At 69.2% G+C, this 56,016-nt stretch carries 59 protein-coding genes (1 of these 59 cut by a window edge); 26 read left to right on the forward strand and 33 right to left on the reverse strand.

Annotated elements, in window-relative coordinates; translation table 11 throughout:
• Positions 1-459: 459 nt before the first annotated feature.
• Entirely contained in the window at positions 460-792 is a 333-nt protein-coding gene (locus ON29_RS33815; protein ID WP_157172756.1) for a hypothetical protein, read from the reverse strand.
• 218 nt (positions 793-1,010) lie between these two features.
• Between ON29_RS33815 and ON29_RS12340 the strand changes: the two genes are divergently transcribed.
• Together ON29_RS12340 and ON29_RS12345 are read left to right on the forward strand one after the other, a co-directional pair.
• Complete coding sequence (locus ON29_RS12340; RefSeq protein WP_040866360.1) at positions 1,011-1,523, forward strand: mycothiol transferase; 513 nt, start codon at positions 1,011-1,013, stop codon at positions 1,521-1,523.
• A 90-nt stretch (positions 1,524-1,613) separates the two neighbouring features.
• Positions 1,614-3,113, forward strand: a complete 1,500-nt coding sequence (locus tag ON29_RS12345) for a metallophosphoesterase (RefSeq protein WP_245548925.1) — start codon at positions 1,614-1,616, stop codon at positions 3,111-3,113.
• 15 nt (positions 3,114-3,128) lie between these two features.
• Here ON29_RS12345 and ON29_RS12350 read toward each other — a convergent pair whose 3' ends face one another.
• Together ON29_RS12350 and ON29_RS12355 are read right to left on the reverse strand one after the other, a co-directional pair.
• Positions 3,129-4,586, reverse strand: coding sequence for an AIM24 family protein (locus tag ON29_RS12350; protein ID WP_040866361.1), 1,458 nt, complete (start codon positions 4,584-4,586; stop codon positions 3,129-3,131).
• 368 nt (positions 4,587-4,954) lie between these two features.
• On the reverse strand, positions 4,955-5,251 hold the full coding sequence (locus ON29_RS12355; RefSeq protein WP_040866362.1) for a hypothetical protein: 297 nt from the start codon (positions 5,249-5,251) through the stop codon (positions 4,955-4,957).
• A gap of 401 nt (positions 5,252-5,652) precedes the next feature.
• Here ON29_RS12355 and ON29_RS12360 point away from each other — a divergent pair, with 401 nt between their 5' ends.
• Positions 5,653-5,856 (forward strand): hypothetical protein, encoded by a 204-nt coding sequence (locus ON29_RS12360; protein ID WP_040866363.1) that lies wholly within the window; start codon positions 5,653-5,655, stop codon positions 5,854-5,856.
• 105 nt (positions 5,857-5,961) lie between these two features.
• On the opposite strand, the gene ON29_RS12365 is transcribed toward ON29_RS12360, so the two are convergent.
• The 3 genes from ON29_RS12365 to ON29_RS12375 form a co-directional block, all read right to left on the reverse strand.
• A complete protein-coding gene (locus ON29_RS12365; protein ID WP_040866364.1) occupies positions 5,962-6,666 on the reverse strand; it encodes a DUF6081 family protein in 705 nt (234 codons plus the stop codon).
• 15 nt (positions 6,667-6,681) lie between these two features.
• Positions 6,682-7,602, reverse strand: coding sequence for an SAM-dependent methyltransferase (locus tag ON29_RS12370; RefSeq protein WP_083863401.1), 921 nt, complete (start codon positions 7,600-7,602; stop codon positions 6,682-6,684).
• Positions 7,603-7,885: 283 nt separating this feature from the next.
• Positions 7,886-8,719 carry an SAM-dependent methyltransferase gene (locus ON29_RS12375; protein ID WP_040866365.1) on the reverse strand — a complete coding sequence of 278 codons (834 nt, stop codon included), beginning with the start codon at positions 8,717-8,719 and terminating at the stop codon, positions 7,886-7,888.
• Positions 8,720-8,974: 255 nt separating this feature from the next.
• Between ON29_RS12375 and ON29_RS12380 the strand changes: the two genes are divergently transcribed.
• A complete protein-coding gene (locus ON29_RS12380) occupies positions 8,975-9,871 on the forward strand; it encodes a Sco1979 family transcriptional regulator (RefSeq protein WP_040866366.1) in 897 nt (298 codons plus the stop codon).
• 558 nt (positions 9,872-10,429) lie between these two features.
• On the opposite strand, the gene ON29_RS12385 is transcribed toward ON29_RS12380, so the two are convergent.
• From ON29_RS12385 to ON29_RS12395, 3 genes are all read right to left on the reverse strand, one after another.
• Positions 10,430-11,440: a zinc-binding dehydrogenase gene (locus ON29_RS12385; protein WP_051175134.1), complete on the reverse strand. Its 1,011-nt coding sequence runs from the start codon at positions 11,438-11,440 to the stop codon at positions 10,430-10,432.
• 35 nt (positions 11,441-11,475) lie between these two features.
• Positions 11,476-12,225, reverse strand: a complete 750-nt coding sequence (locus ON29_RS12390; protein ID WP_083863402.1) for an LGFP repeat-containing protein — start codon at positions 12,223-12,225, stop codon at positions 11,476-11,478.
• 546 nt (positions 12,226-12,771) lie between these two features.
• On the reverse strand, positions 12,772-13,578 hold the full coding sequence (locus ON29_RS12395; RefSeq protein ID WP_040866367.1) for an LLM class flavin-dependent oxidoreductase: 807 nt from the start codon (positions 13,576-13,578) through the stop codon (positions 12,772-12,774).
• On the opposite strand from ON29_RS12395, the gene ON29_RS36560 reads away from it, so the two are divergent.
• Positions 13,559-13,906 carry a Rossmann-fold NAD(P)-binding domain-containing protein gene (locus tag ON29_RS36560; RefSeq protein WP_174371814.1) on the forward strand — a complete coding sequence of 116 codons (348 nt, stop codon included), beginning with the start codon at positions 13,559-13,561 and terminating at the stop codon, positions 13,904-13,906. The genes ON29_RS12395 and ON29_RS36560 overlap by 20 nt on opposite strands.
• Before the next feature lie 60 nt (positions 13,907-13,966).
• A complete protein-coding gene (gene curA / locus ON29_RS12405; RefSeq protein WP_040866369.1) occupies positions 13,967-14,983 on the forward strand; it encodes an NADPH-dependent curcumin/dihydrocurcumin reductase in 1,017 nt (338 codons plus the stop codon).
• Here the strand turns inward: curA and ON29_RS12410 are convergent, their stop codons facing one another.
• From ON29_RS12410 to ON29_RS12420, 3 genes are all read right to left on the reverse strand, one after another.
• Positions 14,984-15,337 (reverse strand): hypothetical protein, encoded by a 354-nt coding sequence (locus tag ON29_RS12410; RefSeq protein WP_040866425.1) that lies wholly within the window; start codon positions 15,335-15,337, stop codon positions 14,984-14,986.
• Positions 15,338-15,412: 75 nt separating this feature from the next.
• The gene (locus ON29_RS12415; protein WP_040866370.1) at positions 15,413-16,240 is read right to left on the reverse strand and encodes an SAM-dependent methyltransferase; all 828 of its coding nucleotides are present in this window, start codon (positions 16,238-16,240) and stop codon (positions 15,413-15,415) included.
• Between the two features lie 140 nt (positions 16,241-16,380).
• On the reverse strand, positions 16,381-17,145 hold the full coding sequence (locus ON29_RS12420; protein WP_040866371.1) for an IclR family transcriptional regulator: 765 nt from the start codon (positions 17,143-17,145) through the stop codon (positions 16,381-16,383).
• 255 nt (positions 17,146-17,400) lie between these two features.
• Here ON29_RS12420 and ON29_RS12425 point away from each other — a divergent pair, with 255 nt between their 5' ends.
• Genes ON29_RS12425 through ON29_RS12460 form a run of 8 tightly spaced genes read left to right on the forward strand, consistent with a single transcriptional unit; the run spans position 17,401 to position 25,028 of the window.
• The gene (locus tag ON29_RS12425) at positions 17,401-18,432 is read left to right on the forward strand and encodes an NrtA/SsuA/CpmA family ABC transporter substrate-binding protein (RefSeq protein WP_040866372.1); all 1,032 of its coding nucleotides are present in this window, start codon (positions 17,401-17,403) and stop codon (positions 18,430-18,432) included.
• A gap of 1 nt (position 18,433) precedes the next feature.
• Positions 18,434-19,273: an ABC transporter permease gene (locus ON29_RS12430; RefSeq protein WP_040866373.1), complete on the forward strand. Its 840-nt coding sequence runs from the start codon at positions 18,434-18,436 to the stop codon at positions 19,271-19,273.
• Positions 19,270-20,049 (forward strand): ABC transporter ATP-binding protein, encoded by a 780-nt coding sequence (locus ON29_RS12435; protein ID WP_040866374.1) that lies wholly within the window; start codon positions 19,270-19,272, stop codon positions 20,047-20,049. The genes ON29_RS12430 and ON29_RS12435 overlap by 4 nt, the downstream gene beginning before the upstream one ends.
• Complete coding sequence (locus ON29_RS12440; RefSeq protein ID WP_040866375.1) at positions 20,046-21,071, forward strand: ABC transporter substrate-binding protein; 1,026 nt, start codon at positions 20,046-20,048, stop codon at positions 21,069-21,071. Before ON29_RS12435 ends, ON29_RS12440 begins: the two co-directional genes overlap by 4 nt.
• Complete coding sequence (locus ON29_RS12445) at positions 21,068-22,168, forward strand: LLM class flavin-dependent oxidoreductase (protein ID WP_040866376.1); 1,101 nt, start codon at positions 21,068-21,070, stop codon at positions 22,166-22,168. Before ON29_RS12440 ends, ON29_RS12445 begins: the two co-directional genes overlap by 4 nt.
• A complete protein-coding gene (locus tag ON29_RS12450; RefSeq protein WP_040866377.1) occupies positions 22,165-23,334 on the forward strand; it encodes an LLM class flavin-dependent oxidoreductase in 1,170 nt (389 codons plus the stop codon). Before ON29_RS12445 ends, ON29_RS12450 begins: the two co-directional genes overlap by 4 nt.
• A 13-nt stretch (positions 23,335-23,347) precedes the next feature.
• On the forward strand, positions 23,348-24,055 hold the full coding sequence (locus tag ON29_RS12455) for a class II aldolase/adducin family protein (protein ID WP_040866426.1): 708 nt from the start codon (positions 23,348-23,350) through the stop codon (positions 24,053-24,055).
• Positions 24,056-24,086: 31 nt separating this feature from the next.
• Positions 24,087-25,028 (forward strand): ABC transporter substrate-binding protein, encoded by a 942-nt coding sequence (locus tag ON29_RS12460; protein WP_040866378.1) that lies wholly within the window; start codon positions 24,087-24,089, stop codon positions 25,026-25,028.
• 66 nt (positions 25,029-25,094) lie between these two features.
• On the opposite strand, the gene ON29_RS35770 is transcribed toward ON29_RS12460, so the two are convergent.
• Positions 25,095-25,250, reverse strand: coding sequence for a hypothetical protein (locus ON29_RS35770; protein ID WP_157172757.1), 156 nt, complete (start codon positions 25,248-25,250; stop codon positions 25,095-25,097).
• Positions 25,251-25,628: 378 nt separating this feature from the next.
• Here ON29_RS35770 and ON29_RS12465 point away from each other — a divergent pair, with 378 nt between their 5' ends.
• Together ON29_RS12465 and ON29_RS12470 are read left to right on the forward strand one after the other, a co-directional pair.
• A complete protein-coding gene (locus ON29_RS12465; protein WP_040866379.1) occupies positions 25,629-25,910 on the forward strand; it encodes a hypothetical protein in 282 nt (93 codons plus the stop codon).
• 320 nt (positions 25,911-26,230) lie between these two features.
• On the forward strand, positions 26,231-26,782 hold the full coding sequence (locus tag ON29_RS12470) for a dihydrofolate reductase family protein (protein ID WP_040866380.1): 552 nt from the start codon (positions 26,231-26,233) through the stop codon (positions 26,780-26,782).
• A gap of 77 nt (positions 26,783-26,859) precedes the next feature.
• Here ON29_RS12470 and ON29_RS12475 read toward each other — a convergent pair whose 3' ends face one another.
• Both ON29_RS12475 and ON29_RS12480 read right to left on the reverse strand, forming a co-directional pair.
• Positions 26,860-27,102, reverse strand: coding sequence for a hypothetical protein (locus ON29_RS12475; protein ID WP_157114064.1), 243 nt, complete (start codon positions 27,100-27,102; stop codon positions 26,860-26,862).
• Positions 27,103-27,496: 394 nt separating this feature from the next.
• Positions 27,497-28,468, reverse strand: a complete 972-nt coding sequence (locus tag ON29_RS12480; protein WP_040866382.1) for a DUF5996 family protein — start codon at positions 28,466-28,468, stop codon at positions 27,497-27,499.
• A 640-nt stretch (positions 28,469-29,108) separates the two neighbouring features.
• On the opposite strand from ON29_RS12480, the gene ON29_RS12485 reads away from it, so the two are divergent.
• Positions 29,109-29,291 carry a hypothetical protein gene (locus ON29_RS12485; RefSeq protein WP_040866383.1) on the forward strand — a complete coding sequence of 61 codons (183 nt, stop codon included), beginning with the start codon at positions 29,109-29,111 and terminating at the stop codon, positions 29,289-29,291.
• A gap of 16 nt (positions 29,292-29,307) precedes the next feature.
• Here the strand turns inward: ON29_RS12485 and lipB are convergent, their stop codons facing one another.
• The 4 genes from lipB to ON29_RS36655 form a co-directional block, all read right to left on the reverse strand.
• On the reverse strand, positions 29,308-29,943 hold the full coding sequence (gene lipB, locus ON29_RS12490; protein WP_040866384.1) for a lipoyl(octanoyl) transferase LipB: 636 nt from the start codon (positions 29,941-29,943) through the stop codon (positions 29,308-29,310).
• Positions 29,944-30,025: 82 nt separating this feature from the next.
• Entirely contained in the window at positions 30,026-30,991 is a 966-nt protein-coding gene (locus ON29_RS12495) for a sigma-70 family RNA polymerase sigma factor (RefSeq protein ID WP_040866385.1), read from the reverse strand.
• 9 nt (positions 30,992-31,000) lie between these two features.
• The gene (locus ON29_RS12500; protein WP_040866386.1) at positions 31,001-32,407 is read right to left on the reverse strand and encodes an MFS transporter; all 1,407 of its coding nucleotides are present in this window, start codon (positions 32,405-32,407) and stop codon (positions 31,001-31,003) included.
• Between the two features lie 101 nt (positions 32,408-32,508).
• Positions 32,509-32,910 (reverse strand): hypothetical protein, encoded by a 402-nt coding sequence (locus ON29_RS36655; protein WP_245548926.1) that lies wholly within the window; start codon positions 32,908-32,910, stop codon positions 32,509-32,511.
• Positions 32,911-33,129: 219 nt separating this feature from the next.
• Between ON29_RS36655 and ON29_RS12510 the strand changes: the two genes are divergently transcribed.
• The gene (locus ON29_RS12510) at positions 33,130-33,648 is read left to right on the forward strand and encodes a MarR family winged helix-turn-helix transcriptional regulator (RefSeq protein WP_040866387.1); all 519 of its coding nucleotides are present in this window, start codon (positions 33,130-33,132) and stop codon (positions 33,646-33,648) included.
• 366 nt (positions 33,649-34,014) lie between these two features.
• Positions 34,015-34,194, forward strand: a complete 180-nt coding sequence (locus ON29_RS37025; protein ID WP_040866389.1) for an EamA family transporter — start codon at positions 34,015-34,017, stop codon at positions 34,192-34,194.
• 55 nt (positions 34,195-34,249) lie between these two features.
• Here ON29_RS37025 and ON29_RS12525 read toward each other — a convergent pair whose 3' ends face one another.
• Both ON29_RS12525 and ON29_RS12530 read right to left on the reverse strand, forming a co-directional pair.
• Positions 34,250-34,960 carry an SDR family oxidoreductase gene (locus ON29_RS12525; protein WP_040866428.1) on the reverse strand — a complete coding sequence of 237 codons (711 nt, stop codon included), beginning with the start codon at positions 34,958-34,960 and terminating at the stop codon, positions 34,250-34,252.
• 75 nt (positions 34,961-35,035) lie between these two features.
• The gene (locus tag ON29_RS12530; protein WP_040866390.1) at positions 35,036-35,791 is read right to left on the reverse strand and encodes a ZIP family metal transporter; all 756 of its coding nucleotides are present in this window, start codon (positions 35,789-35,791) and stop codon (positions 35,036-35,038) included.
• 228 nt (positions 35,792-36,019) lie between these two features.
• Here ON29_RS12530 and ON29_RS12535 point away from each other — a divergent pair, with 228 nt between their 5' ends.
• From ON29_RS12535 to ON29_RS12545, 3 genes are all read left to right on the forward strand, one after another.
• Entirely contained in the window at positions 36,020-37,060 is a 1,041-nt protein-coding gene (locus ON29_RS12535; protein ID WP_051175138.1) for a fatty acid desaturase family protein, read from the forward strand.
• Positions 37,061-37,271: 211 nt separating this feature from the next.
• A complete protein-coding gene (locus ON29_RS12540) occupies positions 37,272-37,667 on the forward strand; it encodes a DUF302 domain-containing protein (RefSeq protein ID WP_040866430.1) in 396 nt (131 codons plus the stop codon).
• A gap of 945 nt (positions 37,668-38,612) precedes the next feature.
• Positions 38,613-39,512 carry a universal stress protein gene (locus ON29_RS12545; RefSeq protein WP_040866391.1) on the forward strand — a complete coding sequence of 300 codons (900 nt, stop codon included), beginning with the start codon at positions 38,613-38,615 and terminating at the stop codon, positions 39,510-39,512.
• A 66-nt stretch (positions 39,513-39,578) separates the two neighbouring features.
• Here the strand turns inward: ON29_RS12545 and ON29_RS12550 are convergent, their stop codons facing one another.
• Entirely contained in the window at positions 39,579-40,037 is a 459-nt protein-coding gene (locus ON29_RS12550) for a MarR family winged helix-turn-helix transcriptional regulator (RefSeq protein ID WP_040866392.1), read from the reverse strand.
• 62 nt (positions 40,038-40,099) lie between these two features.
• On the opposite strand from ON29_RS12550, the gene ON29_RS12555 reads away from it, so the two are divergent.
• Complete coding sequence (locus ON29_RS12555) at positions 40,100-40,468, forward strand: VOC family protein (RefSeq protein WP_040866393.1); 369 nt, start codon at positions 40,100-40,102, stop codon at positions 40,466-40,468.
• 124 nt (positions 40,469-40,592) lie between these two features.
• On the opposite strand, the gene ON29_RS12560 is transcribed toward ON29_RS12555, so the two are convergent.
• A complete protein-coding gene (locus ON29_RS12560; RefSeq protein ID WP_040866394.1) occupies positions 40,593-41,087 on the reverse strand; it encodes a phosphoribosyltransferase in 495 nt (164 codons plus the stop codon).
• Positions 41,088-41,257: 170 nt separating this feature from the next.
• Here ON29_RS12560 and ON29_RS12565 point away from each other — a divergent pair, with 170 nt between their 5' ends.
• The 3 genes from ON29_RS12565 (at position 41,258) to ON29_RS12575 (ending at position 44,268) form a co-directional block, all read left to right on the forward strand.
• Positions 41,258-42,994, forward strand: a complete 1,737-nt coding sequence (locus ON29_RS12565; RefSeq protein WP_040866395.1) for an FAD-dependent oxidoreductase — start codon at positions 41,258-41,260, stop codon at positions 42,992-42,994.
• A gap of 13 nt (positions 42,995-43,007) precedes the next feature.
• Positions 43,008-43,496, forward strand: coding sequence for a GNAT family N-acetyltransferase (locus tag ON29_RS12570; RefSeq protein ID WP_051175139.1), 489 nt, complete (start codon positions 43,008-43,010; stop codon positions 43,494-43,496).
• Positions 43,497-43,593: 97 nt separating this feature from the next.
• Positions 43,594-44,268: an NAD-dependent epimerase/dehydratase family protein gene (locus ON29_RS12575; RefSeq protein WP_306307214.1), complete on the forward strand. Its 675-nt coding sequence runs from the start codon at positions 43,594-43,596 to the stop codon at positions 44,266-44,268.
• A gap of 5 nt (positions 44,269-44,273) precedes the next feature.
• On the opposite strand, the gene ON29_RS12580 is transcribed toward ON29_RS12575, so the two are convergent.
• From ON29_RS12580 to ON29_RS12625, 10 genes are all read right to left on the reverse strand, one after another.
• On the reverse strand, positions 44,274-45,443 hold the full coding sequence (locus ON29_RS12580) for a MarP family serine protease (RefSeq protein WP_051175135.1): 1,170 nt from the start codon (positions 45,441-45,443) through the stop codon (positions 44,274-44,276).
• Positions 45,444-45,560: 117 nt separating this feature from the next.
• Positions 45,561-48,269, reverse strand: coding sequence for a fumarate reductase/succinate dehydrogenase flavoprotein subunit (locus ON29_RS12585; protein WP_040866396.1), 2,709 nt, complete (start codon positions 48,267-48,269; stop codon positions 45,561-45,563).
• Positions 48,266-49,006 carry an ABC transporter ATP-binding protein gene (locus tag ON29_RS12590; protein WP_040866397.1) on the reverse strand — a complete coding sequence of 247 codons (741 nt, stop codon included), beginning with the start codon at positions 49,004-49,006 and terminating at the stop codon, positions 48,266-48,268. The genes ON29_RS12585 and ON29_RS12590 overlap by 4 nt, the downstream gene beginning before the upstream one ends.
• Positions 49,003-49,860, reverse strand: a complete 858-nt coding sequence (locus tag ON29_RS12595) for an ABC transporter permease (RefSeq protein WP_040866398.1) — start codon at positions 49,858-49,860, stop codon at positions 49,003-49,005. Before ON29_RS12595 ends, ON29_RS12590 begins: the two co-directional genes overlap by 4 nt.
• Complete coding sequence (locus tag ON29_RS12600) at positions 49,857-51,281, reverse strand: ABC transporter substrate-binding protein (protein WP_040866399.1); 1,425 nt, start codon at positions 51,279-51,281, stop codon at positions 49,857-49,859. Before ON29_RS12600 ends, ON29_RS12595 begins: the two co-directional genes overlap by 4 nt.
• A gap of 12 nt (positions 51,282-51,293) precedes the next feature.
• Positions 51,294-51,521, reverse strand: coding sequence for a 4Fe-4S dicluster domain-containing protein (locus ON29_RS12605; protein WP_014984269.1), 228 nt, complete (start codon positions 51,519-51,521; stop codon positions 51,294-51,296).
• The gene (locus ON29_RS12610) at positions 51,522-52,277 is read right to left on the reverse strand and encodes a GntR family transcriptional regulator (protein WP_040866434.1); all 756 of its coding nucleotides are present in this window, start codon (positions 52,275-52,277) and stop codon (positions 51,522-51,524) included.
• A 316-nt stretch (positions 52,278-52,593) separates the two neighbouring features.
• Positions 52,594-53,205, reverse strand: coding sequence for a QsdR family transcriptional regulator (locus ON29_RS12615; protein WP_245548927.1), 612 nt, complete (start codon positions 53,203-53,205; stop codon positions 52,594-52,596).
• 46 nt (positions 53,206-53,251) lie between these two features.
• Positions 53,252-55,045, reverse strand: coding sequence for an acyl-CoA dehydrogenase (locus tag ON29_RS12620; protein WP_040866401.1), 1,794 nt, complete (start codon positions 55,043-55,045; stop codon positions 53,252-53,254).
• A gap of 298 nt (positions 55,046-55,343) precedes the next feature.
• On the reverse strand, positions 55,344-56,016 hold part of the coding region annotated (locus tag ON29_RS12625) for a response regulator transcription factor (protein WP_040866402.1) (this coding region is incomplete at its 5' end). Its footprint extends 529 nt past the window's final position; 673 of 1,202 annotated nt are visible.

The following is a 56,016-nucleotide window of genomic DNA, read 5'->3' on the forward strand; positions in this document are numbered from 1 at the left end:
CCCGGGGCGCTACTGAATTACGCACGGGCATCGCTTGTTTCGCTGTCCGATTCAGCCGAATTGCAGAATGTGTGCTGATTCGTCTGGCGTCGAGCAATATTCGCGCAGCGGACGCAGATATCTCCGGAAAATTCAGACGTGACAACCGGTTCGGTACGCGTTCGTCGGTCGAGCGCTGCCGGGGTGCTGGGTTCACCGCCGCCCGGTTCGAGATCGGAGGGGTGAACTTCGCCGCTCGGGCGGTCGCTGGGCGCGACGCCCTGATTCGAGGCCGCTGCGGGGTTGCGGCACTCGATCCGGAGATCGCGTCGGTACGTGTGGCCACCGGGCTCGGGGATCGATTTCGCCAGGTGCCAAATGATTCCGGGGCCGCGCTCATGCGGAGCCCGGCCGCGAAGAAGGCAGCAGGGTCGGCGGCGCGGAGCCGGAATCATCTGGCGTACTGCGGGAGCGCTCCGCTCAGAACGCACTACCGGTGCCGGGGAGCATCCAGGCGATGCCGGGCCAGATGCCGAACGGGCTGCCGTAGAAGCCGAACGGGTTGCCCCCGTAGCCGTAACCGCCCCAGCCACCCCAGCCGCCGTAACCGCCCCACCCGCCGTGGTGGCCCCAGCCGCCGTGGCGGTGCCAGCCGCCGTGGACCTCCTGCGCCTGGCTCACCTGCGCGACGGCCGGCTGCTGCGCCATCGCGGGCGCGGCGACCGCGGCGACGGGGGTCAGTGCGAGCGCGGCGACCATCGCCACGCGGACAACCGCTCGCCGGGCGCGTCCGGTCTCGACGTCGTGAATCATCGGTACTCCCTCACTTCGGTACGTCTTCGTCCGGTCGGTGACCGATTCGGAGGTCATCGACCCAATCTAACCAATGCGTATCGTACCGTTGAATAACGGTACATTCAATGTGGTTCGATCGTGCGAGAATTTCCTCCCCGCGGAGCGTCGCCGGTCGTGACGGGTGGTCGCGCTGGGTACCGTCGGTGGCAGCGGACCACCCGAGAAGGAGTCGATAGATGGCTACCAGTGCCGATGTGCTCACCGACGCCTACGAGCGGATCAAGGAGGTGGTGCACGAAGCGGTGGACGGGCTGGCGGACGACCACCTCGTCCACCGGATCGATCCGGGCGCCAACTCGATCGCGTGGCTGATCTGGCATCTGACCCGCGTGCAAGACGACCACCTCGCGGAAGTGGCAGGCACCGAGCAGGTCTGGACCGCGCAGGGCTGGTACGACCGCTTCGACCTGCCCATCGACGCGGCAGCGACCGGCTACGGTGACCGCCCCGCCGACGTGGCCGTCATCCGGGCGTCGGCCGAATCGCTCGCGGGCTACTACGACGCGGTGCACGAACAGACGCTGCGTTTCGTCCGGAAATTGACCGACAGCGATCTGGACCGTGTCGTCGACGTCCGGTGGGAGCCGCCGGTGACGCTGGGTGTGCGGCTGGTCAGCGTGATCTCCGATGATCTCCAGCATGCGGGCCAGGCGGCGTTTCTGCGCGGCGTGCTGGAACGGACGGAGTAACCGGCACCGGGAAGTCCGCGACCCGTGCGCGGCCCTCGTCGTGCCGTAGGTTGATGCCGCGCAAGCCGAATGTTCACAGAGAGTGCCGTCGTGGTCGTGAAGAGTGTTCTGGTCGGTGTCGCCGTGCTCGTTCTCGTGGGCGTCGTCGTGCTCACGGTCGTCGGCGCCCACTGGTATATCTGGCGGCGGCTCGTGCGGGACACGACCGCGGCGCGGTCCCGCGCGCGGCGCGTCGGCACCGCCATCGTGCTGACCGGGCCATTGCTGCTGTTGGGCGCGACAGTGGCGGAGCTGGCGTCCGCCCCCTTCGCGGTGGTCCGGATCATCGCTTGGCCCGGCTATCTGTGGGGCGCGTTGTTCATGTACCTGCTGCTGGCGCTGGCGGTCGGCGAGCCGATCCGGATCCTCGCGCTACGCCGGTTCGATCGGGGCCGGGCGGTACCGAACCGGGAATCTGTTGCGGAGATCGATTCCGTCCCGGAGTCTTCCGGGGGGAGCGGTTCCGAAGAGGCATCTGCCGGGGGAAGCGGTTCGGCGTCGGAGTCTTCCGTGGGGAGCGGTTCCGGACGGGCGTCTGTTGTGGGGAGCGGTTTCGCGTCGGAGTCTGTTGTGGGGAGCGGTTCCGGACGGGCGTCTGCCGCGGGAAGCGATTCCGCGTCGAAGTCTCCTGCGGAACACGGCTCTGCGCGGGAGTCACCGACGGGAGCCGGTTCCGCGCCGGAGGCACTGCCGGCCACGGCCCCTCCCGCCGAGTCCCCGAAGCGCCTACCGCGCCGCGTCTTCGTCTCGCGGGTGGTGAGCGGCGCCGCCGTCGCCGCCGCGGCGGCCACCGTCGGAATCGGCGCCTACGGCGTCCTGGACGGACCGAGCGTCAAGCGCGTCGCCGTGCCGCTGGCGAAGTTGCCGCGCCGGGCCGACGGGTTCCGCATCGCGGTGGTCAGCGACGTGCATCTCGGTCCGATCCTGGGGCGCGGCTTCGCGCAGCGAGTGGTGCGCAGTGTCAACGACACCCAGCCCGACCTCATCGCGGTCGTCGGCGACCTGGTGGACGGCAGCGTCGAGCACCTGCGATCGGCCGTCGAGCCGCTGGCCGGGCTGCGTGCCCGCCACGGCGCGTTCTTCGTGACCGGCAACCACGAGTACTTCTCCGGCGCCGAGCAATGGGTGGAGCATGTTCAGGAACTCGGCATGCATCTGCTCGCGAACGCCCGCACCGAGCTGCCCGGATTCGACATGGCCGGGGTGAACGACGTACAGGGCGAACGCATCGGGCAGGGACCGGATTTCGGCAAGGCGCTCGGGGACCGCGACCGGGCGCGCACCGCGGTGCTGCTGGCGCATCAGCCCGTGCTGATCGAGGACGCGGTGGCGCACGGCGTCGATCTGCAGCTGTCCGGCCATACCCACGGCGGCCAGCTCTGGCCCGGCAATTACCTTGCCGGGCTGGCGAATCCGACCGTCGCCGGGCTGGAGCGATACGGCGATACGCAGCTGTACGTGTCCCGGGGAGCCGGGGCGTGGGGCCCGCCGGTGCGGGTGGGCGCGCCCTCGGACATCACCGTCGTGAAACTCGTATCGCTCCAGGCTTGACCGCGACTCTCGCCGTCAGCCGAACAGGCCGCCCAGCACACCGCCGCTCTGGCCGGCCTCCTGTCCGCCGCCGGTGCCTCCGACGAAGCCGCCCGGCGGCAGCTCCGACGGCTGCACGATGACGAAACCGTGTCCGGAGAACGACAGCGTCATCCCCTCGCCGGTGCTGCGGCCCATCAGCCTGCCCAATCCGAACGAATCGTTGCGTTTGATGCCCGTCTGCAGGCTCGACGACCAGGCCACCGCCGCCTGCGGGTCGGCGTAGGTCGGCTGGTCGACGTTGAGTACCACCGGCGTGCCGTGGGTGGTGATGGCGATGCGGCCGCGGCCGGTGAAGACGCAGTTGAACAACCCGGCGTTGCTGGCGAATCCGGCGGCGCCCTGCACCATCCGGATGTCGTAGCGCAGAGTCGAATCGAAGGCCAGCACGTTGGCGCCGTTGATGGTGAGCCCGTCGGTGCCGTCGAGGTCGATGGTGTGCACGTCGGCGGCGCCGTTGGCGACGAACAGGTCGCCGCGCCCGGACACCTTCATCAGCGGAACGCCCTCGCCGGTCAGCCGCTGCTGGATCGCCCGGCCGATCCCGCCCGCACCGAGCGCCTGGAATTGCAGATCGCCCTGGTAGGCGACCATCGATCCGGCGCGAGCCATGACCTCGCCGTTGACGGCCACCTTGATCATCTTGCCGCCCTGCTTCTGGATGCCCGCGCCGGTGACTTCGGCGTGGCTGGGGGCGAACAGTTCGCTCTGCATCGGCAGCGCTCCTTGCTGAGGTGAGTGCATCGGTGGTGGCGGCACCGCGGCGGACGGCGCGGAATAGGCCGGTGGCGGTGGGTAGGAAGGCGGTGGCGCGGGCTGGTACGCCGATGGCGGTGGTTGATTCGCCGGTGGCGGGGGAGGTCGATAGGCGGGCGGGGGAGCGGGCGCCGGGGCCTGCGGCGACGGTGGGGGAGCCGCAGCGGGCGCGGGGGCCGGTTCGTCGTCGATGCTCACGCCGAAGGCCGTCGCGATTCCGGCCAGTCCGTTGTCGTAACCCTGCCCGACCGCGCGCACTTTCCACGCGCCGCCGCGACGGTAGATCTCCACGCACACCACGGCGGTCTCGGTGCTCAGCCCGGTCATCGGGAAGGCGAGCGTGCCAGACGGGGACGCGATGGTCGCGCGCAGCGACCCCGCGGACGCGAAGGTGGGCGGGCCGTTGCCGTCCAGGCTCGCGGTGACGACGACGCGATCCACGTCGCCGGGCAGCGCGCTGGTCTGGATGTCCACCACGTCGCCCGCACCCCGGCCGTGCCGGTAGGTGACGCCGGGGGCGACCGGTTGATTGAAGAACACGAAATCGGCGTCGGAGCGCACCCGCCCCGCCGAGTTCAGCAACAGTGCCGAGACGTCGACGGGAGCCGAGCAGGTCACGGTCACCGTCAGCCGGTCGCCGGGCGCGGGGCGGTTCTCACCGCGGGCGAGGTCGGTCACGGCAGGCCGTCCGATCCGCGGCGGCGCCGTCGGGTTGACATGCGATTCACGGGCTCCAGTGTGTCGTGCGGGCGGAAAGCGCGCCACAGAAACACCGGGTCGTGCGTCGATCAGGCGCTTCGAATCGGTGCGCGGGTCGGTCCATCGCCGCCATCGAGCACGTGGCGTTCGCCGATCGGAGGACCGATTCCGGCCGGAAGACACGAGCCGGGACCGGGGCCACTCCGGCGGCGGAACACCGATGGTTTGGCCCGCCTCGGCCGACGTGCACACGGTTGGGCAGTCACGCGCATCCGGCCTGCGGCGGCGAATCCCCGGAACGCGTGAGAGCCCGGCCGTGTCGACCGGGCTCTCGTCATGGATTCGGGTCAGAGGACTTCGGCGTACATGGTGCCGTCGAGGATGCCGAATTCGACCTGCCCCGGGAAGAGGGGCAGGGCGCCGGTGGCGTGCTGGGCGTGGTTGAGCGCGATGGTCTCGGTGGCCCACCGGTGCAACGGCTCGGGTAGACGCAGGACCCGGTGGTCGGTGCAGCGAACGTACGGATAGGTGGTCTCGCCGGGCCGGGCGAGCGGGTTGTGGATGTCGAGGATGGCGATGTCCAGGACCAGGCCGGTGTGCTTGGCGGAGGCGACGGTCGGTGGCTGCAGTTCGATGTCGTCCATGACCGAAGACGGTAGCTCGAAGGATGCCCGATGCGGGTGATTCCACGCGAATGTCCCTGCGATTTCACGGGAAGCGGCGGGACGGCGAGGTTCATCTAATGGGGTGAACCCCACCGCTACCACCAGCGATCGCGGCAGGCTTGGGCATACCGATGCCGCGCCGGATGTCCCGGAGCCACCGGGACTGTGCCGAGCCTAAGCGACGCTGAACGTTCGCGGGGCGTTTCCGGGGAATCGGCGGGCGTTGCCGCCCGGTCCGGATCCGGTGGCGACCGGCCGGTAACCGCCGTCGGAATGTCCGATTCCCGGTGCTGCGGCTTACTATGCCTGCGGCGTCAAAGAAGCTGTGCGCGTTGAGTATCCGGCACGGCGGTGTGCTATTCGATTTTTCCTTCAGGAGGGTGGAAGACGTGCTCTATGTAGTCATCGCGGCCATTGTCGTCGCGTTGCTGGCCGTGTCGGCCGTGGCGATGGTGTGGGATCCGCGCCGTCGTACGGAGTCGGACGAGTACGACTACGAGTACGGCATGGACGAGGACGGTATCGCGCCGGGCGAATATGCCCGGTCGGGCAGCGTCGAATGGCCGCGCAAAGAGAGTGTCTGACCGGCGGTCAGGGCCGCCCGGCAGGCGGTGACGTAGCTGATGCCCAGCCGAGTGCGGCTGGGCATCAGTTGTTTCAGCGAAATCCGCGTCGCTCGGCGACGCCGGTCACTCCACCGTGAAGTCGCGCCACGACGCGTGCAGACCCTGTCCGCGCAGCGACGTGCTGTGTCCGTCTTCGATCGGATGCAAGGTGATGATGCCGAAACCGATCTGCACCGTCTCGGGCAGCTGCGGCGCGCGGGTGGTGTACACCGGGATGTCATCGACGTACCAGCCCGCGGTGCCCGCGGCCCGGTCGATCGTGACGCTGTAGCGGTGGAACTCTCCGGGTTTGATGTCGATCCCCGCCAGCGGCGCGTGCACCACGTGGGTGAACGCTTCTTCCGCGGGGACGACGCCCGGCACGAACAGCCGCTCGTGGATGGCGTAGGCGTGCTTGCTGGTCGCGATCAGGTCGAAGACCTGGGCGCTGCTCATATCGAGGACGTTGAACGCGGCGAAGCCGTCCCGGTAGTCCTCGCCGGTGGCGCCGATGTTCTCCGCCGCCATCTGCACGGTGAAAGTCCGTGCACCGCCGGTGAGATCGAACGTTTCGGTCGACACCAGCAGATGCTTCGGGTTGTCCAGGATCTGGACGTCGGCGTGGGATCGGGTGAAGGCGTCGATCCGGACCGATACGGCGCCCTCGCCGACCTCGGTACGGGCGGCCGGGTCGGCGTAGCGCCAGCTCTGGCCGGGCCCGAGCGGGACCTCCAGATGACGCCACCGGTCCTCGCGGAGGTCCGGTCCGTTCAGGTCGTCGTAAGTCATTGCGGCAGTTACCTTTCAGCCGTGTGGTCCGGCGGCATCCGATAGGTCGTCCTCGGTCGCGCGGCGGCGCAGTGGGGTCACGACGCCGTTCGACGATCCGGACTTGTAGGCGACGCCGCCCAGCAGCAGACGTTCCTCGGTCATGCGCGGGCGGATCGCGGGACCCATCGGCCACCAGTCGTCGAGTTCGACCAGGCCGGGCTCGATCAGTTCCAGATCACCGAAGTACGAGGCGATCTGCTCGCGGGTGCGGTACCAGCCGGAGCCCAAGCCCATTTCGGTGAAACGCCGTTGCAGTTCGATGGCCATCTCGTGTGCCTCGCCGCCGTCGGCCGGATCGTAGAAATGCGTGATCGCGACGTAGGAGCCCGCGGGCAGCGCATCGATGTACTGACGCATGATTCCGGCCGGATCGAGGTCGTCGTCGACGTGATGCAGGATGCCGCACAGGATCAGCGCCAGCGGCCGGGTGAGATCGAGGTGTCGGGTGACGTCGGAGTGCGACAGCAAGGTCTTCGGCGCGGTGAGATCCGCGGGCACGAAGTGGGTGAACTCGTTGCGCTCGAGCAGGACGCGGCCGTGGATGTTGCACACCGGGTCGTTGTCGACGTACACCACGCGCGCCTGGGGATTCTGCTGTTGGGCGATCTCATGGGTATTGCCGACGGTCGGCAGCCCCGCGCCGATGTCGAGGAACTGGTCGATGCCGACGGTCCCGGCCAGATAGCGCACCACGCGGTGCAGCCAGCGGCGATTCATCCGGGCCACATCGCTCTGCCGCGGCGCGACTTCGGCGACTTTGTCGCGCACGTAGCGGTCGACTTCGTAATTGTCCTTGCCACCGAGGGTGGCGTCGTAGACGCGGGCGATGCTCGCGCGTGTCGTGTCCACGCCTACCGGCGCGCGAACACCGGTCTGGGGAGCGTGCTCGGACATGGAGACCTCTCTGTAGTTTCCGTCGCCTGGCTCACCAGCCTAGAGTCCGCCGAATCGGCGGGCAATCCGTGCGGATACGTTCGGCGGGCGCTGATTTCGTGGACCGACGGCGGTATCGCCGACCACGACCGAGCATACGAACCGGTCGATACATCGGCCGAGTGCGGTGGTGATCGTTGGGGTTTCATGCAACCGAGGAAACCGGCCGGCTCGTCGTGGATGTCCTGCTCGGTGTTCTGCACGTCGTTCGAAGTCATATCGGGCTCCGTGGTGGGGGACGGGTTCACGTCTTGCGGCCGACGCCGCCGAGGATGAGCCGTTCGTCGGGCCACGGCGTGCGCAGCGCGGGGCCGCCGGGCCACCATTCGTGCAACTCCACCAATCCCGGTGGAACCATTTCCAGTCCGTCGAAGAACGCCTGGATCTCCGCGCGGGTGCGCCACCGGCCGGTGCCGAGACCCCCGTCGTGCAATGCCCGCTCGGCCCGCCTGGCCAAGACGTGCAGATGCTCGTTCTCGTCGGCCGGATCGAAGAAGTGGCTGATCATCACATAGGAGCCTGGTGCGAGACGATCGATATACCGCCGCATGATGCCCGCGGGGTCCTGGTCGTCATCGACGTGGTGCAAAGTGCCGCACTGCATCAGCAACATCGGGCGGGACAGGTCGAGGTGACGGTTGACCGCGAGGCTGTCGAACACATCCGCGGGGCGGGTGAGGTCCGAGTCGAGGAAGTGGGTGCGTTCGTTGGCTTCGAGCACCTCCCGCCCCCGGACGACGCAGGCCGGGTCGTTGTCCACGTAGACCACCGCGACCGCGGCGTCGAGTTCCTGGGCGATCTCGTGGGTGTTCTTCTGCGTGGGCAGTCCGCTGCCCAGGTCGAGGATCTGATCGATGCCCGCCGACCGGGTGACGTACCGGACCACCCGCTCGAGCCAGCGCCGATTCGCGGCGCCGACATCGTCCTGGTGCGGCACCGCCCGCTTCAGGTGCTGGTATACCTGCCGGTCCGATTCGTACCAGTCCGTCCCGCCGAGGGCGTAGTCGTACACGCGCGCGATGCTGGGCACCGCCGGGTCTACACCCGCTAGGCGGGTCGATCCCTCTGCCGACGTCATGGCGCTCCTCCTCCGCGTGGCCACCGTCGGGGGCGACTCTACGCATACCGCCGCGGGCTCGCTCGGATTTGTGGGCAAGATATTGCGTTGGCACTCTTGCGAATCCATGATTGCGCCCCGGCGTTCCTGGCACGCACTCGCGCCTGGACCGCCGTCCGGGAACGGCCTAGTAGGATTTGCAGCCGACGTTCAGACAGCTGCGATGGTGGAGGCACTACGCCCCGCGGTCTAACCCCCGATCGGCCGGAGGCATGCATGAGCAACGACGATGATGCCGGTGACAACGCGGATTTTCCTGCCGCAGAACGTGGTCCGACCGTCCTTCGGATCGCGTTGGGCAGCCGGTTGCGACAGCTGCGCGAGGGTTGCGGAATCAGCAGGGAGGCCGCGGGCGACGCCATCCGCGGATCGCACGCCAAGATCAGCCGACTGGAATTGGGCCGGACCGGTTTCAAAGAACGTGACCTGCGCGACCTGCTGAGCCTCTACGGCGTTGTCGACCCCGCTGAACGCGAAACGTATCTCGAACTGGCTCGCCGGGCCAACGATCCGGGCTGGTGGCAGCACTACAGCGATCTGCTTCCCGCGTGGTTCGAGACCTACATCGGCCTCGAACAGGCCGCCACCACGATCCGGACCTACGAGGCGCAATTCGTGCCCGGGCTGCTGCAAACCGCCGATTACGCGCGCGCGGTGATCCAGCTGGGCAATACCGACGAGACCGAACGCCGCGTCGCCATTCGCATGCGCCGCCAGCAGATCCTCTACCGGGCGGCCGCCCCGACGCTCTGGGCGGTCATCGACGAGGCCGCGCTGCACAGGCCGGTCGGCGGGGTGGAGGTTCTGCTCGAGCAGATCGAACATCTGGTCACGATGGCCGACCGTCCCAGCATCCGGATACAAGTACTGCCGTATTCGGCGGGTGGGCACTCCGCCGCGGGTGGCCCGTTCAGCATCCTTCGATTCCCGGAACCCGAGCTGGCCGACATCGTCTACACCGAGCAGCTCACCAGCTCGCTGTATTTCGACAAGCAGCGCGATGTCGAGCTGTACATGTCGGTCATGAACCGGATCAGCGTGGAGGCGCTGTCTCCGGCCGAGAGCATCGGTTTCCTACGCGAGTTGCTCGGCGGCATGCGCTCGGGCGAGTAAGACGCGATCGACGCCGCCGAGCGGGCCGCACTCGCCGTGCGGCTTGCGCGGGGAGTTTGCTCAACGCATCGACCTTCTCCCCGCATGTGGTACTGCGCACAGTCGGAGCGGGGCAGTCTCGGCCGTTTGAAAACCGGGCGGTCGGATCGATTCGGGGACGTCGCGGTCAATCGTGCAGCACCCGAATCGAATCCTCGCACCGGGGTGTGAATTCTGTTGTCCTCGGCCATAACTCGTCGAAATGAGACCTACGAAAGGTAACAGTTCGGCATCGCCGAACCCTTGCCGATGCTCATCCGTTATCGATCGGCGTCTATCCACCTCGATCTTCGAGTATTTCGAGACCGGTGGTGCCAATGCACATGCACGCGCGCATGTACGTACCGATGGAAGATCACCGATGCGACGCGGCCGCGGTGATGTGGCAGGATTCCTGTCGAGGTCGGGGTCTGAGGAAAGGCTCGGGCAGCGGCTGGTTCGGCCACGGCGACCCCAATGCGAGTTGGGGTCGCCGGCGGAGCCGTTACGGATCGCTCCGACGTCCGGATTGCCGGAAGTTCACGGTGTCAGCACGATTCGGATCGGATTGCCTTCCTTGTTCTCCAATGCCTGTACCGCTTTGTCCGCTTCGGCCAGCGGGAGCACGGCACTCACCGATTTGGCGAAATCGATGCGATGGGCGCGGCGCAGCCGCACCAGTTCGAGCACATGATCGGGTTCGGAGCCGTAGTGTCCACGCAGCTGCTGTTGGCGGAAACTGAAGATGGTGCCGTTGGTGATCGTGATCGGCTTGTCGGTGAGTCCGACCAGCACCAGGCGGCCTTCGTCGGCAAGGCATCCGACGGCTTGTTCGCGCACGGGCGCGGCGCCGGCGAAGTCGAACGCGGCATCGAGTCCGGCACCTCCGGTGGCGGCGTACACCTTCTTCGTCAGGTCCGCATCGGACGGATCGAGTGCGAGGTCCGCTCCGAATTCGAGCGCACGCTGCCGGGCGGCGGGCAGCGGGTCGACGGCGATGATCGGCGCTGCGCCGATCAGCCGGAGCAACTGGACCCCGTGCGCGCCGAGTCCGCCCACGCCCCATACGCCCGCCGACTCGGCGGCCCGGACCTGGCCGGTGCGGATGATGGCGGCCCACGGCGTCGAGACGGCGTCGGGAATGAAACACGCCTGCTCGAACGGCAGGTCATCGGGAATGGGCACCACGGTGTCGGCGGCGGCCAGCGCGTACTCCGCCCAGCCGCCGTCGTAGTCCACGCCGCGGGTGTAGGTCTTGCCGTCCCGGATCTCGCCGGCCTGCAACAACACTCGGTCACCCGGCCGCGGCCCCCGGACATCGGGCCCCACGGTGTGCACCCTGCCCGCGACCTCGTGTCCGAGGGTGACCGCCTCGTCCGTCAGATACATCGGCGACAGCACGCCCTCGATGAGGTGGACATCCGACAGGCAGACACCGGCGGCGGCGACCTCGATCAACACCTGGCCGGGTCCGGGAGTCGGTACCGGCACCTCCTCCAGGCGGAACCGCTGCCCGTCGGCGGCGCGCGGGAACAGTCGTCCAGCAAGCATGTCCTCAACTCCTTCTACGGCACTCGCCGGTGCGGTCAGGGCGTCCAGGTGATGCGGCCGCCCTCGAAGTCCTGGGCTTTGCCGTTCTCGAAGTCGTATTCGTCGCTGGTGGGATAGCCGTAGCGTCCGGCTTCGGCCGCCGCGGCCTCCCAGGACTCACGGATGGACCCCCAGACGACGTGGGTGCCGCTGCGCGGGGCCGAATAGATGGCTCCGCCGCCGAAGAGGTTGTAGCGGCCGTTGCCCGAGCGGGCAGGGGATTCGTCGGTGATGGGGAACCCCAACGGGCTGCTCTCCCACCCGTAAGCACCCCATTTGTCGCGGATCGCGCCGCCGATCTGATGCGCGGCGGTGCCGAGGGACCAGTAGATGGACCCGTTCTGGAAGACGTTGTAGCTGCCCGGTTTCGAGGGTGTCGCCGCTTCCCGCGCCACGGGATAGCCGAGCGCTCCGCCTTCGTAACCGAGATTGCCCCATTTGTCGCGGATCGCCCCGCCGACTTGATGGGCTCCGGTGTCCGGGTGCCAGTAGATGGAGGAGCCGCGCTCGAACGCCTGGTAGCGGCCACCGCCGGCGGCGGGCGAGTCGGGCGTGACCGGATCGCCGAAGAACGCGGGCCCACCGGCCTCGTCGTATTCGACCTCGATCGCCCCGCCGACGTCGTAGGGGCCGATCGGGCGTGCCGCCGCGTCGGTTCCGATGCCGGTGAGCAGAGTGCCGAGCGCGGCGGCGATGGCGAAAGCGCCGCGGGTGGTCGAGCGGTTCGGGCGACGGTGCCGTGCCAAAGTGAACTCCTGTGCATCTCGGGTGGGTGCGGGATGGAGCTGAAGCTGTGGTCGGCGTAGCGAAGATCAAATTACCTCGCCGCGTCCCGATCCGGAGGAATACGAGGTAGTCGACCGGCCTGGTGTCGTGCCGTCCGATAGTTCCCGTGAGCGGCCCATCCAAGTCGTCCGGGGCTCCGAACAAACTGGCGGTGCTACCGTGCCCACGGTCGCACCTTCTCGGATACGGCGCCGCCGGGGCAGGGTGCCTGCACCTCTGGCCCGGCGGCGTGTCCAGCCCGAACAGGTTTCCGGGCAGGGGGATCCGTTGTCATCAGCGCAACGCGCACGCCGCTTCCGCTGAACACCGTGGCGCTACTCTGCTCCGTCGCCAGTATTTGCCTGAGCCCGGATCACCGGGGGGCGATGCCGCCTGGCGTCCTCGGTCCACCGCGCTGGGCTTCGGCGCACGGCTGCTCGCCCTTTTTCGCCTGGCGGGTGGTGGATGCGGGATCGCGGCGGTGCTTTTCGGCCTCACGCTGGGATCGGCGCGCCGGGTGAGAGCGATCAGAGCTGCGCTTTGATTTTCGCGGCGAACTCGTAGCCGGCCTGCCATTCGCTTCCGGACGGGGCGAGGACGACGCGCGCGGCGCCCGCCTCGGCGTAGGCGGCCAGTTGCTCGGCGGCCTGGCCGGGATCGGTCGCCAAGGGGGGCGCCACGATCGTCACTTCGAGCGGTGGGCGGCCGTATTCCTCTGCGAGCGTCGTCAATTCGGCCGCGGCCGCGGCGACCTGAGGCGGCTCGAGTCCGATGGCGATCCAGCCTTCGGCGTAGGCCGCGGCGCGCCGTCGCGCCCGTTCTCCGTCGCCCGCGATCAGCACCGGCGGCATGGTTGCACCCGGTGCCAAGGTGACCTCGGTGCCATTCGGGAGTACCGCGGGCCGCCCGGCGACCAGATCGGGCAGGACACGCAACGCCTCGTCCGTGCGACGGCCACGCTCGGCGAAAGACGCGCCCGCCGCCCGCCATCCGGTATCCCCGTGCGCCGGGTTGCCGGTGCCGACGCCGAGGATCAACCGGTCGCCGGAGACGTACTGGAGCGCGGCGATCTGCTTCGCGGCCCACGCGACCGGCCGCAACGCGAGCAGCAGCACGCCGTAACCGATGCGGACGCGATCGGTGACGGCGGCGGCGGTGGCCAGCACCACGGTGCTGTCCAGAATCGGCGCGCTGGCCACGAGATGATCGGTGGACCACACCGAGTCCATGCCGATCTGCTCGGCGAGACGGGCGGCGGCGCGCACGTCGCCCAGGATGGGTCGCGCGGGATCGGGCGTCGAGGTGGGCAGGATCGTGCCGATTTCCAAGGTCATGGTCACGACGCTACGAAGCCGCGGCACTCGCGCCAATGTTCCGCTCGCTCGAGTCGATATCCCGGACGCTCATCTCGAAGCTGCGGCCGGAAGCAGTGCCTCGACCAGGGCGCGGGACAAGCTGCGGGCGCCGCTGTTCATCGTGCAGCGGGCGTTGCCGTTGCTGCGCGACGGCGGGCGCATCGTCAACATCTTCTCCGGCGTCACCTGTTTCGCCACGCCGGAAGTCGTCTACTTCTTCGCCTCCGAGGACGGGCGCTGGGTCACCGGACAGACGCTGGAGGTGAACGGCGGCTTGTTCCTGGGGCCGAAAGCGCCGTGCTGGTGATCGCCGGACACGGTTGCGCGCGGGCGTCCGACGCCCGCGCTTGCGGGTTAGGGTGGGCGGATGGTCGAGTCGACGCGAATCGTGCTTGCCTCCCGGCCGGTGGGTGCGCCCACCCCGGAGAATTTCCGGACCGAGACCGCGCAGCTCCCCGCTCCGGCCGAGGGTGAGGTCCTGCTGCGCACCCGGTACCTGTCGCTGGATCCGTACATGCGCGGCCGGATGAGTTCGGCCGAGTCGTATGCCGCGCCGGTGGAGATCGGCGCGGTGATGGTCGGCGCGACCGTGGCCGAAGTACTCGAATCACGCGACCCGTCGGTGGCGAAAGGCGACGTGGTGCTGGCCTATTCGGGCTGGCAAACCCACGATGTCGCCGCCGCGCGCGATGTCCGCAGGCTCGACCCGGCGAAGGCTCCGGTCTCGACCGCCCTCGGAGTGCTCGGCATGCCGGGATTCACGGCCTACGCGGGACTGCGCAAGATCGGCAAGCCGCAGCCGGGTGAGACGCTCGTGGTCGCCGCGGCCACCGGGCCGGTGGGCTCGGCCGTCGGCCAGATCGCCGAGATCGATGGCGCCCGCACGGTGGGCATCGCGGGTGGCCCGCGCAAGGTCGCCTACCTGAACGAACTCGGCTTCGACGTCGCGCTCGACCACCGCGCCCCCGATTTCGCCGAGCAGCTGGCGGCGGCGGTCCCCGATGGCATCGATGTGTACTTCGAGAACGTCGGCGGCGCGGTGGCCGACGCGGTCTATCCGCTGCTGAACACCTACGCGCGCGTGCCCGTCTGCGGGCTGATCGCCAACTACAACGCGGCAGGCGAGCAGGACGGCCCGGACCGGCTGCCCGCCTACTACGGCCGCATCCTGACCAAGAGTCTCACGGTGCGCGGATTCATCCAGACCGAATTCGTCCGCGAGCTCTACCCGGATTTTCTGCGGGAGATGGGTGAGTGGGTCGCCGAGGGGCGCGTGCGCTACCTCGAGGATGTCGTGACCGGCTTGGCCGCCGCTCCCGAGGCGTTCATCGGGATGCTGGAGGGCCGCAACTTCGGCAAGGTGGTCGTGCGGGTCGCCGACTGATCAGCGTGCCGCCGCGCCGCCGCCGATGCTGAGATAGACCAGCATGAGGATGAACAGGAACCAGCCCGCGCCCTGCCAGATGGGCCAGGTCCGGCCGCGGCGCCACTGCACGTAGGTTTCGACGAACGCGCCGATGCCGCCGATCAGCAGGACCACCGCGGGCCCGAGTACCACGGCGACCTCCGCGGTGCTGTCACACAACAGCCGGTCCGCGTCCGCGCATTCGCGCTGGGCGGCCCACAGCAGGCTCAGCAGGAAGACCAGCGCGGCGGTGGCGAGCACCGAGGCGACGTAGGTCGCCGCGCGGCGGAACCCGCGCGGATCGTGCCAGCGCTTCTCGACGTCGTCGACCATGTCCACCACCTCACCCGTCCGCGTCCGCCGGATACCTCCGACGTGATTGCCGCGCGGCGGCGGCTCAAACGCCGCTCAGGGTTTGTGCCCGACGCCCGCCCAGTACCAGGCGGACCGCGCCCCGGCCGGAGCGGCATCCGTGTCCGGCCGCCAGGCGTCGACCGCAACGATGCCCGGCTCGACCAGTGCGGTTCCGGCGAAGAAGGATTCGACCTCGTCGCGGCTGCGCGGGCGGAAGGCGATGCCGGCCTGCTCGGCGGCGGCCGCCGCGCGCGCCATGGCCCGCGGGTCGAAATCACCGGTGGAATGGGTGAGCACCAGATAGCTGCCGGACGGCGCCGCCTCCAGCAGCCTGCCGACGATACCGTGTGGATCGTCGCTGTCGCGGAAGAACATCATGATCGCGACCAGCAAGATCGCGATGGGCCGGTCCGGGTCGAAGGTGTCGGCCAGGACGGGCGCGTCCAGGACGGCGCTCGGATCGCGCAGATCGGCGTCGAGGAACTCGATCCTGCCCTGCGGTGTGCTCGCCATCAGGGCGCGGGCGTGGGCGAGCACGAGCGGGTCGTTGTCGACGTAGACCACCCGTGCGGCCGGATCGATCCGCTGGGCCACCTCGTGCGTGTTGCCCGCGGTGGGCAGGCCGGTGCCGATGTCGAGGAACTGATCGATGCCCGCCTCGCCGGCCAGATGACGCACCGAGCGGCCGAGGAACGCGCGATTGGCGCGGGCCATGTCGCGGATGGCCGGGATGTGCATGGCGATCGTGTCGCCGAGGGCGCGATCGGCGGGGTAGTTGTCCTTGCCGCCGAGCCAGTAGTCGTAGACCCGCGCCTCGTGGGCGAGGCCGGTATCGAGCTTGGGCGACGACCCGGCGCGCACCCGCGCGTGACCGTTCGTCATGCGACTCCTTTCCCAGGCGACGCCGGACCGTGCCCGGCGCGGCACCGCTGTCGCCTCCCGAATGACGACCTCGCGCTATCGATTACGCGTCAACAATAGGGTGGCGCACCTGCGGCAGGCGGATTTTCGACCGGATCGTCCTATTTTCCGGAAACCCGACCGGCGGTGGCGAACCTGGCCGAGATCTCCTGTGCCGTGATCTTCGCGAGCTCGACGAAGAACGGCACGCGTTCGGGAATCATCAGCGTCGTGGGCCCGCGCAGACCGAGCGCGAATCGGCAGTGGCTCGCCGGATCGAGGATGGGCAGGCCGATGGTGCGGAAGCCGGGATCGAGTTCCTCGTCGTTGTAGGCGTATCCGCGCTCCCGCGCGGTGATCAGTTCGTTGCGCAGCTCGTCGGGCCCGGATACCGAGCGCTCGGTTCCCTCGTCGTAGGGAAGCTCGCGCAGCTGGTCGTCGGTGGTTTCCGACCAGGCGAGCAGGGCCTTGCCGAGCGCGCTGGCGTGCAGCGGCAGCCGCACGCCCTGCAGTTCGTGCCCGTCGGTCTCCCGCCACCGGCTGGTGCCGAGCAGCACGGCGTGGATGCCGTGGCGGGTGGCGACCGAGCAGCTGGCTCCGGTGGTGCCCGCGAGCTGTTCCAGATACGGCTCGGCGAGATAGATCCGGTGCTGGCGGTAGGCGATCTGTCCCCACTCCGCCAGCGCGCCGCCCGTGCGATAGCGGCTGGATTCGGCGTTCTTCTCCAGGAAACCCGCCTGTACGAGCGTGGCCAGCAGACGGTGCGTGGTGCTGACCGCGAGACCCTGCTGCCGCGCGACTTCCGAGACGCCGCGCTCCCGGCCGTCGCGGAAGCAGTCCAGGACCGAGAGGGCACGGGCGACGGTCTGCACGCCGGAGGGTTCCACGGTTCCGACGGTAACACAACAGTGTGGGCAAAAAGGTTTGCGCTTTCCGATATTTGGAAACCTTGGCCGAAGTTGTCACGGTCCTCCTCGCAATCGTCCCGCTAGAAGCTGCCTGACATCGGATTTGAGCCGAAACTCTAGAGAACACGATATGTCAAGCTTTCCGATCCTCGGAAAGCATTACCTCGTGAACCGGCGTCGTCGTCCCTACTCTGCGAGAGCATTGATCGATAACTCGGACAAGGAGTCCTCACGATGTGGCGGCAAGCCCTCATGCGCATCGCGCTAGCGATCGTTCCCCTCGTCGCAGGCGTCGCCGCGTGTGGTTCGGACACCGGCGACACCAGCGCAGGCGCCTCCTTCGTGCTCAAAGTCGCCGACCCGGGGAACTCGGGCCCGCTGGCGGTCGGTAAGCGCGACGGCACCTTCGACGCGGCGCTGGCGCCGCTCGGCGCGAAGATCGAGTGGGTCACCATCACCCCCGGCTTCAGCTCCAACCTGAAGTTGTTCAACACCAAGGAACTCGACGTCTCCGGCGCGGCGTTCAGCCCGGTCGTCGGCGCGCTGTCCAAGGACGTCGGCGTGCGGATCGTCGCCGTGCAGGATCCGGCGGGCAAGGACCAGAGCGGCATCATCGTGACCCCGGAGTCCGGCGTGCACTCGGTCGCCGACCTGGTCGGCAGGCGCGTCGCGGTGAATCCCGCGGCCAAGGGTGAATACATCCTGCTCAAGGCGCTCGCACAGGCCGGCGTCCCGGCCGGTGATGTGACACGGGTTCCGTTGCAGCAGAAGGACGCCGCCTCGGCGTTCGCGACCGGCAAGGTGGACGGCTGGGCGTCGTTCCTGGTGCCCTACCAGGAGGCCAAGGCCAACGGCGGTGTCGAAATCGCCACGGAGAAGAGCATCGGCTCCAACGACAACACGGTCGTCGTATTCCGCACCGAGGTGCTCGACCAGCGCCCGGACGTGGCGGCGAAGTACCTCGACGTGCTGCAGGACCTCACGGCGAAGCAGCGGGCGAATCCCGCCGACTTCGAGAACGTCTTCGAGAAGACCGGCCCGCGGGCACTGTCGGGCGCGCGGCTCACCGACGCCTACCGGGTGGGCGGTGAGGCCACGGTGCCGCACCTGCCGAACGAGGCGGACGCCGCCGCCTTGGCCGACGTGGTGAACACCTTCTTCGGCAACGGCGTGATCAGTCGCAAGATCACCGCCGCCGACATCTTCTACGACCTGAAGTCCAAGCTGACGCCCGAGCAGCTGGCCGCGATCCAGGCGGGCAGCTGAGATGGCGGTGATCGCCGCGGCGGGGCTGGTTCCCACCGAACTCGCCCCGCCCCGTAACCGCGCCGGAAAGCGCAGACCCGCTTGGCTGTCGGTGCCGTTGCGGTTCCTGCTCCCCGTACTGATCGTCGCAGGCTGGTGGGCTGGCTCCGCGACCGGAGCGCTCTCCGAGCGCGTGCTGGCCGGCCCGCCCGCGGTGTGGACGGCGTTCACCGAACTGCTCGGCACCGGCCAATTGCTCGACTTCGCGATCGCGTCGTTCGTGCGCGCCGCTTTCGGCGTCGGTATCGGTGTGGCCATCGGGCTGACGCTCGGTCTGCTGTCGGGGCTGTCGAGCCTCGGTGAGGAACTGGTCGACTCGACGATGCAGATCCTGCGCGCGGTGCCGTTCCTGGCGCTGGTGCCGCTGTTCATCGCCTGGTTCGGCATCGACGAGCTGTACAAGGTGCTGCTCATCGCCGTCGCGACGGTGGCCCCGATGTACGCCTACACCTATCTCGGCGTGCGCAACGTCGATCGCAAGATGGTCGAGGCGGCTCGGAGTTTCGGGCTGACCGGCCCGCGGCTGGTGCTCGAGGTCGTCCTGCCGTCGGCCCTGCCCGGTGTGCTGATGGCGCTGCGGGTGTGCCTGTCGATCAGCATCACCGGTCTCATCGCGGCCGAGCAGGTCGGCACCAGGGAAGGCGTGGGCTATCTGGTCACCCTGGCCCAGGAGTACAACCGCACCGACTACATGGTGCTGTGCGTCGTGTTGTACGCGTTGCTGGGCTTGGTCTTCGATGGGCTGGTGCGGCTGGCCGAGCGCTTCGCGATGCCCTGGCGCGGACAGGTGGCGATCCGATGACCGCCGTCACCGAACGCGGGGCGGAGGTGACCACCGCGCCCGCGGTGGCCGAACCGGTCGCCGTCTCGATCACCGGCCTGCGCAAGTCGTTCGGCCACAAGACGGTGCTCGACGGCGTCGACCTGACCATCCGGCGCGGCGAGTTCGTCGTCTTGCTCGGACCCAGCGGCACCGGTAAGACCACGCTGCTGCGCCTGCTCACCGGGCTGGAAGCGCCCGATGCGGGGGAGGTGCTCGTCCCCGGGCGGCGCACCACCGTCTACCAGGAGCCGCGGCTGATCCCCTCGAAACGGGTACTGGCGAACGTCGTCGTCGGGCAGCGCCGTTCCCGGCGCAACCGCGAAGCCGGGCTGCGCGCCCTGGCGGAGGTCAACCTCGACGGCAAAGCCCGGCAGTGGCCCGCCACGCTCTCCGGCGGCGAGGCGCAGCGCGCGGCGCTGGCCCGCGCCCTCGTGCGCGAACCCGAACTGCTGCTGCTCGACGAGCCTTTTGCGGCGCTGGACGCGCTGACCCGCCTGCAAATGCAGGACCTTGTCGGCGACCTGGTCGCTCGGCACCGTCCCGCGGTGCTCATGGTGACCCACGACGTCGACGAGGCGATCCGCCTGGCCGACCGCGTGCTGATCCTGGACAAGGGGCGCTTCGCCCTGGACGTCGGCATCGACGTGGCCCGCCCGCGCGACCGCGCCGACCCCGAAATCTTGCGTTATCAATCCCTTTTCCTCAGTCAGCTCGGCGTGGGCCGCACCACGCCCGCTCCAAGGAGTGCCTCATGACCGACACCCTCTGGTACACCCGCTGCCCGGTACCCACCGCGAGCGGGCTCGCGCACAGCCTCGGCTGGCTCGGCGACGCCGCGGCGCGAGCCGGGCTGGAGTTCGGCGTCCTCCAGGACGCGGGGCCGGAACTGGCCGGCCACCACTTCCAGCACGACCTGTCCGGGCTGATCCGGGAGGGCGGCAACGTTCCGGCGCTGGCGGCACGCGCCCACGGTTCGCCGACCCGCTTGATCGGATTGACCTGGATCGATGAGGCGCAAGCCATTCTGGTCGGTCCGGAGTCCACCGTCGGCGGCGCCGCGGAGCTGGCCGGTCTGCGCATCGGCGTCCCGGCCTGGGCACAGGACCAGGCACGCAGCTTCCCCCGCGCGATGGCCTTACACGGCTTCGCGAACGCACTGCGGCTCGGCGGTCACACCCTCGCCGACGTGCGCGTCGTCGAGATCGGCGTGGAGCGCAACCCTCAGGTGCGCACGGAGGTCCAGGCGAATCGCCGGGTGGTCACCTGGGGCGTCGAGGAGTTGCTGCGCGGCGAGGTGGACGCCATCTACGTCAAGGGCGCCCGCGCCCAGGAAGTCGCGCGCGAGCACGGGCTGCGCGTCGCGGTGGACCTGGACGCGACCGAGACCAGACGCTTCCGGGTCAACAACGGCACGCCACGCCCGATCACCGTGCACTCCGACCTGCTCCAAGCGCGTCCGGAGGTGGTCGTGGAATTCCTCGCGCAGAGCCTGCGTGCGGCGGATTGGGCCGCGGGCAACCTGCACGGGGTCCGGGATGTGCTCCAGCGGGAGACCCTGTCCGGGCCGGAGGGTGTGGTCGCGGCGTACGGCGAGAACTTCCACCGGGACCTGCACCCCTCGTTGTCGGACGAACGCCTCGAGCTGATCGGCGTGCAGAAGCAATTCCTCTACACGCACGGTTTCCTCGCCGCCGACTTCGACCTGGACTCCTGGGTCGCGCACGAGCCGCTGGCCCAGGCCAGGCAACTGGTCGAAGCCGGGAAGGTCCCCGCATGACGGAGTTCCTGTGGCGCTTGCCCTCCCGGGGCGACGGCCGGCACGCTCGACCCGGACAGCGCAATCGCGGCGGATTCGGCGGGCCCGCTCCGGTGACCCCGGCGACCGACCTTCGGCCGGGACGCTTCGGCCCGTTCGACGATCTGGCCCAGATCATCAATGCCGCCGAACTGGCCGGACTGGACGGGGTGCTCGCGCCCTACGACCCGGACGGCGAGGAATCGTGGATCGTGGCGGGCGGGGCGCTGCGCGGCACCCGCCACTCCCGCGTCGTGGTCGAATTCCAGCCCGCGTTCGGCACTCCGGTCTACGCGGCGAAGATCTCCGCCACTCTGCAACGCATTTCGGGCGGCCGACTGGCCTGGCGACTGGCGGTGGACAGCGACCCCGCCGACGCGCGGGCGCGCGGGGATCGCGTCACCGGAGACGACCGCTACGCCAGGGCGGCGGAGTTCCTCACCGTGGCCCGCGGCGTCTGGAACGAGGCCGCCGTCCCCTCCGCGGGCTTCGCGGGCACCGGGTTCCGCTACGCAGGCACGCATTACGACGTGATCGACGGCGGCTTCCGCGGCATCCTGTCCGGACTGCCGTTCCCGGCGGTCTACCTGACCGGCGATGGCGCCGCCGCGCTCGAGCTGTCGGCCGAGCATGGGGACGTGCACGTCTTCACCGAGACCGAGGCGGGCGTCGGTACGGCGATCACCGCCTTGCGCGACCGCGCGACGGCGGCGGGACGGACGGTGCGCGCCGGGCTGGAGCTGCCGGTCATCGCGCGGGAAACCGAAGACGAGGCATGGGCTCGCGCCGAACGCCTGTGGCGCGAGGTGCGCCCGGACGGGCCGGACGCACGGGAACACGATCTCGGCGACGGCCGCTGGGCGGGGTTCGCCGACCTGGGATACCCCGCGACCATCGGGCTCGTCGGCAGTTACGCACAAGTCGCGCAGCGTCTTTCGTCCTATGCCGAGGCAGGCGTCGACAGCGTGGTGCTCGCCGGGCACCCGCACATCGAGGAGCTGCATCGCGCGGGCGAACACCTGTTGTTCCTCGCCGACCCGGTCGGCCGCACCCTGACCGCGCAGGAGGCGATCGCATGACCATCGACATCTACTGGCGCATCGGCATGGAGGGCGACCACGCGTCGCTGCGCACGCCGCGCCGCTACAACCGCGGCCACGCCAACGGATACGGGCCGGGCAATATCGCACCCGCCATCCGAGGCGGCGAACTCGACGGCTACGGCTACATCGACCACATGGCGGCGGTGGCGAAGGCCTCCGAATCTGCCGGATTCCTCGGCGGCCTGCTGCCGTCGTTCCCGGTGACCGACGACCCGTGGGCGGTCGCGGCGGCGCTGGCCGGGGAGACCACCACCTACCGCTTCATGGTCGCTTTCCAGCCCGGCTTCCTGCACCCGGTGCAGGCGGCGCGGATGTCGGCGAGCCTGCAACGCGCGACCGGCGGCAGACTGGTCTACAACATCATCAGTGGGGGCGGCGGGCCCGCCCAGCTGTGGTGGGGCGACAAGGTCTCGCACGACGATCGCTACGCCCGCACCAGCGAGTTCCTCGACGTGTTGCGTGGCGTGTGGGACGGTGATCCCTACGATCACGACGGACGGTTCTTCCGGACCGAGGGCGCCGCACTCGCGCCGGGCATCGCCGGACAGCCGTTTCCGGAGGTGTACTTCTCCGGATCCTCGCCCGCCGCGGTGCGGGCCGCGGGCAGGCACGCCGACTACTACCTGTCCTGGCTGGAGCCGTTCGCCGACCTGCGCGCCAAGTTCGACGGTGTGCGCGCGCACGCAGGAACCGTCGGACGCGCGCCGAGATTCGCCGTCCGCATCGACATCCTGGCCAGGCATACCGAGGAGGCGGCCTGGGCGGAGATCGAGAAGGGCTGGGCCTTCGTCGACCGCGGCGCGGCCGAGCGGGCCGCCAGAGGCGACTCGGTCGGCGCCGCCCGCATCCAGGGGTGGGTGCCGGAGACCATCACCGGCTACCGCGACCTGGAAGTGCAGCCGAACGTCTGGTGCGGATTCAGCCTGATCCGCGGCGGCCCCGCGTTCGGCCTGGTCGGCAGCTACGAGCAGGTGGCGCAGCGGCTCGACGAGCTGATCGCTCTCGGCGTCGACGCGTTCATTCTCGCGGGCAACCCGCACCTGGAGGAGGCCTATCGCGTCGGCGAAGAGGTGCTCCCACTGCTCGGCCGATCCCGGCTCACCGCGCCCGCCGCCGCGGCCGCCCTTTCCCCCGCTCGATGATTCAGGAGAAATGATGACAACCACCGAGACCCGGTTGCCGGAGTCCGTCACCGCCTTCGCCGCCGCCGCGACCCGCGACGCCGACAAGGCGTTCCGGGTGTTCCGGGAGACCGGCACCGTTTCCGGCAACGGCACCGTCAATTTCGTGGAGCGCGTGCCCGGCGAGGAGATCGCCGTCGCCCTGAACGAACCGGGGCCGTGGGCCGACGACCGTGCCATCGCGCCGGTGGTCGCCACCTTCGACGGCGAGGTGCTGTCGGGGACAGGTTCGGCCGGATTCATCACCGGCTACGCGAAGGTGTTCCGCGCGCACCCGGAGATCACCTCCGTGGTGCACATCCACACCCCGTGGCTGGGCGGGTGGGCGCAGACCCATCGCACACTGCCGATCCGCTACGCGGCCTCCCAGCGGCTCACCCTGTCCAGGGCCATCCCGCCGCACATCGACCGCAGCGTCGGCGCGGGCGATTTCATCCTCTCCAAACTGGTCGACGACCCGGACCTGGTCGCGATCTTCGAGGCCAACGGCGGAGCGAACGTCATCGGCCGCTCGGGACTGCTGGAGCTGGCGAAGTTCGTCGTGCTGCTGGAGGAGGGCGCGCAATACCAGGCGATCGCCGAATCCCTCGGCGGCTCGGCCGAATTCGATCCGTCCAACCTCGCGGTGCAGTGGAGCCGCACCGGCCTCGCCGACGAGGCCCGCCGCCGCGGCCTGATCTGACCGCCGCCACCGCGAAAACGAGGAGCGATCAATGACCATTCGTGTCGGCTACTTCCCGCACAACAACTCCCTGTTCGTCCTGCGCCACCGTGGCATCTTGGAGAATCTGCTGCCCGAGGTGGAATGGGTCGACCTGCGCGACCTGCCGCGCCCCGCGCCGGTGGACCCGAGGACAGGGCTGCCGTCGCTGCATTCCGATCACTTGTTCGACGGCGGCTACGACTTCATCGGCACCGGCTTCACGCCCCCGCTGACCGCGCTCGCCAACGGACGCGACATCGTCTACGTCGGCATCTCCGGACCCAGGGTGGAGAACGGCCGCTTGGTCACCAAGGCCGATTCCGGCATCGAGACGGTGCTGGATCTGAAGGGCAAGCGGGTCGGCATCGCGCACGGTTCCTGGCAGACCACCCTCGCGCTGCTCGCGCTGGACCGCGCGGGCTTGGCGTGGAGGGACATCGAACCGGTGGACATCGATGTGCACGACGGCGGCGCGGCACTGTTGCGCGGTGACCTGGACGCCTGGGTCGGCGCGTATCCGGGTCTCGCCGCGATCGAGGCGGCCGCCGACCTGCGCACGCTGGTGGACACGGAGTCGCTGTTCAGCCACCCCTCACTGTGGTTCACCCGGCGGGACTTCGCCGAAGGCAACCGCGCGGCGCTGACCGCGATCATCACCGCCTTGCAGCAGTCGGACGCGTGGATCCAGGAGAACCCGCGCGCGGCCGCCCAGTACTTCGTGGACGACGTGGTGGCCCGCGGTGGGACGGCGAGCCCGGACGCGTGGGAAGCCGCCCTGCGCGGCAGGCCCTTCGGTGTCCAGCCCGTTTCCGAGGAATTCCTGGACGAACAGCAGTACGCGGCCGATCTGCTGGCCGCCAACGGCCTGCTGCCGAGTACGGTCCGGGTCCGGGACGCCGTCCTGCCGTGGATCGGCGAGACGGTGATCGCGAAATCCGGCGTAACGGTCTGATCGGACGAAACGGCGGGCCGGGTGTCGGAGAAAAACCCCGGCCCGTTCGTCGTGTGCGAGGAAATGTCAGCGCGGCGAGATATCCGGCCGCCCGCCGTGTCTTTCGGTGGAGCGCAGCTCGAACCAATAGGCTGCGACAACGGTGGCGTAACCGGCGACGACAGCCGTCGCGGTGACGATCAACAGCGTGAGGAACAGTGGAATCAAGAAAGCGGTGTGCATTGTGCCCTCCCCGCGGTCACGGTGATCTCAGCGGAAGGTTCGGCGCCGCACTGCACCGACATCATGTCAGCCCCTGCACTAAGTGAAATCGTAGAGGTCGCAGCGTCGTCCGGCACGGCCGGAGGCTGTGAGTTGAATCATGCGGACGCCGGTGTGTCGCGGGGAATACATCTTCGCCATACGATCTAATCGATCTTGTCACGCGTTTCCCGGCGAACCACCGGAAAACAGGACACGACCACGACACGGGACCGCCGGATCGGCGGCCGTGAGCGTCGCAGTGCCCGTGGCGCACCGAATTCCTCGGTAGCGCAGCTCTTTCTCTCGAATCTGTCTCCGGCATCACCTCGGCATGCGAAAAGGAGCACGAACGTGAGCATGATTCTGGCCGCGCTGCACGACACCGTGATCGCGCAGCAGTTCGAAAATCCGACCGCGGAAGAGCCGCCGCTGGCGGACAAACTGATGCAGATGGGCCGCTATTTCACCTGGCTGGTCCAGCTGTCCGGGATCACGGCGATCACCTACGGCGGCGGCCGGTTCGCGTGGGAGAAATGGAACGGCGGCAGCCTCCAGTCGCCGAAGATGGTCGCCAGCGCGATGGCCGGGGGCGCGGTGGCCACCAGCGCGGGCACGATCATGAACTCGATCATCGGCTGACACGGGCCCGGACTCGTGACGCGCCGGCCCGGCATCGACCGCGGGCCGGCGCTCGCATTTCGGTGGCGAGGATCGGCCCGCTCGGCGGACGAGGCCGTCGATGCCGCACTCGACCAGCCGGGGTGGTGGGCCTGTGCATTGCGCGCGGCGCGAGCCGAGACGCCGTTGGTGCGGTAGAAAGCAACCGCGAACCGGGTCCGTCTCGAAGGTGACGGCCCGACCGTAGGCAAACCCGTAAGGCGGAGCCCGGCCGTGACGTTCTCGACAGCGGCACCGGCCGTGCCCGGCGACGACGGCCGCACTGGAGAAAAGGAAACACCATGGGCACCATCGCAGTTCACGAGTTCATCGCACTCGACGGGGTATACGAGGATCCGTCTTGGACCTTCGGGTACGGGTTCGACCCGAAGATGGGGGAGACCCTCGGCGCGATCACCTCGGCATCCAAGGCGATCCTGCTGGGCCGCACCACGTTCGAGATGTTCGCCCCGGCCTGGTCGACGCGCACCGTCGAGGACGATCCGGGCGCGCCGTTCTTCAACGACACGACGAAGTACGTCGTCGGGGCGCGGGAGCCGCAGGCGGAATGGGCCAACAGCATTCGCCTCGGTGCCTACGATCCCGAGGTCATCCGCAACCTCAAGAACGAGGTCGACGGTGCCATCTACGTCAGCGGCAGCGGCACACTGGTGCGGGCGCTGCTCGCGGACGGGCTGGTCGACGACCTGCACCTGTTCGTCTATCCGATCGCGCTCGGCAAGGGCAAGCGCCTGTGGGGCGAGGGTGTCGAGGCGACCGAACTGGCACTCGAAGAGCACGAGGTCTACGCCAATGGCGTCGTCCACCTCGGATACGGCCCCGCCCCGGCCTGATGAAACGCGGAAGGGCGGCCCTTGCGGGCCGCCCGGGCGATCCGGCTCGCCGCCGGTGTGGCGAGCGGAGCCGGATGTCAGCGCCCTCCGGTGCAGTAACCCTCGGGGGTGTACTGGCACGGGCGCTCGTTGCGTCCCTGGTATCCACCGTGGTTGCTGCTGCGGGCCCGCTCACCCACCCCGGAACCGCGCTTGTCGGCCGGGTTGTGCGAATACCGATCCGCTGTGGTGGTCACCGAGGACTCGGGCGAAGCGACTGCCGCCGCCGTGATGACCGCCCCGCCGATCAGCGCCGAGGCCACCACTCGACGCACTGTCACGCGCTTGCTCGTGTTGTGCATAAGATTCATCCCGTCGATTAACGTGCCGTCATATAACGATACATTGATCGGTGCACCACTAGCGAGTAACTTTCCCCATGACTGGGAAGCTTTGCCTCTAGTAGGGTGCGGTTTTCGCGGGTGACCAGGGGTGATGGGCATTGGCTAGACGACTTGACCTGAATATCGTGCCGTTCATCAGGTCTTCGGACGCTGGCGCGCCTGCTGCGGGGCCGCCGAAGCTGTGCGCATACGACGGAGGTTCTGCCGCGCTCTATTGATCGGCGCGAAGTCTCGTGCCCGAGTCGCGAGGCCTATCGACGCGCGGAACGCGCCACTGCCGACGGATCGGTGGGGTGTGACGGTGCGCTCGCGCACCTTGCGCGGCAGGCGGTCACGATTGTGAACCGTCCGTGCCGTGCGCCCGGCGCTTGTGCTGCCAGCGCTCCGGGTCGGCCTCCAGGGCGGCGCGGTCCCAGTGGCCGAGGTCGGCGGCGGCGGCATACGTCGTGTCGAGGAACTCGAGCAGCGCTCGCTCCGGCGCTTCGGCCGTGCGCACTGCCTCGTACGGCAGGAGGAATTGGCGATAGTCCTGGCTGTAGAAGGCCTCTCGTGGACCGACCCGGTAGTCGGCGAACCCCTCGGGCTCTGGGTACGCGTAGGCGTAGAAGGCGCCTTCCGCGCCGCCGCCCGGCCAGAAGCCGCAACTGCTCAGTTCGTGCGAGTAGCCCTCTTCCATGACCCAGTCGCCGCAGTTGGGAGCGCCACCCGGATGCCGCGGAGCGGCTCGGCCGGAGAATCTGGTGCACGCCAGATCCATCGCGCCCCAGAAGAAGTGCACCGGGCTCACCTTGCCGATGAAGCGGGAGCGGAACTGGTGCATGACGCGATCGGCGGCGAGCAATTGCCGCCAGAACAAGGTGGCGGCCGCGGCGTCGTAGGAGCGATGCTCGTAGTCCTCGGCGAACGGGATGGCGGGCTCGACCTCGTTCGGCTTGGCTTGGATTCGCACCGGAATACCGAGTTCGCCGAGGGCGGTGACGATTTCGCCGTAGAAAGCCGCTACCGGCTTCGGTTCGAGCGCGATCTGCCGGGTACGGCCGTCACTGGAGCGGATGTGCAGCCGATGATCGAGGAAGTCGAATTCGATATCGAAATACCCTGTCGGATGCGGCACGGCGGAGGTGGTCAGCCCCCTCGGGCTGAGGTAGAAGGTGACCTGCCACCAGTGGTTGACCAGCGGAGCGTGCGAGAGCCTGATCTTGCCGACGATCTGCGTCCACATGTGCAGCGTCTCGCGCGTGGGCGTCCAATCATCGACGCGCAACGCCGGCCACGGCCCAGGGGTGGTCTCGGAGCCTGTCACTGCCACACCTCCGTCTATTCGGGATTCTCGGTGCCAGTGCCGTGCGCGGACGCCCGCGAAGGCGCAGCGCAGCGCTTCGATCGTCACCGTACCTGCTGGTAACGCACCGGGAAGCCCGACATGCGCTGCGATTGGCAACTGTCTGGCAACGTTCGGGTGTGACTCCGAACCCTATGACTCGGAGCGAGGAGCGGCTCCGCGGCCGACAGCTGCGCCTCGAGGTCGGCGGGGCCAACTGTCGTGCGGTGATGGCATGCTCGCCACCGGCAGCGCGGCACCCTTCCCGGTTGCCCGGGCTCGCCGGCGGGAATTCGGGTCCCACACCATAGCCGCGGCCGCACCGCCGAGAAGAATCACGACGATGGCGACGATCGCCACCCACAGCAGTACCACCGCAATTTCTCCAGTCATCCCCGTCCGCCCCATAGGACACGTTATGCGAAGGCGGACAATCGATTTCGCAATTGCGAGCATTCTTCCCGCCCAGGGCGAACGGCGCGAATCGGCGCGCGGATTCTGTGGTGTGCCAGCACCACTATCACCGAGGTTTGGGATATGTCTGGTAACGCATAATGTCGCGGGCAGGAAGCTCGGGTGTCCATGCGCGAAAACGGGGATCTGGTCGAGGATCGACGCCTGGGTGCCACGCACACTGCCCGACTTCGCGGGACGGACGCTGTTGCATCACCGAACCCGTGAGCTGCTGCGGATCCCGTTGCAGCCCACCGACCGCGCCGCGACCGCCGTCTACGCGATCGTCGTGAAGACGGGCATGCGTGCGGTGACCTCACGAGCCCGACCGGTGCCTGCGGCACGCGCCTGACATCTGCTCCCCGCGTTCAATTCGCCTCGAACGCGGTGGCGACGATCGGGCGAACCTTTTCCATGGTGGCCGTCCCGGATTCGCGTGCCACGGAGGTCATGTCGACGTCGGGGAGCCCGCAGGCAACCGCCCAGTGCCAGGGTTCGAGGTCACCGTTCACGTTGAGCGCGAAGCCGTGACTGGTGATCCCGCGGCTCTGGCGCATCCCGATGGAGACGATCTTGCGGCCGGTGTGCTTGGTCCACACCCCTGTGAGCAGCTCGGAGCCGGGCGGGGTATCGCGGCGTTCCGCGGCAACGCCCAGCCGGCCGAGTGCCTCGATCAGGCGGAACTCGACCTCGCGGATGTAATCGACCACTCCTTCGCCGGGATCGAGCCGCACGATGAGATAGCCGACCAGCTGGCCGGGGCCGTGATAGGTGAGCTGGCCACCGCGCGTGGTCTGCACGACCGGGATGTCATGGGCCGGGTCGGGCAGGTGGTCCTGCGGCGTTCTGCGTCCGATGGTGTAGACCGGCGGGTGGCTCAGCAGCCACAAGGTATCCGGCCGCGCGCCGCTGTGGCGTTGGTCGAGCAGTTCACCCATGCGCTCCATGGCCTTGTCGTAGTCGACGAGGTCGTCCTGGATCAACGTCAGCGGCCTGGATCGCATGCTCCGACGATAACCCTGTCCCGGGCAGGGGGAGTTCGCCGCCTTCCGGTGGCCATCTCGGCGGCCCGCACCGCAACCTCCGTCACAGTGCCGGCGGCAGACCGAAGGGCCGGAACAACTCCTCGCCGAGGAAGACGGTGATGCGTTCGATGGCGGTCTCGGTCGTGGTGAGAACGTGGATGGAGTGCGCGCGGTGGGTCCCGGCCGCGTCGCGCAGGTAGTAGGCGACGGCGGGCTGGGTGTTGGCGGCGGTCGGCACGGCCCGCCAGGTATCGCCGTCCTGGTTCGCCTTGTGCGCGAAGAAGGCGACCACGTGGGCGCGGCCGGCGAACCAGACCAGGGCGGGTGGCATCTCGAGCACCACGTCGTCGCGCAGGAGCTTGCTGAGTTCGTCCATGTCGCCGTTACCGAAGGCGGTGACGTAGCGATCGATCATCGCTCGCTCACCGGGGCTCAGGGACTCGGACATCCGATCGATCATGGGGGCGGCCTTGTCGAGCTGGGCGCGGGCGCGTTGCAGCGCGCTGTTGACCGCGGCGGGGGAGGTGTCGAGCAGATCGGCGACCTCCGCGGCGGACCAGGCGAGTACATCGCGCAGGAGGAGCACCGCGCGCTGGCGGGCGGGCAGGTATTGCAGCGCGGCGATGAAGGCAAGGCGGATGCCGCTGCGCGCGGCCACCACGGTCGCCGGGTCATCGGCCGAGTTGCCGAGCAGGGCGTCGGGAATTGGTTCCAGCCAGGAGATTTCGGGATGCCGGGCCGGACGGAGCCGGACGGTCGCGGCCGGTCCGTTCAGGTCGGTGGGCAAGGCCCGCCTGCCGCGCTGTTCGAGCGCGGTCAGGCAGGCGTTGGTGGCGATGCGGTACAGCCACGTGCGCAGCGAAGCGCGCCGCTCGTCGAACCGGTCGGCGGCCCGCCAAGCCCGCAACAGGGTTTCCTGCACCAGGTCCTCGGCATCATGGACGGACCCGAGCATGCGGTAGCAGTGTGCGAGCAGCTCCGGCCGGTAGGTCATGGTCTCGGCCGCGAAATCGGCGCCGATGGTCATCGTCGCAACCTACCGAGCCGCGACCGGCTGCGCGTCGGTAGGCGCGGCGACGGGCGCGCCGGCCGGTAGCAGCAGGCCGAGCGCGGCGCCGGTCAGCGCCAGCAGCGCCGCCGTGCCGATGGCGGCGGCGAATCCGGTGCTGAAGGCCTCCGCGGATCCGAGACCGCCGACCGACGCGAAAACCGCCGCGGGTAGCGCGATTCCGAACGCGCCCCCGAGTTGACGCAAGGTGTTGAACGTGCCCGACGCCGCGCCCACCGCCGACAGCGGCACCGAACGCAGCACGGCGCTCTGTGCCGCGGGAATGGCCATCGAGACGCCGACGCCGCTGAGCACGAAGGGCGCGATCATGGCCGGGTAGGACAGCTGCGGCCCGGCCATGATCGCGAGGCAGCCGTAGCCCGCGGCCTGCATGAGCAGTCCCGCGACCACGAGCGGTCGTTCACCGAAGCGGTTGACCTGCCTGCCCGCTACCGGCGCGACGACGAACAAGGTGATCGTCCACGGCGCCAGCCGCACCCCCGCGCCGAGCGGACCGTGGTGCTGGACCGTCTGCAGAAACTGCGCGAAGAAGAACGCCCCGCTGAAAATGGAACCGAACAGCAGGAACCCCACCGCGTTGCCGATCGAGAAGCCGCGCGCGGCGAACAGCCGCATCGGGATCAGTGGCGCGGTGGCCCGCCGCTCCCAGTGCACGAACGCGACCAGCGCGACCGCCCCGAGCGCGAACGCCGCGAGGACTTCCGCACTGCCCCAGCCCGATTCGTTGCCGCGCAGCAGACCCCACACCGATCCCAGCGCGGCGGCCCCGGCCAGGCCGATGCCCGGGTAGTCCAGTCCGCGTGCCTCGCCTCGGCTCTCCGGCAACCGGGTCAGCATCAGCGGCACGAGCAGTGCGGCGATCGGCAGATTCAGCCAGAAGATCCACTGCCATGTCGCCCCCTCCACCACCGCGCCGCCGACCAGGGGACCGCCGAGCGTAGCCAGTCCGGTCACCGCCGCGAACAGCCCGAGCGCGCGGGTGCGCTGTTCGGGCGGGAAGGCAGCCGACAACAGTGCCATGCCCACCGGCATGACGGCCGCCGACCCCACGCCCTGCACCGCGCGGGCGGCGATCAGCCAGCCCAGGCTCGGCGCCAGCGCGCACGCGGCCGACGCCGCCGAGAACAGCAGCACCCCGGCGACCAGCACGCGGCGCCGTCCGTATCGCTCGCCCAGCGCCGCACCCGCCATCAACAACACCGCGAAGCTCAGGGTGTAGGCGTTGACGGTCCACTCGAGTTCGGCGATCGAGGCGTGCAGGTCGAGCTGGATCGCGTGCAGCGCGGTGGTGACCACCAGTGCGTCCAGCGAGATCAGTAGCGCGGCCACCGATGTCAGCGCGAGTACCCAGCGCTGTCCCGTGGTCATATTCATGGGCGAAAGTCCTCCTCCGATAGGTTCGCCAGTACCTACCGGCGCCACGGCCGCGATTCATCGCGGGTGCGGAAATTCGCCGCGAACTCGTCCCGTGATCCTCAGCCCGGCTGCGGGGCCCGGCGGGCGCTGCGCCGCCGGACGGAATACGGACCTACCAGCATGTACAGGCCGGAGAACAGGAGCAGGGCGAGCGGGAGCAGCGGCAGGTAGGACACCCAGACGACCGGCTGCTCCTGGGCCAAGGCGACGAAGGTGGCGAGGACGGTCGCGACGAAGACAATGCCCGACCCACGGTGCAGTCGCCGGACCCGTGGTGCGGAAGCGCGGGGAGCCCCGGCCTGCGGGATGGTCGCGGCTCGGCTTCGTCGCGCAGCGGCATACGACAACACGAAGATGCCGAGACCGGACAAGAGCAGCAAGGCGAGTGGTGCCAGCGGCACGTAGGACACCCAGACCGGACCCTTCAGCGCCAAGGTGACGACGGTGACAACGATCGTCACTGTGAAGACGATGGCAAGCCATCGATGTGTCCGTCGAACCCGCTCGTTCCGAGTCATGCGTCCTCCTCTGCCTGCGATCCATCCGCGTCCCGGCGATGCGCCGGGCGGACCTCCGTGCCGATGACGGTAGTTCCGGCTCGGTGACCAGCGCTTCTCGAATCCTGATCGTTCGCAGAACTTCCGTCGGTTGAGCTCTGTCGGCACTGGTATGCATGAGTCATGCATGATCAGCGATTGGCGAATCTGCTGGGGGCGGCGGCGCTCGCGATCAACGATGTGCTGCTCGCCGAGGTGCACAGCACCGGTGCGGTGAGCGCCAGTGGCGCGAGCGCGCTGGTGACGCTCGCGCAATCGCCGGGTCTCGGCGTGACCGAGCTGGGCAGACGAGTGGGCCTGAGTCAGTCCGCGACCACCCGCATGGTCGATGCGATGGAGGCCGCCGGACTGATCCGCCGCGTTCCCGGCGCCGGCCGGCTGGTCGGGGTGAGCCTGACGCCGTCCGGCCACGAAACCGCGGGCCGGATCCTCGCCGCTCGCGCCAGGCGGCTGACCGCGCTGGTCTCCGACCTCGACGCCCACGAGCGAGAAGCGTTGACGGAGTTGCTGGTGAAGCTGCTCGCCCGGCTGTACGGGGAGATCGGCAGTGCGGATCTGTTGTGCCGGTTGTGTGACCGCGGCTGCTGCACTCGATCGGCGGTGTGTCCGGTGGGCCAGGCCGAGCGGGACCGGGAGGCCTGAGCATGGGCACGCTTCTGGCACTGGTCTCCGCATCGAGTTACGGCCTGTCGGATTTCGTGGGTGGCGTGGCGTCCCGGCGCGTCGGGTTCGTGCGCGTCGCCTTGCTCGGGCACTCGGCGGGCTTGCCGTCACCATCCTGGCCGGCCTCCTGGCTTCCCGCCTCGTGCCGCATCCGGCCGATCTCGGGTGGGGAACGCTGTCCGGCGTGGGTACCGGTATCGCGATGACATTCCTGTTCCGGGGCATCGGCCGCGGAGCGATGTCGGTGGTGGTACCGGTCAGCGCCGTGGGTGGCGTCGCGTTGCCGGTCCTCGTCGGCACCGCCGTCCTCGGGGAACATCCGACGCCCTCGCCGCCGCCGCACTGGTGTTCTACCTCTTCGCCACCCGGACCGAGTACCTGGCCGTGGCGGTCGTGCTGTCTTCGCTCTACCCGATCGTCCCCGTGGTGCTGGGCGTGTCGGCGCTGAAGGAGCGATTGCGCCGGAGCCAGATCTTCGGGCTGGCCGTCGCGTTGCCGGCGAGCACCGTCATCGCCACCTCCTGAGAGCTCGTCGGTTCCGCCCTCTGCTGCGCGCCGCCTGCCTGCGCGACCGATCCGATCACCACGGAAGGGTGCCTTCGGCATCGAAGTAGCCCCCGGTGGGCCCGTCGGGACCCAGCTGCGCCATCCGCACGATGATCTCCGCGCCGCGCTCCACGGTCTGGTGGCCGGTTCCGCCGTTCAGGTCGGTCTTGGTGAACCCGGGCTCCACCGCGTTGATCCGCATTTCCGGAAACGCCTTCGCGTACTGCACGGTGATGACGTTGACCGCGGTCTTCGACGCCGGATAGGCGATGCCCGGGTAGGCATACGCCGGGGTGCCCGGGGTGGTGACCCTGCTCAGCGAGGCCAGGCCGCTGCTGACATTGACCACGACCGGCGCCGTGGAACGCCGCAACAGCGGCAGGAACGCGTGCAGGACGCGCACCGTGCCGAAGACGTTCGTCTCGAATGTCTGCCGCATCAATTCGGCGGTGAGGTCCGCCGCGCCGGTCACGGTGTCGCCGGCGCTCCATTCCGGTGCGATACCGGCGTTGTTGACCAGTACGTCCAGGCCTCCGCTTGCCTCGATGGTCGCGACGGCGGCAGTCACGGACGCGTCGTCTGTGACGTCCAGCCGCACCGGCCGCGCCCCCAATTGCTCGGCGGCCCGGCGCCCGCGCTCGGCGTCGCGGCTGCCGAGGTAGACGGTGTGGCCCGCCGCGAGGAGTCTGCGGGCGGACTCGAAACCGAGCCCCTTGTTCGCTCCGGTGATCAGTGTTGTCGTCATGATCACCGACGCTAAGAGCTGGAGCGCGCTCGAAGTCAAGCCGAGCCGCATGCCGACTTCGAACGCGTCCCAGCCCTAGTGGTCGAGCTGGGACAGCGCGAAGGCGGTGAGGAAGCCCGCCACCGTGATCAACCCGACCCACAGGTGGGCGTCCTCGAACGCCTCCGGAATCATGGTGTCGGTGATCATGGCCAGGATCGCGCCTGCGGCCAGGGCGGTGATCGCCGCGAGCACGGCGGGCGCGGCGTCGCCGAGCAATCCGTAACCCGCCATGGCGGACACGCCGCTGATCACCGCTATCCCGCCCCACAAGCCGAACACGTAACGCGGGTGGCGGTGGGCTCGGCGCATACCGGCCGCGCTGGACAGGCCCTCGGGGATATTGCTGATGAAGACCGCGGCCACGGTGACGGCGCTGACGGTCTTGCCGCCGAGCAAGCTGGTCCCGATGACGATGGACTCGGGCACACCGTCCAGTAGCGCGCCCAACGCGATGGCCGTGCCGGAGCCGGACTGTTCGGCTTCGCTGGGTTGCTGGTCTCCCGAACGCTTGCGGTGGCGAGCGCCGCGGCGGGCCAGAGCGAGGTTGGCCAGGGTATAGATCACCGCACCGGACACGGCGCCGAGCGCGGTGGGTGGCAATCCGGCGCGTTCGTGCGCGTCGGCGATCAACTCGAACGACACCGCCGACAGCAGCACCCCGCTGCCGAACCCCATCACGCTCGCCACGATCTTCGTCGGGACGTGCGCAAAGAATCCCACCAAAGCCCCTATCAGCAGGGCGGATCCGGCCAGCAACCCCCACCCGCCCGCAGCCGACAACTCTGACACCCGACCGTCTCCTCACTGCTCGAACCCGCGGAAGCCAGCGCCGATCACCGCCGACTTCCTGTCCGAGCTACCCGCACCGCCGGGGTCGGAAACGAGGCGCCGCCGGTGCGCGGCATTCTGTTCTGACGAGGGTTGAGCCGTTCTGTGCTTGACTTGCGATCGAACACCAATGGTCGGATGAGCTCCGGCGGACAACGGCGAGAGCAGGACGGTAGGCGGCCCGTGGTGATGGAGAGCGCTGTGTCGGCGCGCGGCAGTGAGTACGCGGTGTTGCTGCGCCGGGTGCGGGGCGCAGGACTGCTGAGCAGGCGGCGGCGGTATTACCTCTGGAAGAGTGCGCTCACCGCTGTGGCCTACGCGGCCGGGTGGACGGCGTTCGTGGTGGTCGGCGACTCGTGGTGGCAGCTGGGCGTCGCCGCGTTCCTGGCCGCGGTGTTCGCCCAGATCGCCTTCCTCGGCCACGATGCCGGACACCGGCAGATCTTCGGCACCCGGCGCGCCGACTACCTGTACGGCGTGCTCTTCGGCAACCTCGGTATCGGGGTGAGCATCGGCTGGTGGACCAGCAATCACAACCGCCACCACGCACACCCGAACACCGAGGGCGCCGACCCCGACGTCATGGGTGTGCTGGCGCATTCCGGCGATCGAGCACGTGCGGCCCGGGGCCTGCGGCGGCTGATTTTCCGGAACCAGGCCTGGCTGTTCTTTCCGATGCTGCTGCTGGAGGGCTGGAGCCTGCACTACGCGAGCGCCCGTGCGGTGCTGCGATGGGACATCCCGCACCGCGTCTGGGAGGGACTGTTGCTCGCCGCGCACGCCACCGGGTACCTCTGCGCGGTGTTCCTGGTCCTGTCCCCGGCCGAGGCCGTGATTTTCATCCTCGTGCACCAGGGCCTGTTCGGGCTCTACATGGGCTGCACCTTCGCGCCCAACCACAAGGGGATGGAAGTGCTGACGGCCGACGACTCGAAGGACTTCCTGCGACGTCAAGTGCTCACCTCCCGCAACGTCCGCGGCAGCCTGCTCATCGATACGGCCCTGGGTGGCCTGAACTATCAGATCGAGCATCACCTGTTCCCGTCCATGCCCCGGCCCAACCTGCGCCGCGCCCAGCCGCTGGTCGCGGAGTTCTGCGCCGAGCGCGGGCTGCCCTATTGCCAGACCGGCCTCCTGGACTCCTATATCCACGCGCTGCGCCACCTGCACAGTGTCGGCCGACTCACTCGGCCGCTCACCCCTGTCGGTCCGACCGATCGGGTCGGGTGAACCCCGCGCCGCACCGACGTTTTCGCCGTGGCGGTGGTGGTATTGCCCAGCCGGTGACGACCTCGTCCGAATACGACAGCCGCCTGCGGAGTCCGGCCGCCGAGACTGTTCTACCTGCGGCAACCGCGGTCGCGGGGTGCACGGACCGCTCAGCGGCCGAGCCGCCGACGGCGGGAACCCGAATCATCCCTTTTCACGGAAGGACCGCACCATGAACCTGGGACTGTCCACCACTTTGCACACCAGCTTCGACGACGCTGTCGCCCGGACCCGGACCGCCCTGAGCGACCAGGGATTCGGCGTCCTCACCGAGATCGACATCCGAGCCACCCTGAAAGCCAAACTCGACGAGAACATCGAGGACTACCTGATCCTCGGGGCCTGCAATCCATCGCTGGCCCACGAAGCGGTCGGTATCGACCGGCAGATCGGGCTCCTGCTGCCCTGCAACGTGGTCGTGCGCCGGAACCCCGACTCGGACGCCGAGATCCTCGTGGAAGCGATGAATCCGCAGCTGTTGGTCGAGGTCACGAACGAACCGGCCCTGCAATCGGTAGCCACGCAAGCGGCCGTCAAGCTACAGGCTGCCATCGACTCCCTGAGTTGAACGGGTTCCCTCGATCGAGATGTGCCCGGAACGGACCGCACGGCCGACGCCCGGCGACACGGTCCGGCTGGTGAACGCGATTCCTGCCCGCGCGGGATGAGTCCTGCCCGCGCGGGATGAGTCCTGCCCGCGCGGGATGAGTCCTGCCCGCGCGGGACGAGCGCGTGGACGAGGCGATCAGCTCTGCGGATATCGCTCGCCGTACCCGGCCAGGCTCTCGGAGAGCAATTCCTCCCCCTCCTGCCGCATCTCGGCGCGCGAGTCGTAGCGGAAGAGCGGCTGAAGACGCCCAGTCCATGGGTGCCGACCACGAGCAGCCGCGCGTTCTCGGATCGGTCGCGTAAGAGGGGGATCGGTGGTGCTTCGGCCAATTCGGTGGTGATGCCGAGTTCGCCGACCGGGGCGGCCGCTGTCGCGGCGGCTTCCCGCGCGGCCTCGAGCGCCGCGGTTGCCTGCGCGCGGTAACTGTCGAAGTCGATCTGCTCGAGTGCGACGCCCGGTCCGAAATCGGCGGGCGCGGGAATCGAGTCGATGATGTGCAGCGGTGCGCCGCGGCGGCCGCTGCGAAGCGCACAGCGGCGAGCGCGGATTCCGACCCGTCGACGCCGACGAGGACGGGGGGATTCTCGGGGTCGGCAGACATGACTTTCGCTTTCTGGACCTGGTGGGCGGCCATGACCGGGCAGTGGGCATGTCGTCAACTCGAAGAGCAGGGATCGGCGAGCTCGCCCACGCCTGGCATTGGTCACCGGATGCGAACGGCTTTCGGCAGCAGGGCCGGGCCGGAGAAGAGCAGCGGTATCCGGCGCGGCCGACCTACCGCAAGAACCCTGATCCAGGGTCCGAGGTCCCCTCCGGGGAAGGACCTTCGTCTCTGCCGATGACCCGCCCGAGGCTCGATGCTCGAAGTGGCCGCGGTGCACGCGCAGTGGAAAGGAAGACGGCATGGACATCGACAAGGTCTCGCGCGCAACACGATCCACTCCGATCCTGGCGGCGGTGGACGGGTCGGCCAGTTCGTATCAAGCGGTGGCCTGGGCGGCAGCCGAAGCGGCCCTGCACCATTGCCCGCTGCACATCATCACGTCCATGGCCATACCCACCGGTTTCGGGCCGGGCATCTCGCTGGCGGAGGCCGACCTGGAGTGGCTGCGCCGCGACGGCGACCGAATCCTCGCCGAGGCCGCGCGGGTGGCGCGGACAGCCGCACCCGGCGACGAGCCCCCGATCACCACGGAGTTGAGCTTCGAGCTGGCCATCCCGCTGCTCATCGACCGGTCCGCGGGAGCGCGGATGCTGGTGGTCGGCAGCCGCGGGCTCGGTGCGTTCCAGCGTGGCCTGCTGGGTTCGGTGAGTACCGCGACCACCCATCACGCGCACTGCCCGGTCGCGGTGATCCATGGCATCTCCGCGATCGACGCGGTGTCGGCCCGCCAACCGGTGCTCGTCGGCGTCGACGGCACCGGCAACAGTGTGCCCGCGGTCGAACTCGCCTTCGAGGAGGCGTCCCGGCGGAAGGTCGATTTGATCGCGCTGCACGCATGGAGCGATACCAGCGGTCCGGACATGCCTGCCCGAGGGTGGGACGCAGCCCGCGAATCGGCGGAGGCGGTCTTGGCCGAGAGCCTGGTGGGATGGGGGGAGCGCTATCCGGACGTCGCCGTGCGGCGCGTCGTCACGGCGGATCGGCCGGTGCGATCCCTGCTGGAGCAGTCGGCGGATACGCAACTGGTGATCGTGGGTACGCGCGGTCGAGGCGGATTCGCGAGCACCGTGCTGGGCTCGACCAGCAACGCGCTGCTGCACTCGGTGGAGGTGCCGATGATCGTCGTTCGTTCCCGGTGAGGTGGGACGGCAGACGTCAGGGCAGACGAGCAGGTGCGCGCGGCCAGGCGCGCGCCGGGGAACGAGCTATGCGCCGTCGTTGCCATCGCGCAGGGAACGGATCATGCTCCGCAGGATCCGGGATGCGCTCGACTTCTCGGTCTCGGTCAGGCCGGTCAGCATTCTGACCTCGACGGACCGGACGGCTACGGTCGCCTTCTCGAGGCTCCGCCGTCCGCGAGGCGTGAGCCGCGTGGGAAGGACCTTTCCGACGGGTGCCTCCGCGGGCCTGGTCACGTAGCCGTCTCGTTCCAGGGCCTGGAGTAGCACGTTCATCGACTGCCGGGTCACGAACGCGCCGCGCGCGAGCTCGGAGTTCGACAGGCCCGGTCGTTGAGCCAGCAGCTCCAGGCAGGAGTAGTGCGTCACGCTCATCCCGAGTGGCCGCAGCACCTCCTCCATGGCCACGCGGAGGGTGCTCGAGGCCTCTTTCAGCAGGTAGCCCAGTGACGTCTCCAGGTCGACGCCCACACCGTCTTGACTCATGTCAGCATTCTGACATAGATTCACCGGTGTCAGAAAACTGACACAGATTGAGGAGCATCATCATGCCCGTCACCGGCCCCGACTTCATCTCGCTCCAAGCGCGCGATCTCGCCGCTTCACAGGCGTTCTACGAGCAGTACCTCGGCCTCGTCCGCTCGCAGGCCGGACCTCCGCACGCCGTCGTCTTCGAGACGAAACCGATCGCGTTCGCAGTCCGCGACGTCGTTCCCGGCACCGATCTCGCCTCCGTTGCCCAGCCCGGCATCGGCGCCGCGATCTGGCTGCACGCCACGGACGTCCAGGCCATTCACGATGCTCTCGTCGCCGACGGTCACACCATCGTCTCCGCGCCGATCGACGGCCCCTTCGGCCGGACATTCACCTTCGCCGACCCCGACGGCTACCAGGTCACTCTCCACGACCGCGTCTGATCGGCCCGGCACCACCGGACGATGACGGACGGATCTATGTCATGTCCGCGGGAGTCGCCTCATCCGGCGACAATTCGCACCGGCTCGGCTGCCGCGATGTCCCGGTGACAACGGTGGAACCGGGTTACGCGTCGAGCACGCGTGGCCGGCGTTGCACTACCGGCGGCTCGGTGGACCACGGGAAGTTGATCCACCGGTCGGTGCGCCGCCACACGTACTCGCTGTCGACTTTCGACCACGGCTTCTGGTAGATCACCGCGCAGCGCACCTCGGCGACTTTGCCGGAGCAGAAGTCGCGAACCAGTTTCAGGGTGGCGCCGGTGTCGGCGACGTCGTCGGCGACCAGCACCGTGGCGCCGGCCAGATCCACGGTCTGCGGCACCGGCGGCAGCATCACCGGCAGTTCCAGGCGCTGGTCGATACCGGTGTAGAACTCCACGTTCATCACGTGCAGGTTCTTCACGTCCAAGGCGTAGCCGAGGGCGCCCGCCACGAACAGCCCGCCCCGGGCGATCGACAGGATCAGATCGGGCTCGAAGCCGTCCGCTGCGACGGCCGCGGCGAGTTCCCGGCTCGCGGAACCGAACGATTCCCAGGTCAGTACTTCGCGATCCGTCACAGGCTCTCCCTCTCGCTGGACGCGACGCAGTGAGCATACGAGGGCCGCCGTGGTTTCCCGGCGGGTTGCTCGCCGCGGTGCGAAGCGGAAGGGGAAGATGGCCGGAAATCTCGATATCCCGTCCGTATCTCTCGTCCGGCCTGCGTGTTTGCCGCCATACGCTCGAGCGCATGGACAGCCACTACGACGTGCTCGTCATCGGTTCCGGCTTCGGCGGCAGCGTGGCCGCACTGCGAGCGACCGAGAAGGGATACCGGGTCGGCGTGCTCGAGGCGGGCAGGCGGTTCGCCGACGACGAGTACGCGAAGAACTCCTGGCATCTGCGCGAGTACCTGTGGGCGCCGAAACTCGGCTGCTACGGCATCCAGCGGATGACCTTGCTCAACGACACCTTCATCATGAGCGGAACGGGAGTCGGGGGCGGGTCGCTGGTGTACGCCAACACGCTGTACGAGCCGCCGGAGAAGTTCTACCGCGACAAACAGTGGGCGCACATCACCGATTGGCGCGACGAGCTGACGCCGTATTACGACCAGGCCAAACGCATGCTCGGCGTCACCCAGAATCCGGCGACCACACCTACCGACCGGATTCTGCGCGAAGTCGCGGAGGAGATGGGCATCGGCGACACCTATCGCCGCACACCGGTCGGAGTGTTGTTCGCGGACAACGATTCCCGTCCGGGCCAGCAGGTCGCCGACCCGTTCTTCGGCGGCGCCGGACCGGCGCGCTCCACCTGCACGCACTGCGGCGAGTGCATGACCGGCTGCCGGCACGGCGCGAAGAACACCCTGGTGAAGAACTACCTCTACCTGGCCGAAAAGGCCGGGGCGACAGTGCATCCGCTCATGACCGTGACCGGCGTGCGCCCACGGCCGGAGGGCGGTTACGAGGTGCGGACGGTGCGCACCGGGCGGTGGGTGCGCACGGAGAGGCGGACCTTCACCGCCGATCAGGTGATCTTCGCGGCCGCCGCGCTCGGCACCCAGAAGCTGCTGCACCGGTTGCGCGAGAACGGCAGTTTGCCGCATGTCTCGCCCCGGCTGGGCCATCTGGCCCGGACCAACTCCGAAGCGGTGCTCGCGGCGCGCTCCCTGCGCAAGGACTCCGATTTCACCAAGGGCGTCGCGATCACCTCGTCCATCCACCCCAACGACTACACCCACATCGAGCCGGTCCGCTACGGCAAGGACAGCAATGCGATGAGTTTGCTGACCACCCTGCTCGTGGACGGCCAGGAAGGCAGGGCTCGCTGGTGGCTGGGGGTGCGGGAACTCATCGCGCAGCGCCGTCACCTGCATCGGCTGCACAATCCCCGGCGCTGGTCGGAGCGCATCATCGGCGTGCTCGTCATGCAGAACGTCGACAACTCGATCGTGACCTACACCAAGCGCGGCGTGTTCGGCAGGCGGATGACGACCAAGCCGGGCGACGGCACCGCGCCGCCGACCTGGATCCCGGAGGGCCACGAAGTGACCAGGCGGATCGCCGAGAAGATCGGCGGCCTGCCGCAGGGCGCGTGGACCGAGCTGATGAACATCCCGATCACCGGCCACTTCATCGGCGGCTGCGCCATCGGCGACTCCCGTGAGACCGGCGTCGTCGACGCGTACCACCGGGTCTACGGCTATCCCGGCCTGCACATCACCGACGGGTCGACCATTTCGGCGAACCTGGGCGTGAATCCCTCGCTGACCATCACCGCCCAAGCAGAACGCGCCATGGCGCTGTGGCCGAACAAAGGCGAGGACGACCCGCGCCCGCCCCTCGGGACCGCCTACCGCAGGCTCACTGCGATCGAACCGAAGAACCCGGTGGTCCCCGTCGCCGCGCCGGGCGCGCTGCGGCTGCCGATCACTCCGGTCCGAGCGGGCGGAAATACGGTCGCGCGTGGTCTGGTCCGGTGACAGGATCGGCGCTGTGCCCGTCCATATCACCCTGGAACCGCTCGACGAGCGATGCCTCACCGATCTGCTGCGCGCGGCCGTGGCGGACGCGGAGCCGGGCGAGGTGATGCCGGTCGAGGAGCCGGGCGGCGGCTGGGATGCCGACCGGACAGCGGGCTTCCTGGCGTTCCACCGAGGCCGGGCGCTGGCGAGTCCGCCGGTCGAGTCGACCTACGGCATCCGAGTGGACGGCGAGGTGGTCGGGGCGGCACGCCTGTGTCGGCTGCCCGACGCGCCGGGAGCCGCCGAGGCCGGAGTGTGGATCGGCCGTTCCCGCAGGGGAGCGGGCATCGGGACCGCGGTGCTCGGCGGACTGCTCGAGCGGGCGGGAGCGGAGGGTTACGCGAAACTCTTCGTGAGCACGACGGCGGACAACACGGCCGTGTTGCGCATGCTGGCCGCCCGCGGAATCGACTACGCGGTGGACGGCAACGCGGTCAGCGCTTGGGTGAGCTGCGGTTGATCCGCCTGTTCTGCCCGTGCGTGACCTGATCGGAGCGGGAGAACCGCTGTGGCGCAACGACAGCGGCCTGTCGGCGGCGAACCGATGATGCTCGCGCATGCTTCCAATCGTGCGCGCGCCGAGCCTGTGGCGAAACCTGCACATCCCGGCGAACACGCAGCACCGCAGGCACTGCAAAATGAACACCGTGCGCATCTTCCTGGCCGGGGCTACCGGCGTGATCGGCGTCCGCCTGCTTCCGTTGCTGCTCACGGCGGGACACGAGGTGGCGGGGATGACCCGGTCGGCGGCGAACGCCGACCGGTTGCGGGCCGTCGGCGCCGAGCCGGTGGTATGCGACGTCTACGACGTGGATGCTTTGACCGCCGCCGTGGTCGGGTTCGGCCCCGACATGGTGATGCATCAGCTCACCGACCTGCCGGACGACGTGGCGCTGCTGCCGGAGCGGGCCGAGGCCAACACGCGCATCCGCACCGAGGGAACCCGCAACTTGATCGCCGCCGCGCGGGCGGCCGGTGCGAAACGCTTTCTCGCGCAGAGTATCGCGTGGGAGCTGCCGCCCGGACGGGGCGCGGCGATCCAGGAGCACGAAGCCGCCGTGCTGGACTTCGACGGTGTGGTGGTGAAGTACGGCCAGTTCTACGGTCCGGGCACCTATTACGAGACCGAACTGCCCACGCACCCGCGCGTGCACGTCGACGACGCCGCGGAGCGCACGATTCCGCTGCTGGACGCCTCGAGCGGAGTGGTCATCGTCGCCGACGCGTCCTGACACGGTCAGGAGGCGCAGGGGCCGGTGTCGACCGGCCGGTCGGATCGCCAGGCGTGGTCGAGCCGATCGAGGACCTCCGGCAGGCTCGTGGCGAACCCGACGTTGCTGTTGTTCTCGTCGACACCGAACACGATGCCAAGCACGCGGCCGGCGCGGTCGACGAGCGGTCCGCCCGAATTGCCGTGCTGGATCGACCCGTCCACGGTGTAGATCTCGCGTTCGCCGAGACCGGTGCGGTAGATGTCGCGTACCTGACGCGCGGCCCGGCTGCGCACCCGGGTGGCGGACGCGGTGTAGGACCCGCCCCGCGGATAGCCGAGCGCGATGGCGTCGGCGCCGGGACCGGCGGGTTGGGGCGCGACGGTGAGGGCGGGGGCGGCGAGACCGGGGACGGCGAGCACCGCGATGTCCATGGTCGGATCGAACTGCACGACGTCGGCGGTGAGCGATCCGGTCGGGGCGTCGACGGAGACCTTGCTGGAGCCTGCGACGACGTGCGCGTTGGTCAGCACCCGCTCCGGCGCGATGACGAATCCGGAGCCGGATTGGCGCACACCGCAGGTCGGTGCGAGGTCCTGGATCCGCAGCACGCTCGCCCGCAGTTCGGCGGGCATCGGCCCGTCGACGATGCCGGGATCGGGCGGCGCGAGCGGGAGGCCGAGCCCGGCCGCCATGATCGGCCCGGTGAGCACCTCGGACAGCCCGGACAGCCAGAACGGCGCGACGTCGTCCACGGTCCGCACGGTGGTCGAATCACGCACCAGGGCGGCGGATTCCACCGGGGCGGCAAACAGCCACACCACCAGCGGGACCGCGAGTACATGAACGAGGCAGCCGCAGAGGGCGTCGAGGCGCCGCGTGAGGGGATCGGAAACCGCCGCGCGCGCGGCTTGTCCGGCCCGGTGCCCGGCGACCGCGCCGAACGCGACCAACCCGACGATCACCATCAGCACCAAGAGGAGCCGCACGGCGCCCGGAGCGAGCTGACCGAGCACCGCCGCCGAGAGCGCCGCGCCGAGGATCGCCCCCGCCAAACCACCCGCGAAGCCGGGCAGCCCCACGATCGCGCCGCGGCGCCAGCCGAGCACCGCCGCGACCGCGAGGATGCCGAGCACGGCCAGATCCAGCCAGTTCGGCACGGTCAACGCCACACTCCCGTCGCTGCTGATGGACAACGGCGCGGACTCGTCGTCGGCCGCCCCGTCACCACCCGGCTATACCCTGGTTAGCGCGTCGGCAACGGTCGAGCCGCTAATTTAATCAGCGATTCGAGCTGCGGCAACCATGCTGCCCTATGCCGTGGGCTGGGTGGCCAGCGCCCGCCGGGCATACGCGCGCACGTCGGCATCGGTGTCGTCGATCGCGGCGCGCAGCGCGTCGTGCGCGGCGGGCAGGTGCGGCCACCCCGAGAGCGACAGCACCGCCGCCTTGCGGACGTCGAGATGCGGATCGTGCAGGGCGGCGGCCAGAATCGGCACCGCGAGGTCCGGGTCGGCGCCCGCGAGCCCGCGCGCCGCACCTTGACGGATCTGCCAGGCCGAATGGCGTAGAGCGGCGTCCAGTGCGGTGACGTCCGCGGGTTCGCCACCCAGCTGGGCGAACGCGGTGAGCGCCGCGGCACGCACCAGCGGGTCGTGGTCGTCGCCGAGGCGGCGGATCACCTCGAGCCCGCCGTCGCCGATGGCGGCGAGGCCGTGGGCGACGGCGATCCGCACTTCCCGGTTGTCGTCGGCGGCCAGGGTGGCGACGCCGTCGCGATCGTTCAGCGACACCAGTGCGCGGACCGCTTCGATGCGGACGCGATGATCCCCGTCCGCCAAGGCGGCGCGATACTGCCCGGCCTCACCCGCCCGCAGCGCGCGCAGCAGATCGATCACGGTGGACCGCACGACGGGATCGGCCGAACCGAGCCGGTCGGCGAGCCCTTCCGCGGAGGGCAGCACTTCGACGAGCTCGCGCAGACTGGCCGCGGCCGCACGCCGGACCGAGGCCGCGTCGTCGTCCAAGGCATCGCCGAGGGCGATCGAGAAGCCCTCCGGGGTGTGCTCGCTCAGCACCGAGATCGCCGCGACCCGGACCCCCGCGTCGGGATCGGTCAGATAAGCCGACAATTGCTCCACGGTGGGCTCGTCCAGTGCGAGCAACGCGACGATCCGGGGCGACGGGGGAGTGGCGGACTGCGAAGCAGCGGCTGCGGCCCGCTCCTGCTCAGCGCCGGCGCCGGTATGCGGCGCACGGCCGGAGATCCGGTGCGGCTGGTGCACCGGCACCGCCTCGGCATCGGCCGAGGGCAGGTCGTCGAGCCCGGGCACCGGCACCAGGTACGGCGCCACCGGACGCTTCAGGAACGCCATGGTTCCGTCGGGGTTCTTGCGCAGGTTGAGGTGGTATCGCCATTCGACATCGTCGCGTTCGGGTAGGTCGGCGCGCTCGTGATAGAGGCCCCAACGGGATTCGGTCCTGGTCAGCGAGCTGCGGGCGGCCATATCGGCGCAATCGCGGATGAACGACACCTCCACCGCGCGCATCAGCTCGTGCGGGGTGCGCGCGCCGATGCCCTCGACCTCCGCGCGCATCCGGTCGAAGGTCTCCACCGCGATGCTCAGCTTGGCGGCGGTCTTGGGCGGCGCGACGTAGTCGTTCACGAAACGCCGCAGCTTGTATTCGACCTGCGGTTGCGGCGGCCCGTCCGGCTGACGTAGCGGCCGGTAGATCAGCTCGTGGGCCGCGGCCAGCTGGTCCTCGGGCAGCTCGGCCGGCGCGGGCACCTCGGCTACGGTGGACGCGGCGTGCGCGCCGGCGAGATCGCCGAAGACGAACGCGCCGATCATGTAATTGTGCGGCACGCACGCCAGATCGCCCGCCGCGTACAAGCCGGGCACCGTGGTGCGCGCGTGCTCGTCGACCCACACGCCGGAGGCGGAATGCCCGCTGCACAGGCCGATCTCGGAGATGTGCATCTCGATGTCGTGGGTGCGGTAGTCGTGGCCGCGGTTGGCGTGGAAGGTGCCGCGGGTGGGGCGCTCGGTGGTGTGCAGGATGCCTTCGAGCGTGCTCAGCGTCTCGTCGGGCAGGTGCGACACCTTGAGATAGATGGGGCCGCGCGCGGATTCGATCTCCCGCTTGACCTCGGCCATCATCTGGCCCGACCAGTAGTCGGAGTCGACGAAGCGTTCGCCGTCGGCGTTGACCTGGTAGCCGCCGAACGGATTGGCGACATAGGCGCAGGCCGGGCCGTTGTAGTCCTTGATCAGCGGGTTGATCTGGAAGCATTCGATGCCGCTGAGTTCGGCGCCCGCGTGGTAGGCCATCGAGTAGCCGTCGCCCGCGTTCGTCGGATTCTCGTAGGTGCCGTACAGGTATCCGCTGGAGGGCAGCCCGAGCCTGCCGCACGGCCCGGTGGCCAGGATCACCGCTTTCGCGGCGACGGCGACGAATTCGCCGGTGCGGGTGTGCAGGGCGGCGGCGCCGACGGCGCGCCCGCCCTCGGTGAGCACGCGCACCGGCATCAGCCGGTTCTCGATGCGGATCCGCTCGCGCATCTTGCGTTGGCGCAGGACGCGATACAGCGCTTTCTTGACGTCCTTGCCCTCGGGCATCGGCAGGACGTACGAGCCGGAGCGGTGCACCCGGCGCACCGCGTACTCGCCGTACTCGTCCTTCTCGAACTTCACGCCGTAGCGCTCCAGCCGCTGCACCATGGCGAAGCCGCGCGTCGCAGTCTGATAGATAGTGCGCTGGTCGACGATCCCGTCGTTGGCCCGGGTGATCTCGGCGACGTAGTCCTCCGGTTCGGCCTTGCCCGGGATCACGGCGTTGTTCACGCCGTCCATGCCCATGGCCAGCGCACCGGAGTGCCGCACGTGCGCCTTCTCCAGCAGCAGCACGTTCGCGCCCTGCTCGGCGGCGGTGAGCGCGGCCATCGTGCCCGCCGTGCCGCCTCCGATGACGAGCACGTCGCAGTCCAGCCGGATCTGTTCCGACAGCGGCGGAATGTTCACAGTTTCTCCAGGATCTCGGCCTTCGTCGCGGCCCGGTCGATCGCCTCGCGCGGCCCGGGCACCGGCACCAGCGCTCGCAGCGTGCCGCCGCCGAGCACGGCGATGCGGTCGCCGAGCAGCAGGGCCTCGTCGAGGTCGTGGGTGACGAAGACGATGGTGGTGGGATGGGCGCGCCAGGTCTGGATGAGCAGGCGCTGCATGGTTTCCCTGGTCTGGGTGTCCAGCGCGCCGAACGGCTCGTCCATCAGCACGGCGCGCGGCGCGGCGGCCAGGCTGCGCGCCAGCTGGACGCGCTGGCGCATGCCGCCGGACAGGTCGCGCGGCAGATAGTCGGCGTAGCCGGTGAGCCCGACTTCGTCCACCCAGTGCAGCGCGGTGGCTCTGCGCTCGGCCCGGGGCGTGCCGCGCAGGCGCAGGGCGAGTTCGATGTTCTGCCGCACGGTGCGCCAGGGCAGCAGCGCGTCGTCCTGGAACACCAGGGCGCGGTCGGCCGCGGGGCCGCTCACGCGCTCGCCGTCGGCCAGGATGGCCCCGCCCTCCGGGGCGCGCAGTCCGGCGATCGCGCGCAGCAAGGTCGACTTGCCGCAGCCGGATTTGCCGACCACGACCAGGATCTCGCCCGGCGCGATCGCCAAGTCGAGCCCGTCGAGCACCGGTTCGCCCCCGTAGGCGATCCGCACGCCGGTGAGGCTCAGGCGCATTCCGGTCGATGCCGGTGCGTCGATCACTGTGGTCATGCTTCGACCTCTCTGGGCAGCCAGCGGGTGATGCGGCGGCCGGCCAGCTCGACCAGCCCCGATGTCGCGAAACCGAGGACGCCGATGGTGATCATGCCGACGAACACCGCCGGATAGTCCACGATGGTGTAGGCCTGCCAGGTGCGGTAGCCGACGCCGAGACGTCCGGAGATCATCTCCGCGGAGATGAGGCAGATCCATGCCACGCCGACGCCGACCGACAGTCCGCTGAAGACGCCGGGCAGGATGCCGGGGAACACCACGCGCGCGAGCACGTCCAGCCGGGACGCGCCGAGGGTGCGCACCGCGTCCTCCCAGATCGTGGGGAGTGCGCGCACCGCGTGCCTGGTGCTCACCAGCACCGGGAACAGCGACGCGGTGAAGGTGATGAACACGATGCCGGATTCGTCGCTGGGGAACAGCAGGATCGCGACCGGGACCAGGGCGATGGCCGGGATCGGCCGGACCAGTTCGGCCAGCGGGCCGAAGGTGTCGGCGAGCAGCCGCGAGCGGCCGAGGCCGATGCCCGCGATCACGCCGACCACCGCGGCCAGCCCGAAGCCGGTGACGATCCGGATCAGCGACTGCGCGATGTCCAGGTAGTACTGGTCGGCGCGCAACTGGGTGCCGAATTCGGCGACGATCTCGGTGACGGTCGGCAACGTGTCGAAACGCAGGCCCGCCCGCACGTTGTTGACCGTGAGCAGCTGCCACAGGCCGACCGCGACGGCGACGGAGCCGACGCGCAGCAGGCGCGAGCGCCAAGCCGACCGCGACGCCGGGGCGGCCTCCGAGTCGACCACGGTGGTTCCCGCGGTGGCCCGCACCGCGGGGGCGGCGAGTTCGCTGGTCATCCGCGTACTTCCGTGACGGCTCGGTCGTAGGTGACCGGGGTGGCGGAGGGATGCGCCTGCCGGTAGCGCTGCGCGGCGGCGGCGGTGGTGAAGGGCAGGTAGCCGTCCCCGTCGCGCAGCCAGATCGACTTGTCGGCGAACCAGCGGGTGCCGAGTTCGGTATCCGGGATGTAGGCGGCGCGGATCGTCTTGCCCTGCGCTTTCGCGACCTGGACCGCGCGCAGCAGGCAGGTCGGATCCGCGACCGGTTGCGGCTTCGGCGCGCCGTCCAGCCACAACTCGCCGGCCAGCGCGGGATTCTCCGCCGCCTTGCCGCAGACGGGATCGGCGCCGGTGACGCGGGTCGGGTTGGCGGTGTCGGTGAGTTCGCGGTCGTAGTCGCGGCCGGTCTCCGCGAACGCCTTGCGCAGCGGCGCGTCGTCGACGAACCGGTCGATGTCCAGGTCGGCGAAATCGCCGATCGACTTCAGGTACGCCACATCGCCTTTGAGCGCCGCGATCAGGCTGGGCTCGAGCGTGGTGTCGAAACTGGTTCCGCCGGGGCCGTTGTAGAGGTACACCACCTCCTGGGGCAGCCCGGACCCGTCGGCGACGATCTTCGCGGCCTCGAACGGCTCGTCCCGCAGGAACTGGGTGGCGTCCAGTTGCGCGGCCAGGAACGCCTGGAGCACCTCCGGGTGATCGGCGGCGTAGGCGCGCCGGGCCACCACACCGTGGAAGGTCGGCACGCCGAGTTCGGCGCCGTCGTAGAGCAACTTGGCCTTGTTCTGGAAGACGACCAGACCGGGCCACGCGACGAACTGGGACAGCGCGCCCACCTGACGGGACTCCAGGGCGGTCGCGCCGACCTGCGGCTGCTGGTTGAGCACCTCCACGCCCTTGGCCGGGTCGATGCCGGCCCGCGTCAGCGCCTGCACCAGCGTGCCGTGCCCGGCCGAACCCACGCTGGCCGAGATCTTCTGCCCGGCCAGGTCACCGATGCCGGTGGCCGCCGAGTCGTTCGGCACCACCACCATGTTCAGCGCGCCCTTGGGGTTGTACCCGGTGACCGACACCAGTTCGGTGCGCGAGCGCTCGCCCGCCTGGGTGCGGGAGCCGTTGATCAGCAACGGGTAATCACCCATCGACCCGATGTCGATCTTCTCGGCCACCATCTGCGCGGTGATCGGCGCGCCGGTGTCGTAGTCCTGCCACTCGACCTGGTACCTGGCCCCGCCGTTGTCGGTGATCTTCTGTAGCCGCCGCTCGAGGTAGCCCTGCGCGCGCAGCAAGGTGCCCGCGGTGACGGTGTTGATGGTCTTCGATTGGTAGCCGACGACCACCTTCACGGTGCCCGCGGGGGTGTCGTCGGTCTGCTCCAGCGAGCACCCGGTCAGCGCGAGCGCGGCGGTGAGCAGGATGGGGGCGAGTTTTGCTTTCATCGGTCTTCCAGATCAGCGGAGCAGGTAGGGCATGTTGACGGTGACGGCGCCGGTGGGGCAGCGGGCCGCGCAGGGACCGCAGTACCAGCACTCGTCCACGTGCATGAAGGCCTTGCCGTTGTCGGGGTTGATGGCCAGGGAGTCGAGCGGGCAGATCTCGACGCACAGCGTGCAGCCCTGGATGCACAGCGACTCGTCGATGGTGACGGGGATGTCGGTGCGCTGGTTCACGAGTGCCATCTAGAGGACCTTCCATTCGGGGGTGCTGCGGGTCAGGCTGCCGCGCATGGTGATGCGGTCGCCGCGCATGCGGATGTACTCCAGATCGACCGGGCGGCCGTCGTCCAGCCGGGTCAGTCGTTCCAGCATCAGCAGCGGCGCGCCGCCGGGTACGTCGAGGGTGGAGGCGGTGTGCGGGTCGGCGGGCACCGCTTCCAGGGCGAGATCGGCCGAGCCGAGCGAGCGGCCGCTGATGCGTTCCAGCAGCACGAAGACGTCGGTGTGCTCGAGATCGTGGCCGAGCACCTCGGTGCCGATGTCGGGCACGAGGTAGGTGAGGTCCAGGCTCAACGGCAGATCCGCGAGGTAGCGCAGCCGCTCGAGATAGACCACCCGCTCGCCCGGCGCCAGGCCGAGCCTGCGCGCGACAGCCGGCGGCGCGGGGACGTGCATCGCCGCGCGCACCTCGTTGCGCACGGTGCCGTGGCCTTTGAAGGTCTCCTGCAATCCGAGCAGGGCGTCGAGCCCGTGGTCGTACTTGCGGGTGGCCACGCGGGTGCCCACCTTGGGCGCCCGGTCGATCAAGCCCTCGTCCTTCAACAGCGCCAAGGCGTCGCGGACGGTATTGCGCGAGGCGCCGTACTCGGCGGCCAGCTCTTGTTCGCTCGGCAGCGCGCCGTCGAACGCGCCCGCGTGCAGTTGGTGGCGCAGGATGTCGGCCACCCGCCGCGCCTGATCGGCGCGCAACTGCCGCACCGGCGTGGGTTCCGCTGCCACCGTTTCCGCCTTTCCATCGCTGACCTGCACGAATAGCGACGATAACGGGGTCGCGGGGGCGTATTCGCCCGCGTCGCCGCCGACGGAAATCAGGGGATGTTATTGCGCCGGGCGCACTGCGGCCCGACCTGGCGATATGCGCGGCGGCCCGGCCAATACGCCACATAGGACGCCGACTGCCGAATTCCGATCACAGCGATTCGAAAGCGGGGGCGAGTGGGTCCCGCCGGGCGAATCTACGGTCGAAGACCGTAAATATCGAGTAGCAGCACCGGTCTTGCGCCGAGCACCCCCACGCCGTCCGGCAGCGCTGCGGTTACGGCCCGATCGCCTCGGGGATACCGAGCAGCGCCGCCTGCACCTCGTGCAACCGGTCCACGTCGCCGCGGATACCGGCGACGTTGTCGTTGTAGAGGAACGCCTCGCCGAGCCGGACCAGCGCGTAGGCCAGCAGCGTCGGTTCCAGCGGCGGTTGGTATCCGTCCTCTTCGGTGGCGCGGAGGATCAGTTCCTGGACGGTGCCCACGACCAGCGGCTGTACCGGCCCGTCGCTCGCGGTGAGGATGCGCAGCCCGGACAGCGGCTCGTTCTCGAAGTAGCGCCGGAACGGCTCGTTGTCGGTCATCCACCGGTTGACCCGGTACAGCACGTCCAGGATGCGCCGCGCTCCGGTGGAGCGGCGGCGGGCGTCCGCCCGGCTGAGCAGCGCCTCGAACTCCCCGGCCAGGACAGCACCGAGCACCCCGTCGCGCGAGCCGAACCAGCGGTAGACCGACGCGCGGCTGAGCCCGAGCTGTCCGGCGATCGCCTGGATGTCCACGCGCTCACCGGACAGGAACGCCCGGCGAGCATGCTCGATGACCTGTTCCCTGGTCGCGGAGGCCGGTCGGCCGGGAGGGCGGGTGGTCCGCTGACTGGAATCGATCACCGCGGAATGATACATCTTCTGCGAAGTGTATCGAAACGGGCGGTGTTCAGAACCAGGCGTCGCGCATCCGCAGAGTAGTCGTGTCCAGGCTGGCGAGCAGATCCAGTGCCGGTGCGGTCTTGGGCAATTCGAAACGATAGAAGAACCGGGCCGCGTGCCGCTTGCCATCGTAGAAATCGCCCGCACGGTCCGCGGTGGCGAGGAACTGCTCGAGCCAGATCCAGGCCAGCACGGTGTGCCCGAAGGCTTCCAGGTACACCGAGCTGTTGGCCAGCGCGGCCTCGAAATCGCCGGAGGCGAACAGCCCCGCGGTGACCTCGACCAGCCGCCGCCACGCCGAATCCAGTTGTGCGGCCAGCTCGGCCGCCTCGCCGCCCGCGGCGCGCGCGGCGGTGATGGTCGCATCGATCCGGGACCCGAGTGCGAGCAGGCTCGCGCCGCCCTGCTGGGTCACCTTGCGCCCGAGCAGATCCAGGCCCTGGATACCGTGCGTGCCCTCGTGGATCGGGTTCAGCCGGTTGTCCCGATAGTGCTGCTCGACGTTGTATTCGCGGGTGTAGCCGTAACCGCCGAGCACCTGGATGGCGAGGCTGTTGGCCTCCAGGCACCACTGCGAGGGCCAGCTCTTGGCGATCGGGGTGAGGATGTCCAGCAGTTGGGTGACCGCGCGGCGGTCGTCGTCGGACTCGGCGGTGCGCTGCTCGTCGACCAGTTGCGCGCAGTAGAGCACCAGCGCCAGCGCCCCTTCGGCGTACGCCTTCTGTGCCAGCAGCATTCGCTTCACGTCGGCGTGCTCGATGATCGGCCGCTGCGGCGCGGACGGGTCGGCGGGAAGCTTGGCCCGGCCCTGCGTGCGGGTGCGGGCGTAGTCCAGCGACTCGAGGTATCCCGTGTAGCCGAGCGCGGTGGCGACCAGGCCGACGCCGATGCGCGCCTCGTTCATCATGTGGAACATGTAGGTCAAGCCGCGATGCGGTTCCCCGACCAGGTAGCCGACCGCGCCCGGAGCGCCACCCGGCGTCCAGCGGCCCTCGCCGAAATTCAGCACGGTGTTCACCGTGCCGCGGAAGCCCATCTTGTGGTTGAGTCCGGCCAGGGCGACGTCGTTGCGTTCGCCGATCGTGCCGTCGTCGCCGACCAGGAAGCGGGGCACCACGAACAGCGAGATGCCCTTGGTGCCCGCCGGTCCACCGGGGATCTTGGCCAGCACCAGGTGCACAATGTTCTCGCCGAGTTCGTGGTCGCCGCCCGAGATCCACATCTTCGTGCCGAACAGGCGGTAGCTGCCGTCGTCCTGCGGTTCGGCGCGGGTGACGATGTCGGCCAGCGACGAGCCTGCCTGCGGCTCCGACAAGCACATGGTGCCGAAGAAGCGGCCCGCGAGCATGGGCTTGACGAATTTCTCGACGTGCTCCGGGCCGTGGGCGAGGAGCAGATTCGCGTTGGCCACGGTGAGGAACGGGTAGCCCGCGGTGCCCGGGTTGGCCGCCTGGAACCAGGCGTAGCTCGCCTGCGCGACGGTCGCGGGCAGCTGTGCGCCACCGAGTTCGTAATCCATTGCCGCCGAAGGCAATCCGGCCTTGGCGAAGGCTTCCAGCGCCTGCCCGACCTCCGGGATGATGGTCACGCGCTCGCCGTCGAAGGTGGGTTCGTTGGCGTCGTTGAGCTTGTTGTGCGGCGCGAAGTATTTGGTCGCGAGCTGCTCGCTGAGGTCGAGCACGGCGTCGAAGGTCTCGCGCGAGTGCTCGGCGTACCGCTCGCGTTTGGTGAGCCGCTCCACGTCCAGCCACTCGTAGAGCAGGAAATCGAGATCGCGCCGGGACAGCAAGGTCGACCGCATTCAGCCCGTCCTTTCGAGACATGTTCGACTTACTGTATCTTACGGTGCGATGGCCGGGCAGGGGGCCGGTAGTCCCCACTCGAATACGGATCAGGGCGCAACGCCGTACCGGCTGTCGGCGAGATCCTCTTCGGGCGCCCACCGGTCCTATCGTCCCCGTCGCCGCTTCGGCCGTTTCGTCCGGCAGCTCCGTAGCGTCCGTTCGTGCGCGGAGGCGGGCGGTTGCCCGCAGACGGGATGCCTCCACGATCGCTTCGGGCCGACGGGTCGACACAGTTCGCGAGGACCACGGTAGTCATCACCCGGACACGAGCAGGCCGCGTTCGCGTGCGATCGCCGCCGCCTCGGTGCGGCTGGACGCACCGAGCTTGGTGAGGATCCGTGAGACGTGCACACCGGCGGTGTTGGCGCTGATGAACAGCTCGGCCGCGATCTGACGGTTGCTCGCGCCTCTGGCCACCAGGCGCAGCACGTCGAGCTCGCGCGGGGTCAGACCCGCGGTGCTCGCCGATCGGGCCGGGGAAGGCCGGTTCCCGGAGTCGGCGAGGTCGATCCCGGCGCGGTCGGCCAGCTGCCTGGCTTGCTCGGCGAGTGGCGCCGTGGCCAACTCGTCCGCGAGCTGGAGCACGGACCGCAGGGCGCTGCGCGCTGCCGCGCGATCACCCGCGGCCAATTCCGCTTCGCCGGATTCGACCAGGCTGCGCGCCAGCTCGAATGGCCGACTCAGGGTTCGCCAGGAGGAAGCGGCCGCGGTCCAGTCGGCGGGACGGCCGCTGCGCACGGCGTGGCAGGAATTCCGGTATGCGGCGTCGACCGCGGTGGTCACCGGCAGCCTCTCCGTTACGGAGTTGAGAACCAGTGGGGCGCAGCGAGTTCGCGCCACCGCATCGGCCAGCGCCCACGCCTCGTGATGGTGCGCGGTCAGATCGTCCGCGGTCAGCGTCGCCGCGCCGATCTCGGCGGCGCGCTGC

It is taken from the genome of Nocardia exalbida NBRC 100660 (assembly GCF_000308575.1).
Taxonomy (GTDB): Bacteria; Actinomycetota; Actinomycetes; order Mycobacteriales; family Mycobacteriaceae; genus Nocardia; species Nocardia exalbida.

Bases quoted from the DNA above. Each gene is read 5' to 3' on its own strand.
- ON29_RS33815 (WP_157172756.1), bottom strand. From the start codon at position 792: ATGATTCACGACGTCGAGACCGGACGCGCCCGGCGAGCGGTTGTCCGC.
- ON29_RS12340 (WP_040866360.1), top strand. From the start codon at position 1,011: ATGGCTACCAGTGCCGATGTGCTCACCGACGCCTACGAGCGGATCAAG.
- ON29_RS12355 (WP_040866362.1), bottom strand. From the start codon at position 5,251: ATGGACGACATCGAACTGCAGCCACCGACCGTCGCCTCCGCCAAGCAC.
- ON29_RS12365 (WP_040866364.1), bottom strand. From the start codon at position 6,666: ATGACTTACGACGACCTGAACGGACCGGACCTCCGCGAGGACCGGTGG.
- ON29_RS12370 (WP_083863401.1), bottom strand. From the start codon at position 7,602: ATGTCCGAGCACGCTCCCCAGACCGGTGTTCGCGCGCCGGTAGGCGTG.
- ON29_RS12375 (WP_040866365.1), bottom strand. From the start codon at position 8,719: ATGACGTCGGCAGAGGGATCGACCCGCCTAGCGGGTGTAGACCCGGCG.
- ON29_RS12380 (WP_040866366.1), top strand. From the start codon at position 8,975: ATGAGCAACGACGATGATGCCGGTGACAACGCGGATTTTCCTGCCGCA.
- ON29_RS12385 (WP_051175134.1), bottom strand. From the start codon at position 11,440: ATGCTTGCTGGACGACTGTTCCCGCGCGCCGCCGACGGGCAGCGGTTC.
- ON29_RS12395 (WP_040866367.1), bottom strand. From the start codon at position 13,578: ATGACCTTGGAAATCGGCACGATCCTGCCCACCTCGACGCCCGATCCC.
- curA (WP_040866369.1), top strand. From the start codon at position 13,967: ATGGTCGAGTCGACGCGAATCGTGCTTGCCTCCCGGCCGGTGGGTGCG.
- ON29_RS12410 (WP_040866425.1), bottom strand. From the start codon at position 15,337: ATGGTCGACGACGTCGAGAAGCGCTGGCACGATCCGCGCGGGTTCCGC.
- ON29_RS12415 (WP_040866370.1), bottom strand. From the start codon at position 16,240: ATGACGAACGGTCACGCGCGGGTGCGCGCCGGGTCGTCGCCCAAGCTC.
- ON29_RS12425 (WP_040866372.1), top strand. From the start codon at position 17,401: ATGTGGCGGCAAGCCCTCATGCGCATCGCGCTAGCGATCGTTCCCCTC.
- ON29_RS12430 (WP_040866373.1), top strand. From the start codon at position 18,434: ATGGCGGTGATCGCCGCGGCGGGGCTGGTTCCCACCGAACTCGCCCCG.
- ON29_RS12435 (WP_040866374.1), top strand. From the start codon at position 19,270: ATGACCGCCGTCACCGAACGCGGGGCGGAGGTGACCACCGCGCCCGCG.
- ON29_RS12440 (WP_040866375.1), top strand. From the start codon at position 20,046: ATGACCGACACCCTCTGGTACACCCGCTGCCCGGTACCCACCGCGAGC.
- ON29_RS12445 (WP_040866376.1), top strand. From the start codon at position 21,068: ATGACGGAGTTCCTGTGGCGCTTGCCCTCCCGGGGCGACGGCCGGCAC.
- ON29_RS12450 (WP_040866377.1), top strand. From the start codon at position 22,165: ATGACCATCGACATCTACTGGCGCATCGGCATGGAGGGCGACCACGCG.
- ON29_RS12455 (WP_040866426.1), top strand. From the start codon at position 23,348: ATGACAACCACCGAGACCCGGTTGCCGGAGTCCGTCACCGCCTTCGCC.
- ON29_RS12460 (WP_040866378.1), top strand. From the start codon at position 24,087: ATGACCATTCGTGTCGGCTACTTCCCGCACAACAACTCCCTGTTCGTC.
- ON29_RS35770 (WP_157172757.1), bottom strand. From the start codon at position 25,250: ATGCACACCGCTTTCTTGATTCCACTGTTCCTCACGCTGTTGATCGTC.
- ON29_RS12465 (WP_040866379.1), top strand. From the start codon at position 25,629: ATGATTCTGGCCGCGCTGCACGACACCGTGATCGCGCAGCAGTTCGAA.
- ON29_RS12470 (WP_040866380.1), top strand. From the start codon at position 26,231: ATGGGCACCATCGCAGTTCACGAGTTCATCGCACTCGACGGGGTATAC.
- lipB (WP_040866384.1), bottom strand. From the start codon at position 29,943: ATGCGATCCAGGCCGCTGACGTTGATCCAGGACGACCTCGTCGACTAC.
- ON29_RS12495 (WP_040866385.1), bottom strand. From the start codon at position 30,991: ATGACCATCGGCGCCGATTTCGCGGCCGAGACCATGACCTACCGGCCG.
- ON29_RS12500 (WP_040866386.1), bottom strand. From the start codon at position 32,407: ATGAATATGACCACGGGACAGCGCTGGGTACTCGCGCTGACATCGGTG.
- ON29_RS12510 (WP_040866387.1), top strand. From the start codon at position 33,130: ATGCATGATCAGCGATTGGCGAATCTGCTGGGGGCGGCGGCGCTCGCG.
- ON29_RS12525 (WP_040866428.1), bottom strand. From the start codon at position 34,960: ATGACGACAACACTGATCACCGGAGCGAACAAGGGGCTCGGTTTCGAG.
- ON29_RS12535 (WP_051175138.1), top strand. From the start codon at position 36,020: ATGGAGAGCGCTGTGTCGGCGCGCGGCAGTGAGTACGCGGTGTTGCTG.
- ON29_RS12540 (WP_040866430.1), top strand. From the start codon at position 37,272: ATGAACCTGGGACTGTCCACCACTTTGCACACCAGCTTCGACGACGCT.
- ON29_RS12545 (WP_040866391.1), top strand. From the start codon at position 38,613: ATGGACATCGACAAGGTCTCGCGCGCAACACGATCCACTCCGATCCTG.
- ON29_RS12550 (WP_040866392.1), bottom strand. From the start codon at position 40,037: ATGAGTCAAGACGGTGTGGGCGTCGACCTGGAGACGTCACTGGGCTAC.
- ON29_RS12555 (WP_040866393.1), top strand. From the start codon at position 40,100: ATGCCCGTCACCGGCCCCGACTTCATCTCGCTCCAAGCGCGCGATCTC.
- ON29_RS12565 (WP_040866395.1), top strand. From the start codon at position 41,258: ATGGACAGCCACTACGACGTGCTCGTCATCGGTTCCGGCTTCGGCGGC.
- ON29_RS12575 (WP_306307214.1), top strand. From the start codon at position 43,594: ATGCTTCCAATCGTGCGCGCGCCGAGCCTGTGGCGAAACCTGCACATC.
- ON29_RS12590 (WP_040866397.1), bottom strand. From the start codon at position 49,006: ATGACCACAGTGATCGACGCACCGGCATCGACCGGAATGCGCCTGAGC.
- ON29_RS12595 (WP_040866398.1), bottom strand. From the start codon at position 49,860: ATGACCAGCGAACTCGCCGCCCCCGCGGTGCGGGCCACCGCGGGAACC.
- ON29_RS12600 (WP_040866399.1), bottom strand. From the start codon at position 51,281: ATGAAAGCAAAACTCGCCCCCATCCTGCTCACCGCCGCGCTCGCGCTG.
- ON29_RS12605 (WP_014984269.1), bottom strand. From the start codon at position 51,521: ATGGCACTCGTGAACCAGCGCACCGACATCCCCGTCACCATCGACGAG.
- ON29_RS12620 (WP_040866401.1), bottom strand. From the start codon at position 55,045: ATGCGGTCGACCTTGCTGTCCCGGCGCGATCTCGATTTCCTGCTCTAC.